Origin of the sequence: Rothia sp. 27098_8_161, assembly GCF_041432905.1 — a bacterium.
Lineage (GTDB): Bacteria > Actinomycetota > Actinomycetes > Actinomycetales > Micrococcaceae > Rothia.
In genome coordinates this window covers 1-40,605 of sequence record NZ_JAPWAL010000020.1, presented here as the reverse complement: position 1 = coordinate 40,605, position 40,605 = coordinate 1, and the positions used below count along the sequence as shown (strand labels likewise).

General features: G+C 57.8%; 33 protein-coding genes, 3 tRNA genes, 1 pseudogene and 2 riboswitches. Of the genes and pseudogenes, 13 read left to right on the top strand and 24 right to left on the bottom strand.

The window, feature by feature from the left end:
* Positions 1-269: 269 nt before the first annotated feature.
* Positions 270-941 (bottom strand): helix-turn-helix domain containing protein, encoded by a 672-nt coding sequence (locus O3648_RS07210; protein WP_279755003.1) that lies wholly within the window; start codon positions 939-941, stop codon positions 270-272.
* A gap of 175 nt (positions 942-1,116) precedes the next feature.
* Between O3648_RS07210 and cls the strand changes: the two genes are divergently transcribed.
* The gene (cls, locus tag O3648_RS07205; RefSeq protein ID WP_279755002.1) at positions 1,117-2,595 is read left to right on the top strand and encodes a cardiolipin synthase; all 1,479 of its coding nucleotides are present in this window, start codon (positions 1,117-1,119) and stop codon (positions 2,593-2,595) included.
* A gap of 63 nt (positions 2,596-2,658) precedes the next feature.
* On the top strand, positions 2,659-3,216 hold the full coding sequence (locus O3648_RS07200; protein WP_279741453.1) for a hypothetical protein: 558 nt from the start codon (positions 2,659-2,661) through the stop codon (positions 3,214-3,216).
* 211 nt (positions 3,217-3,427) lie between these two features.
* Here the strand turns inward: O3648_RS07200 and O3648_RS07195 are convergent, their stop codons facing one another.
* The gene (locus tag O3648_RS07195; protein WP_314078823.1) at positions 3,428-4,624 is read right to left on the bottom strand and encodes an RNase H family protein; all 1,197 of its coding nucleotides are present in this window, start codon (positions 4,622-4,624) and stop codon (positions 3,428-3,430) included.
* 270 nt (positions 4,625-4,894) lie between these two features.
* Here O3648_RS07195 and O3648_RS07190 point away from each other — a divergent pair, with 270 nt between their 5' ends.
* The gene (locus tag O3648_RS07190; RefSeq protein ID WP_371569310.1) at positions 4,895-5,173 is read left to right on the top strand and encodes a putative quinol monooxygenase; all 279 of its coding nucleotides are present in this window, start codon (positions 4,895-4,897) and stop codon (positions 5,171-5,173) included.
* Between the two features lie 88 nt (positions 5,174-5,261).
* Here the strand turns inward: O3648_RS07190 and O3648_RS07185 are convergent, their stop codons facing one another.
* On the bottom strand, positions 5,262-6,296 hold the full coding sequence (locus O3648_RS07185; RefSeq protein ID WP_371569308.1) for a 2-oxoglutarate dehydrogenase: 1,035 nt from the start codon (positions 6,294-6,296) through the stop codon (positions 5,262-5,264).
* Between the two features lie 252 nt (positions 6,297-6,548).
* Positions 6,549-8,393: a dihydroxy-acid dehydratase gene (gene ilvD / locus O3648_RS07180; RefSeq protein WP_371569306.1), complete on the bottom strand. Its 1,845-nt coding sequence runs from the start codon at positions 8,391-8,393 to the stop codon at positions 6,549-6,551.
* Between the two features lie 402 nt (positions 8,394-8,795).
* On the opposite strand from ilvD, the gene O3648_RS07175 reads away from it, so the two are divergent.
* Entirely contained in the window at positions 8,796-10,622 is a 1,827-nt protein-coding gene (locus tag O3648_RS07175; protein WP_279754998.1) for an alpha,alpha-phosphotrehalase, read from the top strand.
* A gap of 145 nt (positions 10,623-10,767) precedes the next feature.
* Here O3648_RS07175 and O3648_RS07170 read toward each other — a convergent pair whose 3' ends face one another.
* The 7 genes from O3648_RS07170 to O3648_RS07140 all read right to left on the bottom strand — a co-directional run bounded on the left by O3648_RS07170 (position 10,768) and on the right by O3648_RS07140 (position 14,779).
* Positions 10,768-11,733: an ABC transporter substrate-binding protein gene (locus tag O3648_RS07170; protein WP_371569303.1), complete on the bottom strand. Its 966-nt coding sequence runs from the start codon at positions 11,731-11,733 to the stop codon at positions 10,768-10,770.
* Positions 11,734-11,738: 5 nt separating this feature from the next.
* On the bottom strand, positions 11,739-12,437 hold the full coding sequence (locus O3648_RS07165) for an ABC transporter permease (RefSeq protein WP_279741465.1): 699 nt from the start codon (positions 12,435-12,437) through the stop codon (positions 11,739-11,741).
* Positions 12,438-12,440: 3 nt separating this feature from the next.
* Entirely contained in the window at positions 12,441-13,205 is a 765-nt protein-coding gene (locus O3648_RS07160) for an ABC transporter permease (protein WP_371569301.1), read from the bottom strand.
* A complete protein-coding gene (locus O3648_RS07155; RefSeq protein WP_371569298.1) occupies positions 13,205-14,152 on the bottom strand; it encodes an ABC transporter ATP-binding protein in 948 nt (315 codons plus the stop codon). Before O3648_RS07155 ends, O3648_RS07160 begins: the two co-directional genes overlap by 1 nt.
* Before the next feature lie 265 nt (positions 14,153-14,417).
* A tRNA-Phe gene (locus O3648_RS07150) sits at positions 14,418-14,490 on the bottom strand.
* Positions 14,491-14,563: 73 nt separating this feature from the next.
* A tRNA-Asp gene (locus O3648_RS07145) sits at positions 14,564-14,637 on the bottom strand.
* 69 nt (positions 14,638-14,706) lie between these two features.
* Positions 14,707-14,779 (bottom strand) — tRNA-Glu (locus tag O3648_RS07140).
* Positions 14,780-16,218: 1,439 nt separating this feature from the next.
* Here O3648_RS07140 and O3648_RS07135 point away from each other — a divergent pair.
* A complete protein-coding gene (locus O3648_RS07135) occupies positions 16,219-16,389 on the top strand; it encodes a hypothetical protein (RefSeq protein WP_279789577.1) in 171 nt (56 codons plus the stop codon).
* Between the two features lie 371 nt (positions 16,390-16,760).
* Here O3648_RS07135 and O3648_RS07130 read toward each other — a convergent pair whose 3' ends face one another.
* The 7 genes and pseudogenes from O3648_RS07130 to O3648_RS07100 all read right to left on the bottom strand — a co-directional run.
* Positions 16,761-18,191 (bottom strand): FAD-dependent oxidoreductase, encoded by a 1,431-nt coding sequence (locus tag O3648_RS07130; protein WP_279755021.1) that lies wholly within the window; start codon positions 18,189-18,191, stop codon positions 16,761-16,763.
* Between the two features lie 134 nt (positions 18,192-18,325).
* The gene (locus O3648_RS07125; RefSeq protein WP_279789581.1) at positions 18,326-18,700 is read right to left on the bottom strand and encodes a DUF2218 domain-containing protein; all 375 of its coding nucleotides are present in this window, start codon (positions 18,698-18,700) and stop codon (positions 18,326-18,328) included.
* 161 nt (positions 18,701-18,861) lie between these two features.
* Positions 18,862-19,068, bottom strand: a complete 207-nt coding sequence (locus tag O3648_RS07120; protein ID WP_239669159.1) for a hypothetical protein — start codon at positions 19,066-19,068, stop codon at positions 18,862-18,864.
* A 239-nt stretch (positions 19,069-19,307) separates the two neighbouring features.
* On the bottom strand, positions 19,308-20,054 hold the full coding sequence (locus O3648_RS07115; protein ID WP_279791237.1) for an ABC transporter ATP-binding protein: 747 nt from the start codon (positions 20,052-20,054) through the stop codon (positions 19,308-19,310).
* 9 nt (positions 20,055-20,063) lie between these two features.
* Entirely contained in the window at positions 20,064-21,005 is a 942-nt protein-coding gene (locus tag O3648_RS07110) for a hypothetical protein (protein WP_371569293.1), read from the bottom strand.
* A 72-nt stretch (positions 21,006-21,077) separates the two neighbouring features.
* Positions 21,078-22,016, bottom strand: a complete 939-nt coding sequence (locus tag O3648_RS07105; protein WP_371569290.1) for a hypothetical protein — start codon at positions 22,014-22,016, stop codon at positions 21,078-21,080.
* 107 nt (positions 22,017-22,123) lie between these two features.
* Positions 22,124-22,327, bottom strand: a pseudogene (locus O3648_RS07100) (lactococcin 972 family bacteriocin); the annotation flags it as partial.
* A gap of 468 nt (positions 22,328-22,795) precedes the next feature.
* Here O3648_RS07100 and O3648_RS07095 point away from each other — a divergent pair.
* Positions 22,796-24,262: an NCS2 family permease gene (locus O3648_RS07095; RefSeq protein WP_279741475.1), complete on the top strand. Its 1,467-nt coding sequence runs from the start codon at positions 22,796-22,798 to the stop codon at positions 24,260-24,262.
* Positions 24,263-24,573: 311 nt separating this feature from the next.
* Positions 24,574-26,022, top strand: coding sequence for an NCS2 family permease (locus O3648_RS07090; RefSeq protein ID WP_371569288.1), 1,449 nt, complete (start codon positions 24,574-24,576; stop codon positions 26,020-26,022).
* 230 nt (positions 26,023-26,252) lie between these two features.
* On the opposite strand, the gene O3648_RS07085 is transcribed toward O3648_RS07090, so the two are convergent.
* The gene (locus O3648_RS07085) at positions 26,253-26,696 is read right to left on the bottom strand and encodes a YchJ family metal-binding protein (protein WP_314078897.1); all 444 of its coding nucleotides are present in this window, start codon (positions 26,694-26,696) and stop codon (positions 26,253-26,255) included.
* Positions 26,697-26,875: 179 nt separating this feature from the next.
* On the bottom strand, positions 26,876-28,303 hold the full coding sequence (locus O3648_RS07080) for an LLM class flavin-dependent oxidoreductase (RefSeq protein ID WP_279741478.1): 1,428 nt from the start codon (positions 28,301-28,303) through the stop codon (positions 26,876-26,878).
* Positions 28,304-28,416: 113 nt separating this feature from the next.
* Positions 28,417-28,525, bottom strand: a riboswitch (SAM riboswitch).
* Positions 28,526-28,700: 175 nt separating this feature from the next.
* Positions 28,701-28,796: riboswitch (SAM riboswitch) on the top strand.
* 4 nt (positions 28,797-28,800) lie between these two features.
* Between O3648_RS07080 and O3648_RS07075 the strand changes: the two genes are divergently transcribed.
* The 4 genes from O3648_RS07075 (at position 28,801) to O3648_RS07060 (ending at position 34,159) form a co-directional block, all read left to right on the top strand.
* Positions 28,801-29,637 (top strand): ABC transporter ATP-binding protein, encoded by an 837-nt coding sequence (locus O3648_RS07075; protein WP_371569285.1) that lies wholly within the window; start codon positions 28,801-28,803, stop codon positions 29,635-29,637.
* A gap of 65 nt (positions 29,638-29,702) precedes the next feature.
* Positions 29,703-30,767, top strand: a complete 1,065-nt coding sequence (locus O3648_RS07070; protein WP_279741480.1) for an aliphatic sulfonate ABC transporter substrate-binding protein — start codon at positions 29,703-29,705, stop codon at positions 30,765-30,767.
* Positions 30,767-31,609 (top strand): ABC transporter permease, encoded by an 843-nt coding sequence (locus O3648_RS07065; RefSeq protein WP_371569281.1) that lies wholly within the window; start codon positions 30,767-30,769, stop codon positions 31,607-31,609. The genes O3648_RS07070 and O3648_RS07065 overlap by 1 nt, the downstream gene beginning before the upstream one ends.
* A gap of 426 nt (positions 31,610-32,035) precedes the next feature.
* Positions 32,036-34,159 (top strand): AMP-binding protein, encoded by a 2,124-nt coding sequence (locus O3648_RS07060; RefSeq protein ID WP_279754984.1) that lies wholly within the window; start codon positions 32,036-32,038, stop codon positions 34,157-34,159.
* 143 nt (positions 34,160-34,302) lie between these two features.
* Here the strand turns inward: O3648_RS07060 and O3648_RS07055 are convergent, their stop codons facing one another.
* Positions 34,303-35,391: a C4-dicarboxylate ABC transporter substrate-binding protein gene (locus O3648_RS07055; RefSeq protein WP_371569279.1), complete on the bottom strand. Its 1,089-nt coding sequence runs from the start codon at positions 35,389-35,391 to the stop codon at positions 34,303-34,305.
* A 236-nt stretch (positions 35,392-35,627) separates the two neighbouring features.
* Here O3648_RS07055 and O3648_RS07050 point away from each other — a divergent pair, with 236 nt between their 5' ends.
* Positions 35,628-36,479, top strand: coding sequence for a transcriptional initiation protein Tat (locus O3648_RS07050; RefSeq protein WP_279754982.1), 852 nt, complete (start codon positions 35,628-35,630; stop codon positions 36,477-36,479).
* Between the two features lie 116 nt (positions 36,480-36,595).
* On the opposite strand, the gene O3648_RS07045 is transcribed toward O3648_RS07050, so the two are convergent.
* Positions 36,596-37,720, bottom strand: coding sequence for a zinc-dependent metalloprotease family protein (locus O3648_RS07045; RefSeq protein ID WP_371569276.1), 1,125 nt, complete (start codon positions 37,718-37,720; stop codon positions 36,596-36,598).
* 340 nt (positions 37,721-38,060) lie between these two features.
* On the bottom strand, positions 38,061-39,644 hold the full coding sequence (locus O3648_RS07040; RefSeq protein WP_371569273.1) for a DHA2 family efflux MFS transporter permease subunit: 1,584 nt from the start codon (positions 39,642-39,644) through the stop codon (positions 38,061-38,063).
* A 262-nt stretch (positions 39,645-39,906) separates the two neighbouring features.
* Between O3648_RS07040 and O3648_RS07035 the strand changes: the two genes are divergently transcribed.
* Positions 39,907-40,224 carry an acylphosphatase gene (locus O3648_RS07035; protein WP_279754979.1) on the top strand — a complete coding sequence of 106 codons (318 nt, stop codon included), beginning with the start codon at positions 39,907-39,909 and terminating at the stop codon, positions 40,222-40,224.
* Positions 40,225-40,274: 50 nt separating this feature from the next.
* Here O3648_RS07035 and O3648_RS07030 read toward each other — a convergent pair.
* Positions 40,275-40,605 (bottom strand): GNAT family N-acetyltransferase (locus tag O3648_RS07030; RefSeq protein WP_371569270.1); only part of this gene is annotated, 331 nt, incomplete at its 5' end.

Genomic DNA, 40,605 nt, shown 5'->3' with positions numbered 1-40,605 from the left:
TGTGGGCAGCGACGGCGCCAGAATCGTCTGGTTCAGCGAGGACATGAGCATCACAATGACCAGGCCCAGGAACATAGCGCGAATGCGGTTTTTACTTTCCTGCTTAGCCTCACCGGCTGACGGTTGGGGTAGTTTCTTTTCCTCTGCATTCATCGTTTAATCCTTAGTTACGTTCTATATGTGTTTGTTGTCAGCACCCGCCGGGTTCTTGATTCGGTTCCCCGATCCGGTTCTAGCAGGCTTTTGTCGTTCGCAGTAGTGAACCGCCGTTAGATTGCGGGTCGGTTCTGCTCAAAAAGCAGGAACTGGAAGGTCTTCACCGTCTGGCGGATATGGCGGGCGATATCCTCTTTATCCTCCAGGTCACGGGCGAACTCCAGCTGGCGAAGCACCGCGGAGGCAAGCTGGACCTTTGCGCGCGATCGCTCCCGGAAGTGATCGGTCAGCGGGTCAGCGGGGGTTCGGCGCGGGAAGGGGCCGCGGCGGCCAGCAGCATCAAAAGCCACCCAATCAATGGTGTTGAGGTACTCGGTGAGCACTTGTTCGCACTTCATATAGTGCATTTTCAATCGTTTCGCGGACTCGGGGAACTCCTGATAGGGAGCTCGAGGATCCTTGCCCTTGGCGTAGTGGAAGCTCTGGAAAATGACCTCCCAGAGAAGGTGGGTTACACGAATAATCGTGTTGTCATCCTCGTGGGCGCGGTCTATTTCGAGGATTTCCTCGCTGACCACCGGCTCACGCAGACCCAGAACGGCGTCCTCTTTGGAGGGGAAGTAGTTGAAGAAGGTGCGCGGGGAGACGCCCGCCTCCTGGGCGATTTCTTCAACGGTGGTTCCGCGCATCCCGTGTTTGCGGACGCGTTTGAGGGCTGCTTCATGGATTGCCGTCCAGGTTTGTTCGCGGCGGCGTTCGCGAAGACTCTGTTCTTTTTTCTGCATGACTGCAATTATTTCATCACTGCATACAATGCTCAAGTGCATTTTTGGCGTTAAAGCTCACAGCAAAGCCAGCTGAGCTCCAACCCCACCACCGGAACACAATACCGACACATCGCGCTACAAAGCGGCAAACCCGCTCCCCCAAGCCCCACACGAAACATCGCATAATAGAGAGGTGAACTTATTTGCCCCCACCTACCTCGACTTCCTGCCCTACTGGCTGCGCCTCGCACTCGGCATCGCCGATATCCTCATCCGACTCGCGGCCCTCTGCTGGCTCCCCTACAACCGCAAACCCGTGGTTGCACTGGGCTGGCTCATGGCAATCTTCTTCATCCCCTTCGTAGGGTTCATCGCATTCCTCTTCTTCGGCTCCTCACGCCTGCCCGCCTACCGCCGCGCACGCCAACACGCCATGAACGATATGATTCGCGAAGCCAGCGACAACAAGCCCTTCATCGCCCGCACCGACGACCTCTCCGACCCCGCCAAGGTAGCCAGTCAGCTCAACTACACCCTCGGCTCGCTCCCCCTGGTCGGCGGCAACCAGTTCACCCTCCACACCGACAACCACGACGCGATGGTCGCCATGGCAGAAGAAGTAGACCGCGCCACCAAATACGTGCACTTCGAGTTCTACATCACCGCCTACGACGAGGCGAGCGCAGTCCTCTGGGACGCCCTCTTCGCCGCCCACAAACGCGGTGTACAGGTACGCGTACTCATCGACCACATCGGCTCCCGCAAATACCCGTCCTATAAGAAGCTTGTGAAAATGCTCAACGACTCGGGTATGCAGTGGCGCCTCATGCTGCCCCTCAAACCGTGGAAGCTCAAGTGGCAACGCCCCGACCTGCGTAACCACCGCAAGGTCCTCGTCGTGGACGGCCTCGTCGCGTTCTCCGGTTCGCAGAACGCTATTCACCGCTCCTACGATCTACCTGAAAACATCAAAAAGGGTCTGGAGTGGAAGGATCTGACCTTCTCCTGCACCGGCCCCATCGTTGAAGAGCTCAACGCCGTTTTCGTCTCCGACTGGTACTCCGAAACGAACCAGCTGATCCTGGCAGAAATTAACACCACTATCCCCTACTACGAGGATGGAATGCGCGCCCAGGTTGTTCCCTCCGGTCCCGGTTTTGAAACTGACAACAACCTGCGCCTCATCAACTACTTGATCTACAATGCTGAGCGGCGTATCACCATCTGTTCGCCCTACTTCGTGCCCGAAGAGACCCTACTGCAGGCGCTCACGAACGCCGCATACTCCGGTATTGAAACCACCGTGATTGTGTGCGAGAAGGGTGACCAGTTCCTGCCAAACATGGCGCAGCGTTCCTACTACGAGCAGCTGCTGCAGGCGGGCGTGCGTATTCTGCAATACCCCAGCCCGACCGTGTTGCACTCCAAGTTCATGATGGTCGACGACGAAATCGCGTTCATTGGCTCGTCCAATATGGACCCGCGTTCCTTCTCGCTGAACATGGAAGTGTCAACGTTCATCATTGACCGCGGCATGGTCGCGATGCTGGATGAAGTATGCGCCGAATACGAACAGGTCTGCACCGCGCTGCTGTACACCCAGTGGGCGGAGCGCCCGCGCCGTATCAAGATGACGGAGAACCTCTGCCGACTGTGGTCATCGCTCCTCTAAACTATTTTTTACCCATTCGCAGGGTCTGAGTTTTCATCTCCGCACTCGCCAAAGGACTATCAGTTGCCCCTTCTATTTCGTAAAGCACGGCGCAAATTCGCGGAACTCGATGCACACGATGTAGCCCAGCACATCTCCGCGTACACCTACGGTAATTTCTTGGTGCTGGCGGCTCTGCTGAGCATCTACGACGCGAACGCTATCTTTGACGGCACCGCGATCCTTTACATTACGGGTACCGGTCTAACCACTTACATTGCCCACGTCATCTCAGAAATGCAGGAGTACCGGGTACTGCACGGCGGCACCCCGCCGCGAGAATTCGTCAAGCGCGCGCTGGGCAACGCAAGCCCCATTCTGGGTACGACCGTGTACCCCGTGCTGTTGCTGATTCTGGCGGCAATCCTACCACCCGGCGCCACCTACGACATCATTTTTGACTGCACTATTCTCCTCTGTCTTGCGACCGTGGTGTGGCGTATTTTTAGCCTCAACTTCACGATTGCTCGCTACCGCGGTGAGCCACTCTGCTGGCGTACCTTCCGAAGCGCTGTGTGGCTCACCCTCGCGGTTATTGTTCTCGCGATTGTGAAGATTATGTTCACTCACGCTGGTAAATAACCCTGACACTCAGATTAACCGAGATCAGGGGAGCTTTTGTATGCACCATCGCAGGATGCGCCGGGCCACAAGCCAGAGCAGTGCTACACGCCAGCCGCGCACAAGCGCATGCAGAAAAGGCAAAGGGCAAAAAGAAACACGCGACACCTCCGACATCGCACACCTTCGTATGCGGCGAATGCATCGCGCGTTCATTTCTACCCTGAGTAGTTTAGCGCCATAAGCGGTTTCCCGTGTGGATTGAAGAAGGTTTAATCTGCAACCACTCCGGCGCATGCAGGCGAACAGCTTTCGCACAACCTGACAAAGCAGTAATAATCGACTCGCAACGCTGATTAAACTCGCTCTGGTGACGCTTATCCACAATCTGCCCCGGAAAATGGCGGTGCATCTTCGACACAGAGTCGCTACTCTCCTGCAAACCGTGGCCCGTATGGCCCGGAACATGCTTCACCAACACACGCTTCTCGCGGATAGCTTCCGTTAAAGCACACATCTGAGCTACAACACGCTCATCCTGAATACCCTCAGAAACCCAGGCTTTAAAAGCCCAACGGCTATGCGCCAAACGCAACACAAACGTCAACGCACCCAAAGAATCCGTGTGAATAATCAGGCGGCGCGACCCACTATGGAACACCGTATACGCCGCTAACATAGCCGACAGCTCACCGGTCATAATATTCACGCCATCATAGTGGGTATGAAAATAGAAGCCGTCCTCACTCACGCCAGCGATACCCATACGGCCGCCACGCTGATACTTCTTATTGTGAGTCGAACGGAACGAACAATCCGTGAAAACGCTATAGTCCTGCAGCTGATCCAGCGGTCGAGGGGTCAGGGCTTCCTCCACCATTTCATCCACAGCGGTACGTGCCGCACACACCTCAGCATGCATCCGCTCATAGGCGGACGTGCCAGCAAGCTTCACATGCACTTCACCCAAAGAATGGTTATCGTACGGGTCCAGCACCTTCTCAAAGGCGCGGTACTCCATAATCGCCTTCAGCTGATCGCAATCACGGAAAAGCTGCTTCAAATTCTTACGATCAGCAGCAATCGTGACCAGGTTCTGACGGTACTGCTCCGGAACCACATCCCACGCTATCAGTACCGCACGGCCCAGCAGACAGGGATGCACCTCATCACACGGCTCCATGAGGGAATGAACATGCGTGAAAAGCATCGGCTCCTCATGCACCACGGTACGGGTGCCGTCCTGTTTAGAAATAAAAACCACCGTCGACAAGGCTGAATAGCAGAAGCCCTGCGCCGTACGATGCTCTTGAGCTACCGCAATCACAGCAACACCATGATCCGTGTACCCGGCAGGGTACGAAGCGCTATAGTCGGGCGCCTCCCAAGTCAGGGTGCATCGTTTGATATGCGCCGGTGAAAATCCCATGAGTGTCACCCCCCATGCGTGCCATACCGCGTCTCCTTCCATTCATGCGGTGTATCATCCTCATTCTTTTATAGGTCGAAAAGAAAGGGGCACGCAAATATAAAATACCTTTTTTACGGTGAGCGAATGGGCCAGCCGAAAATCCTCTCAGACACCGCCACAGCACGTGAAAACCACGACCATTGCCTCCCCGAACCGGGGTTGAAGGTGTACGGTAAAAGAGTCATATACGACGCGGCCTCACGCCGCCCACCCCATAAGGAGAGCCCAATGATTGGTGTTTACGCCGGAGTATCCGTCAAGCCCAAGCACATCGAAGAATTCCTCAAGACCATCGAACCGCTCGTGACCGCAAGCCGCCAGGACGAAGGCAACGTCAGCTACGACTTCGGTGCCATCTCCAACACCAACTTCGCATTCATCGAGCGTTGGGAATCCCAAGAACTGCTCGAAAAGCACATGGGCACCAAACACTTCCAGAAGGCTGTCGCCGCATGGGAGCCGCTGCTCTCCTCCGAGCTGGACGTTCGCATCGTCAACTTCCGCTAAACAACGTTAAATACCGAAGCTGCCCGGTACCCCCTATGTGAGGGGGACCCGGCAGCTTCATATATCAGCCTTCGAGCGAGCACGGCCACTAGCGGCGTTCTACGCCAACCTCCACCGAATCAAGAGTGAAACCATTCGTCGCGCTCACGCAATGCACCTTACCGGTATTCACCGACTTGCAGGTGTAACCGTACGCAGTCACCACCTGACCGGCAGGTAGCGCAGTAATACCCTCGGTATTCACCGGCTCCGGGGTGGCGGTCTGACCGACCAGGCTCACCGCAGGAGCCTGGCCCTGCACCATATGCACGCGCTGCTGCGCGGCACCGGAGGCGGCATCCCAGCCATCCAGGGGTACACCCACCAGCGCCTGGCAATCCACACCCGACGGGGTCAGAGAGCACGCGACCCTAGAGTCCGGACTGGTGAAACGCAGCGCCTCAACAGTCTTCGCCGAATCGCCCTGACCGAAAGTGCCGCCGCCGTACGCCTTAGCGAAAGTCAACGTACCCGAGAGCATGCGGGTCTGCGCCGGAATCAACGCCAGGCTAGGCTTCTCAACGCTACCACCCTGCATGAAGCAGGCACCCGTAATGTAGTCGCGACCCTGCACCTTCGTAGCGCACTGGTACCACTCCACACTTGCCGAACCGTCCTGGTTCTTGCGGCTGTTGAAGAGACGCACCGCCTCCTGAGCCTTCGCACAATCCGAACCGTCATACACGTAAATACCGGCAGAACCACCCAGCAGGCTCGTCACACCGCAGCGGGTGCCCGCATCAATAGTGTTCGCGGAGCCGCTCGCCTTAGCGTATGCCGCCTCGTACTCAGCCTCCGTGCTCGGCTCATCGGTCAGGGTTGCTACAGCATCAAAAGTCGCCGGCGCATCCAGGCCGGCAGAAATCTGCACAGTATTCGGCTTCCAGGAGCCGTCCGCCGCTTTAAAAAGGGTCTTCGCATCAACGGATGCCGAGGAAGTCGCGATCTTCATCGGGGTGGTTTCAGACTCATCAGCCTGCGGCTGAGCGGAGCAAGAACTCAAAGCGAGCGCACCGATGCAGGCAAGAGCCGTCAGCGCGCGACGAGTAAAAACACGCTGTGCGCGTGCGGGAAGTGTAACCATGGATACGTCCTTGTGAGGGTTGCGAATTGCGTTGTATTTGAGTGGTTGTACTGAGTCGGTAAAGCGGGTACCTAAATACCTCCTTACACCCTACTGCACCGCAACTGACAAGGCAATACCCCGCACCGGGTATCCCACGATAGCAGACAAAGACGCGGATAAAGAACAGCGCCCCGCCCGCAGAAAAACCGCGGAACGGGGCGCTAGCCTATCAGGGCAATATATTAAATTCTCACACGATACGTGAGGGGCTTATGCGTCCTCGGGCAGGATGCGCACACCGCCCTTATCAGCCGAAGCAGCCAGCATGCCATACACCTTCAGGGCGTCCGAAACCTGACGCTCACGCGGCTTCGACGGACGCCACGGTGCAGTGCCCTTCGCCTCGCGGCGAGCAGCAAGCTCCTCATCCGAAACGTTCACACGCAGGATGCGGTTGTTCACGTCAATCTCAATCTCGTCGCCGGTCTGCACCAGGCCGATTGCGCCGCCAGCAGCAGCCTCCGGGGAGACGTGACCGATTGAAATACCGGAAGTACCACCGGAGAAACGACCGTCAGTGATCAGAGCACACTTCTTGCCCAAACCCAAACCCTTCAGGTAGGAGGTCGGGTACAGCATCTCCTGCATACCCGGGCCGCCCTTCGGACCCTCGTACTGGATGACGACAACGTCGCCTTCCTTCACGTTTTTCGACAGGATCTCGTACACAGCCTCATCCTGAGACTCGACCACGAAGGCGCGACCCTTGAAGTGGAACAGTTCCTCATCAATACCAGCGGACTTAATGATCGCACCGTTCTGGGCGATGTTGCCGTACAGGACCGCCAGACCGCCATCCTTGGTGTACGCGTGCTCCACAGCGCGGATGCAACCATTCTCGGAGTCAGTCTCGTGGGACTCGTACTTGTTCGCGGTAGAGAACGCCTGAGTGGTGCGCACGCCACCGGGAGCCGCGAGGAACAGTTCCTTCGCCTTCTCACTCGCCTTGCCACCGCGGATATCCCACTCATCCAGCCACTCGTCCAGCGAGTCAGCATGAACAGAATGAACGTTCTTATGCAGCAGGCCGGCACGGTTCAGCTCACCCAGCAGGGCGGGGATACCGCCGGCACGGTGCACATGCTCAATGTGGTACTTAGTGGAGTTCGGGGCAACCTTCGCCAGGCAGGGAACCTGACGCGAAATACGGTCAATGTCATCCAGAGTGAAGTCAGCGCCCGCCTCGTGAGCAATCGCCAGGGTGTGCAGCACAGTGTTGGTTGAACCGCCCATCGCCACATCCAGCGCCATAGCGTTCTCGAACGCCTCCTTGGTCGCGATAGAGCGGGGCAGAACCGACTCGTCATCCTGCTCGTAGTAGCGCTTAGCCAACTCAACGATAAGGCGGCCAGCATCCAGGAACAGCTCCTTACGAGCAATCTGAGTAGCCAGAGTGGTACCGTTACCGGGCAGCGCCAGACCAATCGCCTCATTTAGGCAGTTCATGGAGTTCGCGGTGAACATACCCGCGCACGAACCACAGGTCGGGCAAGCGTTCTTCTCAACCTGAGCAAGAGTCTCATCGCTGACGCTGTCGTTAACAGCCATCACCATGGCATCAATCAGGTCGAGGCGGTGCTCAACAACACCCTCAATGCCCTCGCCGGACTCCATCGGGCCGCCAGAGACAAAGATAGTGGGGATGTTCAGGCGCATAGCCGCTAGAAGCATACCGGGGGTGATCTTGTCACAGTTAGAGATGCACACCAGCGCGTCAGCACGGTGGGCGTTAACCATGTACTCGACCGAGTCAGCAATCAGATCGCGGGAAGGCAACGAGTAGAGCATACCGTCGTGGCCCATCGCGATGCCGTCATCAACGGCGATGGTATTAAATTCCTTGGCGACACCGCCAGCCTCACGAATCGCGCCGGCAACCAGCTCACCCATATTCTTCAGGTGCACGTGGCCAGGCACGAACTGAGTGAAGGAGTTCGCGATAGCAATAATGGGCTTGCCGAAGTCGTCATCGCCCATACCGGTGGCACGCCACAGGGCGCGGGCACCAGCCATGTTACGGCCGTGAGTTGAAGTACGTGAACGCAGTTCTGGCATTGTTTTACCTTCCGTAGTGATGCAAGTACTGATTTTACGCGCGGCGTCCAACGCTCTTCAGCTCAGGGTCACTTTGGTTTCATACATCGAAACGCGCACGAGCCCGCAACCGCCTATCAGTGGGAGGGTTGAGGCCACGGGGGTTGTGCCGGATCTGCGGCAGAATTGCCCCCTTTGGGATAAATGGGGACATCACCCCATTATGCCCCCTAATCTGGAATGAGCCCAGGGTGCGGGCGGCGATATTCAATCGGCGAACGCACCGGGAGGCGGCGGGGCACTATGCCTGCCGCGTACGGGCCTCACTGAGCATACGTAGCAGCGTACGTAGCACCGGGGCGGTTCGTTTCCAACACACTGGTTTATACATGCTGAACCCTGCATACGTTTCAGAAGGTTTCCATGACACAGGCACCCACCGCATCGCCCACCCTCACCCCGGCAACCACCCCGGCAGGTGGCAAAGACTTCGCGTCCTCCGTCATCTACCAGGTGTACCCCAAGTCCTTCTACTCCTCAGCGGGTGGCGCCTACGGCGATTTGCGCGGCATCATCGAGAAGGTGCCCTACATTGCCTCCCTGGGCGTAGACATGGTGTGGTTCAACCCATTCTTCGCCTCCCCGCAGAACGACAACGGCTACGACATCTCCGACTACTACGCCATCAATCCCGACCTGGGCACCATGGAGGACGTCGAAGAGATGATTGCCGCCCTCGCCGAGCACGGTGTGGGCGTCATGTTCGACATGGTCCTCAACCATATTTCGACCGAGCACGAGTGGTTCCAGCGTGCGCTCGCCGGTGAGCGCGAGTACTGGGATTACTTCTACATTCGCCCCGGCAAGTACACCGAGGACAGTCAGCTGCGCGAACCGACCAACTGGGAGTCGAAATTCAGCGGCTCCTGCTGGTCCCGCTTTGGCGAGTACACGGATGAGCACGGCACTCCCCTGTTCTATATGCACTTATACGACCGCACCCAGGCAGACTTGAACTGGTACAACCCGACTGTGCGCGACGAACTGTTTAAGGTCGTGAATTTCTGGTACGAGAAGGGCGTGCGCGGTTTCCGTTTTGACGTTATTAACGTCATCGGTAAGGGTGAAGAGCTGCTCGACGCCCCCGAAGGCACCGTGGACAAGGCACAATACACCGACACCCCGATTGTGCACACCCGCATTCAGCAGCTGAACCGTGCCTCGTTCGGTCAGTATGATGACACCGTGACCGTGGGCGAAATGTCTTCGACCAGCATCGAAAACTGCGTGGACTACTCCAACCCAGCAAACCACGAGCTGGATATGGTGTTCAGCTTCCATCACCTGAAGGTAGATTACGAGAACGGCGAGAAGTGGTCAAAGGTACCGTTCTGTTTTGCCGAGTTGAAGCAGATTCTGAACGATTGGGCGCTGGGTATACAGGCCGGCGGCGGCTGGAATGCGCTGTTCTGGAATAACCACGATCAGCCGCGTGTGCTGAACCGTTTTGGTGACGTTGAGCGTTACCGTGTTGAGTCGGCAACCATGCTGGCGACCGTAATTCACCTGCTGCGCGGTACCCCGTACGTGTACCAGGGCGAGGAAATCGGCATGATTGACCCGGTCTATTCCTCGATCGAGCAGTACGTGGATGTGGAGGCACGCAACGCCTACGTGATGCTGCGTGAACGCGGTCTGAGCGAGCACCAGGCTCTGGAGATTGTGGTGTCGAAGGCTCGGGATAATTCGCGTGTGCCGATGCAGTGGACCGCGGACCCGGCGACTGCGGGGTTTGGTTCCGCGTCGCCGTGGCTGGCTCCCGCCCCGGTGCGTGATGCGGCAACCGGTGCCGGTATTTCGGTGGAGGATGAGGAACGTAACGGCGTGATTCTGCCCTACTACCGCACCCTGATTGCCCTCCGTAAGCAGTACCCGGTCATCTCTGTGGGTTCGTACGCACCCTACGCGCTAGATCACGAGCGGGTGTTTGCATACCTGCGTGAGCTGCCCGCTGGTGCTGCGAACGGTAGCCTGGCGCAACGCCTGCTGGTGCTGACAAACTTCTACGGTGAACCGACCGAGGTTGAGGTTCCGGCTGAGTTCATTCGTTCCGGTCACGTACTGTTGTGTAATTACAAGAATTCTGCGGTCGATTCCACCGCGGCGGACTCCGCCGTATCTGATTCAGCTGAGACAGTGACGCTGAGCCTGCGCGCCTACGAGGCTCTGACGCTACTGATTGAGGACTAAAAGCTAGTGTATGCCTCTCCCCAGATGTGTGGGAAGAGGGCGATATAATCCGACCTGGCAATATTCTATTTCTAGAATATTGCCAGGTCGGATTTGTTTACGCCTATTTCTGCAGAGGAATTTATGAGTAATGTCAGGCGGAGTCTTAGAAACCGTGCTCACTCAGCCAGGTAGCCGCTGCCTGCGCGGGCTCTTGCTTAGAAGTACCCGAAACACGGTCATTGAGGGTGCGCAAATCGGCGGTAGTCAGCTTCGCCGAGACACGATTCAGAACCTCCGCCGCGGAGTCGGGAACTCGCGACGTATTGATAATGGGCAGCACCTGTTGAGCCAAAATCATGTTCTTCGGGTCCTCCAGCACCACCAGCTGATTCTGCTCAATCGCGGGCGTGGTCGAGTAGAGGTCAACCACCTGCACTGTGTCATCCAGCAGGGCCTTGACGGTCAGCGCACCACCGCCGTCCGAGAGGGGTACAAACTCGGCGGGGACGCATCCGTACTTCTCTTTCAGACCCGGGATACCGTAGGCGCGCTCAGCAAACTCCGGGGCGGCGCCGAGCTTCAGATTCGTACAGTGGGGAGCGAGGTCTTCAAGGCTTCGCAGACCATACTTTTGGGCAGTCTGCGCGGTAACAACCAGGGAATCCTTATCCTCCGCCTCGGAGGCGTTCAGGGCGCGAATTTCAGCCCCGGAGTCACCCGTGGTGAGGGTGCCGAGAGCGGCGGGTAGCGCCTGCAGAATCTCCTGCGCAGTACTAGCTGTAGCCTTCGGGTTCAGGTAAAGTAGCAGGTTGCCGGAGTAGTCCGGGATAATGTCCACCGCGCCGGAGGCCAGTGCCCCCAGGTACGCTTCGCGGGCGCCGATACTCAGCTGGGTGCGGGCGTTGAAGCCCGCCCAGACGAGGGCTCCGGCGTAGATTTCAGCGAGGATTTGGGATTCGGCGAAGGCTGCTGAGCCGACGATTATTCCTTCGTGTTCGCCCCTGAAGACTTTGTCACCGCTGAGCCCACAGGCGCTGAGAATACCCGCCATGCCGAGCGTTCCAGCGGCGGTTAGGGCAGTGCGACGAGATACAGCGCGGCACGTGAAGGTTTGAGGTGTCTGATTCATCGGGTTCATGCCTTCTTCCAGTTGGTGGTGAGCCCCGCGGGAGTGAGCGCACGTTGCACAAGACCCATGAGTGCATCCACGGCGAAGGCGAGAAGCGCTACGAGCAAGGTTGCGACGAGCATACGCGGGTAGTCGCGCACAGCGAGCCCGTCGAAGAGGTACCTGCCAAGGGTTCCGCCACTCAGGTAGGCGACAATGGTCGCGGTCGCGATGACCTGCACGAGTGCGGAGCGGAGCCCGCCGAGCATCATGTTGGCGGCGAGCGGAATCTCGAGGCGGGTCAGAATCTGCCATTCAGTCAGGCCTTGGGCGCGGGCTGCGTCCACGAGGTCTTCCGGCACGGCGGCGAGTCCTTCAAGAACTCCGGCGAGCAGGGGTGCCGCCGCAATAATAATGAGCACGATGAGAGCGGGCAGGGTTGAGACGCCCAGCCAAAGCGCCAGGATCGTCAGCAGACCGAGCGCGGGCAGCGCGCGGGTGGCAGCAACAGCGCTCATGAGCAGGTTGCTGCGGGGGCGGTTAGTGCCGTCAGAGGGTCGGTGGTGTCCAGCCCAGAGGCCAAGGGGTACGATGATGAGCGCCGCGCAGGCAGTGGCGAGGGCGGTGACGCTCAGGTGTTCAAGCAGGCGCACGAGAATTCCGCCGCTTCCCTGCCAGTTGGTACCGTCCATGAGGTAGGCGAAGGTTCGTTCTATGACGTTCACGGGTTATGCCCTCCTTTCGGGGCTGCGGCGGTTCGCAGCCGTACCCGCCTGCCAGGGCGTAAGTGCCTTCGTCAGAAGGATAAGGAGCAGGTCGAGGACCAGCGCCAGCAGCAGGCTAAGAATCACGCCAGCCAGGATTTCCGAGGGGATATTGCGCGCGAGTCCGTCGGTGAAGAGCGTGCCGAGCGAAGGCACACCGATGAGGGCACCCACGGACACCATCGCAATATTTGCCACGGTTGCCACGCGGATTCCCGCCATAATAACGGGCACGGCGAGGGGCAGGTAGAGCTCCATCAGTGCTTGTTGGGGCGTGTATCCGAGGGCGCGGGCAGATTCGTGCACGCTATCGGGTACGGAGTCGAAAGCGTCCACACCGGAGCGCACCATGAGCGAGAAGGAGTAGATACTCAAGGCGACAAGCACGTTCAGCGGGGAAATAATGGAGGTTCCCAGAATAAGCGGCATCAGCACGAATAGTGCGATCGAGGGGATGGTATACAGCAGCGAGGAGAGGTGCATGAGGGTTCGTGCACCAATGCGGCGTTCGGAACCACGGTCGCGGCGACGGCTCGCGTAGTAGGCGACCGGCAGCGCGAGGAGAGTGCCAATTACGACGGGCACAATACCCTGGTAGAGGTGGCTGAGGGTCAATTCGAGGACGTGCTGGCTATTGTTGACGACCCATTCCCAGTGCATATCGCCTGCGGCGAGGGGTTGCGCGGCGAAAGGTGATGCCGCGAACACAATATTTTCTGGAAGGCTCATTAGCTTTTCTCGCCTTCTACCGCACCGTTCTGTGTTTCTCGGGAGGCAGTAAGTCGGCGCGCGCGCGCCTGGCGCATCGTCTGTTCATCCAGCAGACCGGCAACGGAGCGGCTCACAAAGGAGCGCACAAAATCATCGGCGGGACTGTAGAGAATCTCTTCGGGAGTACCGAACTGTGCGAGGCGACCACCCTCCGCGAAGACAGCGATTGTATCGCCGAGCAGGAGCGCCTCATCAATGTCGTGGGTAACGAACACGATCGTCTTGGCGAGTCGATTCTGCAGGCGCAATAGCTCTTTCTGCAGATCGGTACGCACCACCGGATCCACCGCGGAGAACGGCTCGTCCATCAGCAGGATGGGCGCATCAGCTGCGAGAGCACGCGCCACACCAACACGTTGCACCTGACCGCCCGAAAGCTGGGAGGGGTAGCGCTTCGCATACGAAGAATCCAGACCGACCACATCGAGCAGTTCGAGGGCACGTACCTGCGCCTCCTTACGGGAGGCACCGAGCAGACGCGGTACGGTGGCAATATTCTGCGCGACGGTGCGGTGCGGCATGAGTCCACCCTGCTGCATCACGTAGCCTATGCCGCGGCGTAGCTCGTAGGGGTTCTTCTCGTGCACGTTCACACCGTCAATGGTGATGGTTCCGTTATTGGGCTCCACCATGCGGTTAATCATGCGTAGACTAGTGGTTTTACCGCATCCGGAGGGTCCGACGAATACGGTAATCTGACCGGCGGGAATGTGCAGGTTCAGGTTCTGCAGCACCGTGGTGGGTTCACCGGTTCGGCTCAGGTAGCTCTTGGTGATGTTGTCGAAGTGGATTCCACCCGCCTGAGCGGTGGCGGCAGCAGCATTTTTTACCCAGGGAATTTGGGGCGAGCTTGGAATCTGAGGTGAGCTCTCCGGAGGCTGAGCGCTGGGATTCTGAGCGGTCATGGGTGTGGCAATCCTTTCTGCAGCCTGGTGTTACAGCCCAATTTTACAACCCGGTGCCTGCACCGTTCCCGCAGAAATATTTGAATCAGTTTTCTGCAGAAATCTATCTAGAATGAGCATGACATTGTTTCCGCATACACAAAGGCGGCACCTCAGGGTTTTATTCCCAAGATACCGCCTTTTTGACAGGTTTGCAGTATTTGCAACCGCAAAGTTTTTTAAAAACAAAACCCGCCCCACTGTAGAAGCCTGGAGGCGGATTTCGTGGCTCCGACCGGCGTCGATCCGGTGACCTTACGATTTTCAGTCGTACGCTCTACCAACTGAGCTACAGAGCCTTGCGTATTTACTTTTAGATACGCAATGACCGCGTCTTCGGATGATGAATCATCTGAACTTACGCGGCCAGAGCGACCCCGACGGGACTTGAACCCGCGACCTCCGCCGTGACAGGGCGGCGCGCTAACCAACTGCGCTACGGGGCCTTGTTGGAATCAACAGAAGTAAATTCTATATCATCAAACTTGGCTTTGCAAAATCGTGAGATTTGCAAGTACCCCCAACGGGATTTGAACCCGTGCTACCGCCGTGAAAGGGCGGCGTCCTAGGCCGCTAGACGATGGGGGCCTAGTCGATCGAACAGGTTCAGTTTTCTTCATCCCGTCGTTCGAACCTCCACTAGTTTATGACAGGTTCGCGGAGGCATGCAAACCGTTTTTTCAATTTTGCCCGATTTTGACCCTTATTTTTAATCGTTTATAGCCTGGCACATATGCGTTTAAGCTTATCAATGAGGATTCAGAAAAACTTCAAAAAATTTTAAAATTTCTTCACAACACCCCATATCAGGGACTTTTGGAGAGGTTTTAGCGGCTTTTGGGTGCCCATAGAGGCTCTGAGAAAGCCTTATTATTTACCCTGATCCACACTAATTTCTACGGATCTTCTTCAGACTCTTCCAAAATTTTGTTTCCCAGAGAGCCCGAAGGGAATCCAAAGATGCTTTAGATACCCCCTCACATGAGCTCCGGGAGTTAGTTTTCCACCCCGCACTCACCTCACGGCAGCCTAAAACAGCAGAAAATATCTCCATAAAAAAATTCAGTTGTTTCTGGGGTGCCTGCATAAGGTGCACGAGCAAGCACTGCCCAGCCAGTACTACCCGGAGTGCGAAAACTGCAGAAGAGTGCACAGCAGATTCCACGATACATCTCCAGTAGATCCTGCGACACATCTTTCAGCTGCATCTTTCAGCGAGACTCACCCCAGCTTCATCCAATCCCCCCGAGCCCATAAAAATGTGCCTCGTAAAGCAATCACCCCGCAGAGTGCACCTATATGAAAATGTTAACTCCAGGGAATACAATAAACCGGCTTGTCAGATACATATTTTTCTCTCTGTGCAGATATTTGCACAATAATGACGACATAGAAATATAAAGATTTGATAAACCTCTGGCGATTGACAAGGAGAGATGAAATCCAGCTGAAAATACCCCTGAATTGGCTTGAAGCCCCATCTTTGAGCACCGTAGTATAGAGGGCGTGAGGTCACTTCCGGACCTTGCACGGGGCCGCTTCCGGGCCCCAGACGTAGAGTTACCGCACATTACAGTACCGATAAACCGGATAGAGATCCAAAGGGGGATCCAGTATCCGCAACGATGAACCACGCACGGCACTCCATGCACTTGGCATAGGTACCACAACCGTCGCTCTCGTCTGTGCGGTTGCACCCGCAGCACAGGCACAGCAGATGGCACACCTGCAGAAGGCAATGACTGCTGACCAGCAGCTCAAACTAATTCTGTGCCGCCTAGAGCATGTTCCTGCCTGTTTGAAGTATGCGAAGCCTGGATCCTCCAACCGCGGTAATAGCGGCATCGAGAGCGCACTGGGCAACCTGGCCACCGTCCAGGGCGCTGACGCAGGCCGTCAGATTGCAAGCGCCAAGGCCACTGTCCGCAAGTCTGATGGACGTGCCCACGCAGCCCTCTCCCCTCCCCCTTTGTGTTATTGCCTGCGTTATCAGCATTGCAAAGTTTGTCATTCAGCTGGGTATCGCCATGTACAAGCTTATTAGGGCACTCGTTAACGCCTTCAAGCAGTGGAAGACCTTCAAGAACATCGTGAAAGCTTTCATTTCTGGTGAGGCTCGCAAGAAGCTGGGTACCGAAACTGAAACCATACTCAAGGTCATTTTGGGCATTGAAGACGTCCTCAAAAAGTGTGTATAGTCTACACACCGTACGGCCATGCACTTGTTGAGAGAGCTAATCTGGTGTTTCTTTAGCTTTCGAGACCCCGTGAAAGGGATACGCTGCACGTGGATTCTGCGTGGGCTCGCTGCGCGTCCGGGGTAGCCGGAGAGTATGTCCTCGAGTGTCTTCGGCACCTACCCAACCCACCCACATGACCTCATGATACGGGGTGGGTTCCTTTAACCGCTCTTTCAGGCGAACGCTTCTCAATCTTTCCCCCTGACGTCCCCCCATCTCCTTGTATATAGAGTGTATATAGAGTCTCCTTATATATAGACAAAAATCGACCCCGCACCGACTAACGGTACGGGGTCGATTTCTATGCTCTAACGTACTACACGTATGGATTACTCACCGCGGGAGATGTTGATCATCTCGTCACGGTCCACGACCTTCACACGGGCGCGAGGCTCACCGGCTGCATCCTTAGATGCTGCGCCCAGTGCCTTCTCGTGATCATCCAGGCGGTGCCAGCCTTCCCAAGTGGTGTACTTGATGCCCTTAGAATCCAGGTATGCGCTGAATGCCTCTGCCTCCGGCTCGGGTGCGGTGTAGAGGTTCTCGCGATCCTCGAGCAGGTGGGTGATGGTCTCGAGTGCGTCAGACTTGGTGGAGCCAATTAGGCCGACGGGGCCGCGCTTAATCCAACCGGATGCGTACAGGCCGGGAACGACCTCGCCGTTCTCGTCCACGACGCGACCCTCAACGTTAGTGGTGACACCGCGCTTGTCGTCGTAACCGATTTCGGGCAGTTCGGAACCGAAGTAACCGATTGCACGGTAGACAGCCTGTACGGGGTAGTCCACGTACTCGCCGGTGCCGACAATGCCGCCGTTGCCGTCGAGCTTGTTGCGCTCCATGCGCAGGCCCACGACCTTGCCGTCTTCGCCGAGGATCTCGTGCGGGGACTGCAGGAAGTGCAGGTGCAGGCGGCGGGATGCGGTCTGCTCGTTGGTCTTCTGGTCTTCCAGCCAGCCACGCAGGGTCTTCATCATAACCTTGGTCTGTGCGTTCTTCTCCATGGCCTCCTCGGAAGCCTCGTCAAACTGGAAGTCCTCCTCGTACAGGACGATGTCCACGTCGCGGGAGTGTGCGAGTTCGCGCAGCTCAAGCGGGGTGAACTTCATCTGTGCGGGGCCGCGGCGACCGAAGACGTGCACGTCAGTTACGGGGGAAGCCTTCAGGCCCTCGTAGACGTTGTCGGGGATTTCGGTGACGAGCAGGTCGTCAGCGTGCTTGGAGAGGATGCGGGAGACGTCCAGGGCGACGTTACCGTTACCGAGCACTGCAACCTGCTCAGCTTCGAGCGGCCAGGTGCGGGGGTAGTCGGGGTGGCCGTCGTACCAGGAGACAAAGTCTGCTGCGCCGTAGGAGCCGTCCAGGTCGATGCCTTTAATATTCAGGGGTGCATCGAAAATCGCGCCGGTTGCGAAAATGATGGCGTCGTAGTGTTCACGCAGGTCGGCGAGGGTCAGGTCCTTGCCGTATTCGACATTGCCGAAGAAACGGATGTCGCCGCGGTCCAGGACCTTATGCAGCGCGGTAATGATCCCCTTGATGCGGGGGTGATCCGGTGCCACACCGTAACGAATCAGGCCGAAGGGGGCGGGGTAGCGGTCGAAGATGTCGATGGCGACCTCGACGGCGCCGGTGCGGACCTCTTCAGACTTGGTGAGGATGTCGGCGGTGTAAATACCGGCAGGACCTGCACCAATAACGGCGACGCGCAGGGGGCGTGCTGCTTCAGACACGAAAATCTTCCTTTCGAAGTTCACCATCCGACGCCCGGTGCGGCGCAAACAGACGGTGAGCTTAGTGTTCACTTCTTGCCTATTTTACCGGGGATTGACCGGTGTTCGGGGGCTTATAATGCTTTCGCATGCGACCCGAGACAAAGACTAAGGTTCGACCACTAGGAGGCGGGCACCGCCTCAAAGGCCACAACCAGTTCGTCGCGCTCACCGAAGCGGACCAGGTGGCGGTCCAGCACATCCGCCAGGCCAGTGGCCAACTCGTCGCTTTCGGCGCGTACCTCCATGATGAGGGCGCCTTCGGTTTCACGCAGATCGCCGTAGCCACGGAAAATGCCATCGCGGTTGAAAGTGAGGCGCAGACCGTCGGGCAGTTCTGCGGTGCCGAGCTTGCGGCCCATGTGAGAGCCGAGCTGCTTGATGTATCGGGCGGGGCGGTCGGTTGCTACGATGGCGCGCTGGCGTACCGGCAGGGATTCTGCTGCGGGGTAGCTTTCGGCGGGAATGGCGGTGTTTTCCTGCGGGGTTTCAGTCACGGCGGACTCCTTCTTATAGGTGCCGAAAAAGGCTCACCACACGGAACCCTGCATCCGGCGACGCATTGTGTCACCTTGAATATAGCAGGAACTTAGGGTCCGCTAACCTAATATGTCATCGCTGTTCGCGCAGGGGCGATAAACAACCGTTCTTTACGCACCTATCTCTTGAGCTTAATCTCAGCAGCAGCACCCAGGTGAGCCGAAGTCACAGCATCGTTCAGACGCTTAAAATCCGACCGGTCAGTATACGTAATCGTCAAAACAGCCTTCTGCCCATCGCACAGAAGAGTCTGGGAGAACTCAACATTCTTCGCAACCGAACGAATAGCATTAAGCTCTTCAGTCCGCGCGAGAGCTTGCTGCACATCTTCCGGTGAAGAAGCTGTTGCACAGGCTGGTGTAGTGGTCGAATACTCATTCAGCCATGGTTCAAAAGCTCCGCCCCAGTACAAGCCCAGCAGAGCACCAACAAACACCACGCAAGCCGCTAGGACGCCCACCACTTTTCGCGGCAGATGCCGCAATCCATTCTTTTGAGGGGCATCGCTTCCTGAATTTTCCGGCACACGATCATACTCATCACGAGCTAGGGGGCTCCTGGTCGTCATGATTCCTTCTCCTTCTGATGAGAATTTACGCTTACATCCGCCAATCCCGAATCGGGAATTCGGGTAGAGGCTTCAAGACGGCATAGCCTATCGCAGGCGGTCATCATATCTGCGTCGTGAGTCGCCACGATAACTGTGGCTCCACGCCGAGCAGCAGAGCTCAAAAGCTCAACAACCAATGCCCGGTTCTCAGCATCGAGACTTGCCGTCGGCTCATCCGCAAAAATGTAGCGCACACCCTTATGGATTGCCCGAGCAATGCCCACTCTCTGCTTCTCACCACCACTCAGCAGGGCAGCCGAAGTACGCTCCTTCTCTTCAAGACCAATGACGCTCAGAAGCTCGCGGCTCTCATCCGTAATACGAGCACGGCCAAAGGTCTTACGGTCAAGCAGAATATTCTCGATAACGCTCCATTCCTCAATAATTCCGTAATCCTGAAATACGAAGGAAGCTTCATCAGCCCAGAATGCAAGACGTTCCTTCTCACGAGCACGTTCCATATGGCGGCCCCCGATAACCACCTCGCCCTCGTGAGGTGGCATCAGCAGACCCAGAACATTCAAAAGCGTCGTCTTACCGCATCCGCTCGGACCCACGATTCCGGTTACTTCCCCCGCATATGCCTCAAAGTGGGGACTCTGGAGAATGGGCTGCCCCTGCGCATACACCACAATATTGCGGGAGGCGATAGTTACCTCAGGATGTTCCGCATTGTTAGAAGGATAAACAGTCTTTGTCATCGTTCACTCCTATACGTGACGACGGTGAACCGTCGCGGTGAAGATACGGTTAAAACTCAGTCTCAGCACCAACGCCAGAATAGTGCCGTACAACAGCGGCGCCGCCAACGCTGAAAAGGCGTACTCTGCTCCCTGCACCAGAAGAAGTACCAACGCCACAGCAGAGCAAAGGCCCACAATGCAGGCTTCCTTCAGAAGGTACCCACTAAAAATTGTTCTGAGAGGCAGACCAGCAGTACGTAAAACAAAATCATTACGAGCACGAGCCGCAAGAGTAATGTACGTATTAATTGCTGTTCCGATAATGGGCGCCGCACAGAGAATTGCTAGGCCCACAAGATGCGCAACATACCGGTTACGTTCCAGCTGCGCGATGTAAAGGTGTTCCTCTCCCGCGCGGTCCACAGAAAGTAGGGTCTGCCCAATTTCCTCAGCGTTGTAGGCAGCCCGTACAGACGCAGGCTGAGAGACCATGATATTACCGGTAGTCAAGGCCGCAGAAATAAAGGAAGGTTGTAGATTCTGCGTCGTCAATTCGGTTACCACAAGAACAGGCTTTTTATAGTTCAGAAGCCGTGAATCCTGAGAGCTCAAAGCAGGCACCTTTACCCCCGACGAGTTGGTTTTATCCTCCACAGTGAGCAGAGTAAATCCGCGATCCTCCCGGTCTTTCTGGTGGAAAGAATACTCTGCACGCAAAGACTGAGATCCAGGGAAATTGCTATCCTCAACGTTCTTGAACGACAAGCCAAGACGTTGCTGCAGAAGGTCCACATACGCGCGGTTCACCATAAGAGCGCCGTCGTATCCACTGCCTTCCAAACCCTTAACGTTTTCCAACGCATAGGACAGAAGAACACCGTTCCGTGATTCAAGAGAACCTAAAGCACGCACTGTGGCCTGGTCGTAGGAGGCGAGCGCCTGTTCATCCCGTATCGTCGCTTCGGGCACGTTCACTCGTAAGGTGTACTGGTCAGACAGGAGAGACCAGCCAGCCGCCGCGTCGCTCCTACCCAAACTCATTTAGGCGCTTGAGACCAGACCCGGAATAGTGCATGCCACTAAAACCACCACGGCATACTTAGCGATTGCACTCGGAACTGTAAAACGTCGATACGCCGGCTCCCTACGTCCCACAGCATTAATGCTCGGCCAAGTCATGAGGTTGATAAGTAGCAGAGCAACCAACATGAAGACGGTAAACACGGCAAAAATCAGCGCTGTAACCCCCAGCAGTTGAGGAAGATGCGCCACGCCATACACGAACCCCTCTACACATCCCATACACAATGCTGTTACCGCTGCAGGAGGTAGCGACAGGAGCAGGAGGTCTTGCGCATCCCTTAGCTGCAGGCGCCGCGGGGAGTATCCGTTCAGAAGCAGAATATTCTGAGTTCGCGAACGGACCGACAGCCACCCCATGATTGCGGTACAGAAGAGCACAGCCAGGCAAATAAGGCTCATCAGAGAGCCCGAAGAAGTAACTGCCCCGTACACAACACGCATCGGGTTAACGGAGGTAACTTTAACATCCATACCTTGTTCACGGGCAAGGTTTTCAAAAGCTCGCACAAATTCTTGACTACCCGCCAGAGCGTATTGGCCGTCAAGTGAGGAATCCCCCAGTGCTCGTGCCGGATACTTCTTTCCGTGCTTATCCGGGTCAAACCAATCGATAGTTTCACCGTCAGAGCTCAGTGAATTCGCCCCAAATACGTAGATGGATTTTCCGTGCCAGAAATCTTCGGGGTCGGCGACCACCTTGAGTAGCTGGGCACCATCGGCAGCGTAACGGTCCACCAGAGCGTCAAAGTTCTGAATCAGCTCAGACTTAGACTGTTGCGAAGCACGAAGAGAAAGCTGTGCTTGCGTATTGGTACCCAGAGGAGTCTGCGTCTCCAGGACGGAGATGAGGGCGCTACCCAGCAGAAAGGTCAGAACCGTGCACAGTACTGCGCACACTCTCAGAGCATTTTTCATCGTTGAACTCCGGTAACTGACGTAATTTTGTACAGTGGGCGGACGCTTTCACAGCGCCCGCCCACGTATCCGTTCAAATATCTACAGGTTTAGCAGACACGGTAGTAATAGGAAGGGTGGTAGTGCCAGAACAAGTTTCCCCAGACCCATTTCGATGCCCGAGCAGTTTCGCCAGCACGAGTATCTACGGAACGGACAGTCCCGAACGCAGTAGAAACAGTAGAACCATGACAACGATCATTATGGTGATAATCAGAGAAGGCGCGGTTACCGCCCCATTCAACCCCATAATTCCAATCGCCACCCTCATGCGGCTTCTAAGTACCGGCCAGGGCTGCTGTCCTGACACCAGTTGCAAGTGCTCCCGACATGGCGAGCACAGCGAGTGATTTCATGACTTTCATAGTCTTACCTTTCGGTAGAACTTTCCCCTTTGCAGGAGATATATTTTGCTCTTCCACCCTGTGTGTGGTAACGATATTAGCACTATAGTGAAGAAAATAATATAGTTTTTCAGAATATTTAGATTTAAAACATATATTTTTTTACTAGTCAGCGGATTTTAGAATTTTTACCTGCCTTATCAGGCTTCCTGAACGAAAGCTGGGAATTTCCTGGATTAACGCTTAGAGAAACTTTAACCGTAGAATATTCCGGTAACAACAGTGTCACCTCCCCAACACACCGGGAAGTGGCACTTTTTTATGCGGGATCGGAACCCCGAACCCCGCCCCTACGAGAGTATCTACGGATTTTCACGAATGTCCTCTGAGAACACCGCGGCTCCCCAGAACCCCAAGGCAGATGCCAAGGGCGCACTGGACCGTTACTTCAAAATCAGCGAACGTGGCTCCACCATCGCAGCGGAATTCCGAGGCGGCCTCGCCACCTTCTTCGCGATGAGCTACATTGTCGTGCTGAACCCCCTCATCATCGGCCTGGGTAAGGACGCATCCGGCAACGCCCTCGGCGTACCGCAGGTCGCAGCAATGACCGCACTGGTCGCAGGCGTCATGACCATCCTCATGGGCGTCATCGCCAAGCAGCCCTTCGCCATGGCGGCAGGTCTCGGCGTGAACGCGCTGCTGGCAACCACCATCGCCTCCACCCCGAACCTGACCTGGCCCGCAATCATGGGCCTGGTCGTATGGGCTGGTGTGCTGATGACCATCCTCGTGCTGACCGGCTTCCGCACCGCAGTGTTCAACGCGGTCCCCGAATCGCTCAAGGTCGCAATCGTCGTTGGTATCGGCTTCTTCATTGCCTTCATCGGCCTCGTCAACGCAGGTATCATCCGCCGCATGCCCGACGCAGCCGGCACCACCGTGCCCGTCTCCTTCGGCGTAAGCGGCCACCTGCTCGGTTGGCCCACCCTCGTCTTCCTCTTCGGCCTGTTCCTCACCATTGCGCTGTTCATCCGCAACGTGAAGGGTGCAATCCTCTACGGCGTGCTCGCCTCCACCGCCCTCTCCATCATCCTGGAGAAGGTCGTGCCCTCCGGCAGCTCGCTTCAGTCCCCCACCGGCTGGTCCCTGAACGTCCCCGTCTGGGACTCCAACACCAGCAAGCTGCCCGACTTCTCCCTGTTCGGCTCCGCTGACCTGTTTGGCGCCTTCGGCACCCTCGGCGGCATGGCTGCAGTTCTGCTGATTTTCACCATCCTCATCTCCGCATTCTTCGATGCAATGGGCACCTCCGTCGGTCTGGCAACCGAAGCAGGCACCATCAAGGATGGCCAGATTGAGAACGTTGACAAAGTCCTGCTCGTGGACGCCCTCGGCTCCGTAGTCGGCGGTGGCACTTCCTCCTCCTCCAGCCAGATTTTCGTGGAATCTGCAACCGGTATCGGCGCGGGCGCACGCACCGGCTTCGCAAACGTCGTCACCGGCGCACTCTTCCTCGTCGCAATCTTCCTGTCCCCGCTGGTCACCATCGTCCCCTTCGAGGCGGTTGCACCCGCAATGGTGTTCGTTGGCTTCCTGATGATCCGCCAGGCAGTGAACATTGACTGGAACGACTGGGGGCTGGGTATCCCCGCATTCATGACCATCATCTTCATGCCCCTCTCCTACTCCATCGCGGACGGTATCGGCGCAGGATTCATCTCCTACGTCTTCATCCGCCTGGTGCAGGGTCGCGGCAAGGACGTGCACTGGCTCATGTACGTGGTTTCTGCAGTGTTCCTCATCTTCTTCGCTAACGGCCTGATTACCGGCTGGATGCACTAAATACATCGGGTGCCTTACTCTCCACGCATGGAGGCGCAGGCACCATCGGGGCGGGGTATCAGCACCTTTGAGGTGCCGATACCCCGCCCTGCGCTATTCTTCCCCCGCTGCCGACCTAACTACAGGAGCGGGGAAACACCACATCACCGACTGAGCTGCCGCACACAACGCGTTTCAACGGCACAAGCTAGGAGGCGGCGCCTACAATGGTTGAACCATTGTGACGCCCAACCCCAGGATTTACCCGTGAGCTTTACCCGCGAAACTGGCGGCGCAACAGTACACACCGAACAACATCAACGGATCCTTATATGTCTGAACCTCAGAAGACGGCAGCGCCCACCAGCGCACTCGACCGCTACTTCAAGATTTCTGAACGCGGCTCCTCCATCGCCGCAGAATTCCGCGGTGGCCTCGCCGCATTCTTCGCCATGAGCTACATCGTGGTGCTGAACCCCCTCATCATCGGTACCGGCGCTGACGCATCCGAACGCATCCTCGGTATCGCACCCGTCGCAGCTGTGACCGCACTGGTTGCCGGTGTGATGACCATCCTCATGGGTGTTATCGCCAAGCAGCCCTTCGCGATGGCGGCTGGCCTGGGCGTGAACGCGCTGCTCGCCTCCACCATTGCCACCACCCCGAACCTGACCTGGGCAGACATCATGGGCCTGGTCGTTCTTGCCGGTCTAATCATGACCGTTCTGGTGCTCACCGGCTTCCGTACCGCGGTGTTTGAGGCGGTCCCCGAGTCACTCAAGACCGCGATTGTGGTCGGTATCGGCTTCTTCATTTCCTTTATCGGCCTGGTCGACTCCGGCATTATCCGCCGCATGCCCGACGCTGCAGGCTCCACCGTTCCGGTGACCCTCGGCGCGGGCGGTCACCTGCTCGGCTGGCCCACCCTCGTCTTCCTCTTCGGCCTGTTCCTCACCATCGCCCTGTTTATCCGCAACGTGAAGGGTGCAATCCTCTACGGCGTGCTCGCCTCCACCGCCCTCTCCATCATCCTGGAGAAGGTCGTGCCCTCCGGTTCCGTGACGAAGGCGGCAACCGGCTGGTCCCTAAACGTGCCTTCCCTGGAGGATCTGAAGTTCACCACGCCGGACTTCTCCCTCATCGGTTCCGCTGACCTGTTCGGTGCGTTCACCCATATTGGCCCGCTGGCTGCTTCCCTGCTGGTGTTCACCATTCTGCTGTCGGTGTTCTTCGACGCGATGGGCGTTTCGGTCGGTCTTGCCGCCGAGGCTGGCACCATGAAGGACGGCAAGGTTGAGGACATCGACAAGGTCCTGCTTGTGGACGCTTTCGGCTCCGTTGTTGGTGGTGGCGCATCCGGTTCAGCGAACCAGATTTTCGTAGAGTCCGCTACCGGTATTGGTGCGGGTGCACGCACCGGTTTTGCGAATATTGTGACCGGTGTGCTGTTCCTACTGGCGATTTTTATCTCGCCGCTGGTCACCATCGTCCCCTTCGAGGCCGTTGCTCCAGCGCTGGTCGTGGTCGGCTTCCTGATGATCCGCCAGGCCGTGAACATTGACTGGACCGACTGGGGTCTGGGTATTCCGGCGTTCTTGACCATTATTTTCATGCCGCTGTCGTACTCGATTGCGAACGGTATTGGTGCCGGCTTCGTGGCGTACACCTTCATTCGTCTGGTGCAGGGCCGCGGCAAGGATGTGCACTGGCTGATGTACCTGGTCTCCGCGGTGTTCGTGATTTACTTCGGTATGGGCATCATTAACGGCTGGACTAGCTAAGTCCGACAGTCTACATATTTGCTGAGGGCAGGTTCCTGAGGCGGCTGAGAATGTAAGTTTTCAGGCTGCCGAAGGGCCTGCCTTTGGCGTATCTGATTCACTCTTACATGTTCCTTATCGCTCCTGGGCGCGAGAAAATCATGGCAGAATCATTCCGTTTTCGGTATGATTCTGCCATTTCTTCTACGCCCGCCTTCTACACGTACAAGAGGCAGGGAAAGCTACGAGACCTAGCGGACGTCACCATCCACATAGAACCAGGCGCCGCCCACCTTCTCAAAACGCGACAGCTCATGCATGCTGCCCTTCACCCGCTCCTCCGCAGGTGTGCCCGGCCCCGAACGGTAATACGCAACGAACTCCACCGTACCTGATGCATCAAACGGGCCACCCGAAGCACCCAGAATATCCAGGCGATACCAGCGGATATCATCCTCCAACTCCAAGGTGGCCGGGCGAGTACTCGGATGCCAGCTCGCTAGCAGATACGCCGCATTCCCGGTCGCAAACGCGGTAAAACGCGAGCGCATCAGCTGCTCCGGCGTGGGAGCAGTCAACGTGCCGGAGGCGACAAACTCGCCCAGGAACCTGCCGCAGCAGGCGCCGTACACCTCGCCGCTCGAACAGGGGCAGCGGTCATCATGGTTAAGTTCAACCTGGTTCAGTTCAATCATGCCAATCAGTATAAAGAAATCACCGCGTCAAGAAGGTGCCCTGTATCAAGAAAACGGCGGCGGCACAGCACGAAGAAACGCCCGCTCCGCCTGGGATACACATCCCCAGCAGAACGGGCATTCTTGTTTTCAATCGTTAAGTTTGAGCGAACCTACACGGTGCGCATCAGCGACAACGCTTATTCAGCGATTGCGCGAGCCGGGGTGTCAGCCGCCGAAGGCTTACCCACATATGCGCCGCGGTACTTAGCAGCCGGGTGGCTGTCAGCAACCTTGGTGTGGCCCTTACCGAAGATGTTCTCACGCAGGGTGTTGCCCTCGTACTCGGTGCGGTAGCGGCCGCGCTTCTGCAGCTCGGGAACGACGTACTCGATGAAGTCCTCGAAGGAGCCCGGGGAGACGTGGTATGCCAGGTTGATGCCGTCCAGTCCACCCTCGTCGATCCAGCGCTCCAGCTCGTCAGCAACCTGAACCGGGTCACCAACAATGACCTCGCCCATGCCACCGATGGTGGTGTGCTCAGCGATGTCCTTACGGGTCCACTTCTTATCCTTCGCCTGCAGGGTGAAGGGGGTCAGGAAGGACTGAATCGACTCGGTCTGCACGTAGTTCAGGATCTCGTCCTCGTCGAACTGGGACAGGTCAACACCGGACCAGCCGCCGATAATGGCCTGTGCAGATTCGAGGTTCACGTACTTCTTGTACTCCTCGTACTTTGCCTTTGCCTTCTCCTCGGTCTCATCCACGATGACCGAGAGCATTGCGAGAATCTTCACGTCGTCGCGGCTACGGCCCTGCTCCTCGGCAGCGGCACGAATACGGTCGGTCACAACGCGGGTCAGGTCCGGGCGCAGGGCGCTAATGAACACAGCCTCAGCGTGCTTACCGGAGAACTTCTGGCCGCGGCTGGATGCGCCAGCCTGGAAGATCACGGGGGTGCGCTGCGGGCTCGGCTCGGTCAGGGAGATGCCGGGCACGGAGAAGTACTTGCCCTTGTGGCCAATCGGGTGGACCTTGGAGGGGTCAGCGTAGATGCCGCGCTCGCGGTCCTTGACGACTGCGCCGTCTTCCCAGGAGCCTTCCCACAGCTTGTAGCAGACGTCCAGGAACTCGTCAGCAATTTCGTAGCGCTCGTCGTGCGGGATCTGGGTGGGCAGACCCTGGTTCTCAGCAGCCGAAGGCAGGTAAGAAGTCACCACGTTGAAGCCGACGCGACCCTCAGTGAGGTGGTCGAGGGAGGCGTAGCGGCGAGCCAGGGTGTAGGGCTGCTCGAAAGTAGCGGCAGCAGTCACGCCGAAGCCGAGGTGCTCGGTCACTGCAGCCATTGCAGAAATCTGGGTTGCGGGGTCATTCACGGGAACCTGAGCGGCACCCTCAATGGCGGGAGCGGCAGAGTTCTTGTACACGTCGTAGATGCCGACAACGTCAGCGATGAACACGGCGTCAAACAGGCCGCGCTCAAGGGTCTTAGCCAGGTCAGTCCAGTACTTGATGGTGTTGTACTCGGTTGCGCGGGAGCGCGGGTGACGCCAGAGGTCGAAGCTCTGGTGACCAATGCAGGTCATCTCGAATGCGTTAACTACGATGCGCTTCTTCTGCTCAGCCATCGATTTTCCTTTCGCGAATGATCGGGGACGATCGGGTTTGTACCCTGCACCCCGCGCGCCGCCTCCTGATGCCTTCTGCGTTCGGTGGTGGCCTTCGTGCAGGTGGCGCGTTCGCGCCGTACTTGCCTCTTTTCGTTGAGGCCAGATCATCATCTGGGGCACCCCGCTACGGGAGAGGGTTGCCGCCCGGCTAGCCAGAGCTTAGCGCCGGGACTCATAATCTCGTGGTTTGAGTGTACGGGGCGCACAGGAGGGAGAGCACGTTTGTGACGAAAAAATATTTTTGTGACGCGCAACCGAAATATTTCGCGACAAATGCGAAATATACAGTCATAGAAATTCATACGCGCCCACTGGATTGATTGAGGCACGCCATAGCCCATAGGGTTGGAGGAGCAAACCATCCAGAGCGACTGAGAGACCTGGCTCCACGACGTCGCAGCAACCGGCACAGATTTTTTCGCCCCGGTGCTAACGCCAGGACCGATGGAAGTGACATGACACTCAACAGTGCAGTACTTGACGTACCCACCAGTGAAAACACCGGCCACCACGCCGTATCCACCGCCGCCGTCCCCCTGAGCTTTGAAAACGTCGGACAATCTTTCCCCGTGCCCGGCGGAACCCACGAAGTTCTTCGCGGAGTCTCCTTCACGGTAGCCCCCGGCGAGATTATCTCCGTCATCGGCTCCTCCGGATGCGGCAAATCCACCCTCTTGCGTGCAGCAGCAGGCCTGAACCGCATCACCGCAGGTACCGTGCGTATCGGCGAGAAGGCAGTGACCGGCCTCGACCCCCGCGTCGCTATCGGCTTTCAGGAACCGCGCCTGCTCCCCTGGCGCACCGTCGTCGACAACGTGGCTCTCGGACTGCCGCAGGGCACCAGAAAATCTGAAGGCACAGCATCCGTAGCGCGCCTGCTCGACCTGGTCGGCCTGGGCGAGTACGCAACCCACCGTCCCAAGGAAATTTCAGGCGGTATGGCTCAGCGCGTGTCCCTGGCGCGAGCGCTCGCACGCAACCCCGGCGTGCTGCTGCTCGACGAGCCCTTCGGTGCTCTGGACGCGCTGACCCGCATCAACATGCAGGATTTGCTGTTGGACGTGCACCGTCAAGACCCGACCACGATTCTGCTGGTCACCCACGATGTGGAAGAGGCGCTGTACCTCTCTGACCGGGTGATCGTCCTCGGTAAGGACACCCCGGAGGCGCCCGCCACCATCCAGCGCATTGTGACCGTTGAACGCTCTCACCCGCGTGACCGCGCCGATGCAGAGATCACAGCACTGCGTAGCGAACTGCTGGCTGAGCTCGGCGTGGAAGATAACGCCTAAAAGCCGCCACGAAATACATTTCCCGCACATCACATCATCATCTTCAGAAGCGAAAAGATTTCATCATGACTTACTCCCCGTCTCGCCGTACCGCCCTCAAGTCCCTTGCCGCAGCCACCGCTTTTGCTACTCTGCTTAGCGCCTGCGCCGGTGAAGGTTCCGGTTCCGCTAACGCCTCCGGTGTTGCCGGTGGTGGCAGCCAGAACACCGTGACCATTGACTACGCCACCTACAACCCGCTGTCCCTGATTATCCGCAAGAAGGGTTGGCTTGAGACCGCCCTCGCTGCCGAGGGTAAGAAGGTTGAGTGGGTCAAGTCGGCTGGTTCGAACAAGGCGAATGAGGCTCTGCGTAGCGGCAATATTGATGTCGGCTCGACCGCTGGTTCGGCGGCGCTGCTGGCACGCGCTAATGGCTCCCCCATTAAGGTCATTAGCCTCTACTCGCAGCCGGAGTGGTCGGCACTGGTAACCCGCAAGGATTCGGGCATCACCAAGGTTGCGGATCTGAAGGGTAAGACCGTTGCTGTGACCAAGGGTACCGACCCGTACTTCCTACTGCTGCAGGCGCTCAAGCAGGAGGGTATTTCTGCTTCAGATTTGACCATTCAGAACCTGCAGCACGCCGACGGCCGTACCGCCCTGGATAACGGTCAGGTCAACGCGTGGAGCGGCCTGGACCCGATCATGGCTGCCGCCGAGGTGGAAAGCGGCGACGTGCTCTTCTACCGCAACCTAAACTTCAACACCTACGGCTTCCTGAACGCGGCCGAGAAGTTCATTCAGTCCAACCCGACCGCCGCACAGACTATCGTGGACGTGTACGAGTACGCTCGCGCCTGGGCTAAGAAGAACCCCGAAGAGGCAGTGAAGATTGTCGAGGAGGAGTCCGGCATTAAGCACGAGACCGCCCAGGTCGTCATGGAGCGTACCCACCTGGATATTGACCCGGTTCCGGGCGCTAAGCAGGTTGAGGTTCTGAAGGGTGTCGGCCCGATTTTGGTCGAGTCCGGCGACGTTCCTTCCCAATCCGACGTGGACAAGGCGCTGAACAGCATTGTGGACGACCAGTTCGCAAAGAAGGCTGACAACGCAGCCGTCGAGAAGATCGCGAAGGTGGTTGAGAAGTAATGACCGCCGCAACGATTACCGCCGCCTCCAGCGCTCGCGCTGAGCGTGCCGAGAAGCGCGTCTCATCCGTGAAGCTACCGTCGAACCCGTTCGCCGGTAAGCAGTACCTGGGTCTGATTCTTCCCCTGGCACTGATTGCCCTCTGGTACATCCTGAGCACGAACGGCGTGTTCACCCAGGTCCAATTGCCGTCCCCCGACCGTGTGGTCAGCGCCGGTATTGAGCTAGCGCAGCGCGGCGAGTTGGGTCGCCACGTGGCGATTTCTACTCAGCGTGTACTGATTGGTTTCGGTATTGGTGCCATGCTTGGCCTGGTGCTGGGTGCGCTGATTGGCTTGTCCGCGCCGGTGCGTCTGATTGCCGCGCCGACTATCGGTGCGTTGCGTGCCGTGCCGTCCCTGGCGTGGGTTCCATTGCTTCTGCTGTGGATCGGTATCGGCGAGAATTCCAAGGTGACCCTGGTTGCTATTGGTGCGTTCTTCCCGGTGTACACCACAGTTTCTGCGGCCCTGGCGCACGTTGACCCGAAGCTTGTGGAGGCGGCACGCGCCTTCGGACTGAAGGGTCTGCGCCTGTTCACCACGGTTCAGCTTCCCGCGGTTCTGCCGTCGGTGGTTTCGGGTCTGCGTCTGGCGCTAGCTCAGGCGTGGCTGTTCCTAGTCGCCGCTGAGCTGCAGGGTGCATCTATGGGTCTGGGTTATCTGCTGACCGACTCGCAGAACAATGGCCGTACCGACCGCCTGCTGCTGTCTATTGTGGCGCTGGCGGTGCTCGGTAAGATTACCGACGCGCTGGTGGGCGTATTCGAGCGCTGGGTGAAGGCGAAGTACCCCAGCAACTAGAACCACAGCTAGACACAATACTCAGCACGCTCTGAGTTTTAGGAGAGATGTCCGCTGCGTGGTTGCTCCCCCGAAGATGAGCTAATCATCGCTACGTGCCGGAGAAAGAAGTCGGCGGGGAAACCTGTCGTCTACTGAATGATGATGAATCCCGCACCGCGCCCCACAGCAGTGAGCGCGGTGCGGGGTCTTTAAATATGTCGTTATATTACGAACTGGTGCTCACCATACCGAATATGACGGTCCCCTTTGCGTCCGCCCCCTCGGGCGCGCTTTACTAAGAAGGCAAACCATCCAGAGCGACCGAGAGACCTGGCTCAACGACGTCGCAGCAACCCCCTCGTCAACGCACACACAGACCCCACGGTCGCACAGACAACGGCACGGCGAGCAAGGGTGCTAATGCCAGCAACCGATGGGAGAATAATGGGACTGCCCACCCCCTACTCGTTCACCGACCCGCTGAACCCCACCCCGAATCCCGCCCTCGAATCTGACGAGGCACGCGTCGCGTTCTGGGAGAAGCAGGCACAGCGCCTCACCTGGGCTGAGCCCTGGCACACCGCGCACCGCTTCGAGAAGCCGAAGTCCCTCGGCTTCGATAAGGACGGCATCGAACAGTTCAGCATCCCCGAAATTAAGTGGTTCGAGGGCGGTAAGCTCAACGTCGCCTACAACTGCGTAGACCGCCACGTGGAGGCGGGCCGCGGCGACAAGGTAGCCCTCTACTTTGAAGGTGAACCCGGCGACCGTGAGGCCATCACCTACGCCGAGCTACAGCGTCGTATTGCGAAGGCAGCGAATGGTCTGCTGTCTTTGGGCGTGCGTAAGGGTGACCGCGTGGTCATCTACCTGCCCGTCATTCCCGAAACCATTATTTTCACGCTCGCCTGCGCACGTATTGGCGCGATTCACTCCCTCGTTTTTGGTGGTTTTTCCGCCGAGGCGCTGAAGTTCCGTGTGGAAGACACCGGCGCGAAGGTTCTCATCACCACCGACGGCCAGAACCGTCGCGGCAAGGTCGTTCCCGTGAAGGTGAACGCTGATGAGGCATGCTCGGGTGAGAACAACATTGAGCACGTTATCGTGGTGGACCGCACCAGCGCCTCCGACCCGGTTGCACACGCGGCTGTGCCGTGGACTGAGGGCCGCGACGTCTGGTACCACGACCTGGTGGACGATCAGCCAGACACTCACGCCTACGAACTGCATGATGCTGAGGATCCGCTGTTCATTATTTACACCTCCGGCACAACCGGTAAGCCCAAGGGCCTGGTGCACACGATGGGCGGCTATCTGGTGCAGACCGCATACACTCACGCGCTGCTGTACGATTTGCTGCCGGATTACGTGGAAGAGAACGGCGTATTGCGCCCCGACGAGCTGTCCGCGGTCAATGACGCACAGAAGGTTGAGTCCACCGTTCACTGGTGCACCGCCGACCTCGCATGGGTGACCGCCCACACCTACGAAATTTACGGTCCGCTGGTGAACGGTGTCTCCGAGGTAATTTACGAGGGTACCCCGAACACCCCGCACTTCGGCCGCCACTTTGAGGTCATTGAACGCTACGGCGTGACCAACTACTACACCGCCCCGACCCTGATTCGTTCGCTCATGGGCGCGTTCCCGAATGGCCCGGAGCCCGGCAAGTACGACTTCTCGACCGTGCGTCTGCTCGGTTCGGTGGGCGAATCCATCAACCCGGAGGCGTGGCGTTGGTTGCGTCAGCACGTGGGCGGCGGCACCGCGGCGTTCATTGACACCTGGTGGCAGTCAGAGACCGGTTCGACCGTGTGCTCACCGCGTCCGCACGACCCGGCATTCGCGCCCGAGGGCACCTACCCGGAGGGCACCCCGCACTGCACTCCCCTGCCCGGTTGCGCTACCCGCGCTGTTCCCGGCGTATCCACCCGCTTGGTGGATGAGCACGGCGACCCGGTCGAACCGGGCAAGCAGGGCTTTATTGTGGTCGATAAGATTGGCCCGTCCATGGCTCGTACCGTGTGGCAAAACCCGCAGCGTTACCTGGAATCCTACTGGCGTCACTACGGCGAGCGCGGCTGGTTCCTAGCTGGCGACGGCGCGAAGGAAGACGAAGAGGGTAACGTGTACATCCTCGGCCGTATTGATGACGTGATCAACATTTCAGGTCACCGTCTGTCCACGATTGAGATTGAGTCGGCTCTGGTGACTCACCCGGCTGTGGTTGAGGCTGGTGTCTGCCCCGTGGAAGATGAACTGACCGGTCACCAGGCGGTCGCCTACGTAACGCTCACCGATGAGGGTAAGGCCCTGACTGAGGATGAGCTGAAGGGTGCGCTGACTGATCATGTGCGTGAGCACATTGGCCCGATTGCTAAGCCGAAGGATGTTGTGGCGGTTGCTGATATCCCGAAGACTCGTTCGGGTAAGATTACTCGCCGTCTACTCGGTGAGCTATACCAGGGTCGTTCTTTGGGCGATGTTTCTTCGCTGCAGAATGAGGAGGCGCTGGGCCACATTGCGCAGGTTTTGGTGGATACTGGCCGCGTAAGCGAGGCTGTCTAAGCTCCCCTGCTGAGCTGAAAAGTTGCATAGAGTAAAGGCGCGGATACCGAATAATGATTCGGTATCCGCGCCTTGCTATTTTACTGAGCTGACGAGGCTCTTTATCAGCAGTGTGTAGAACGGTTAGATTCCGATCAGTCAGCCTACTTAATCAGGCCCAGCGAACGAGCGTGTTCAGCGGTAATGCCGCTCGGTTCAATGTGCTCGGTGCCCTTGCCCTTCTCCGGGTTTTCGGTCGCCTGGAAGCGGAGCACCTTCATATCGTTTGCCGCGCCCAGGTTGGTAATCATGCCGTCACCGTTGAGGTCCACGGACACCGGCTCGGTGTCTATCTTACCGTTGCCGTTAAAGTCAATCGGCTGGTTGGCGGGCTTACCCTTGTACAGGAATCCAGCCGCGCGGGGACCAAAGCCGCGTGCCTCGTACAGCTTCGCCTCGTTGAGCATGCGATACTCTGCGGTGGAGTAGCCGAAGTAGCGGCTACCGTCAGCCATGGGCACGCCGGTGAGGGTGTACTGGTAGTTCATGACGCTATAGTAGTTGGGCTTGTAGTTGATTTCGTCCCAGCCGCCGTGGCTCAGGGCGAGGTTGTGGCCGAGCTCGTGCACAAACACTGCCACGCGGATGTCGCTGCTTGCCTTGCCCCAGAAGTGCGGGCCGACGGTGACCATGAGGTTGCGACCACCGAAGTTAGCGATCCCGGAGGAGGTGCCGTTATCGTAGTAGTCACCCCAGATGACGTAGTGGAAGGTGCCTTCGCGGGCGGGGTTGAACTTACCTTCGGTTGCCTTGATGCGGTGGAGAGCCTTGAACTCGCTGTCGAGTTCCTGGTAGCTGATTTCGTTGCCGCCGCCGAGGTTGTATTTGGCGCTGCGGGCACTACCGGCGTCCAGGTGAATGTTCACGCCGGTGGTGCCATTGGGGTTGCGCACGGGCAGGTCGGCATAAATCTTGGTGATGCGGTCCAGTTCGTCTTCGCTGGGTAGCAGGCCAGCCATGTAGTCCATCTCAACGAAGATGTCCTTGTGGTTGGGGTCTGCGCCCATTGCGGGGAAGTCGACGTCGATTTTGCCGTCTCCGTCGGCGTCGTAGCCCTTCATTTCCCAGGTGTTGGGGATGCCGTCGCCGTCAATATCGGGGCTGTAGGCGTTTGCTGCGGGGGCTGCAATAGTACCCAAGCAAAGCACTGAGAGGGAGGCGAGCGTGATGCGTGCGCTCTTCATAAATGCCATATTGTGTTCCTTAAGTGTGTGTGTGGTGACCGGTGGTGTTTCTATGGAGTTTTCCGGGAGGACGTCCTCCACAGTTTCCATAATGCTCCCGTTTCACTCGCTATGTGAGCTGGGTGCCACAATGTTCATACATTGAGGTAAAAGTTGAGATAATTTTGAAGATGAGCTGGATTACATTAGAGTATCAGTAATTCAAATCACATGCATCACCACATTCTTCATAACAAGAGAGATCCATGACTTCTTCGCCGAACATCACTAATGGCCTGAACCGCCGCGCCCTCATCAAGGGTGCCGTGTGGGGCACCCCCGTCATCGCAACCGCAGCGGCGGTACCCGCCTACGCGGCGTCCACCGATGCGCAGGAAACCCCGACTCTAAAGTTCGGTGTCTTCACCCAGGCGTTCAACTCGAACCCCACCAACGACTTTGACACCCGCTACGGTCTGGACTCCTACACCGTGCAGGTACCCAACATCACCGCAACCTCCACCACCCCGCAGAGTGCCGGCGGCGGCGCCTTTACCCCCGGCGGTAGCGTCGGCGCAGGCCTGTACGGTGGTGCGGGCCTATGGATTTCCGCACCCATCAACTCCAAGGGCGAGTTCCAGGGTAGCACCTGGCTGTACGGCTCCGCGCACCTGCAGGTGACCTTCGAGTTCACTTTCCCCACCGCCGAGGATGTCACCGACCCGCTGCTGTGGGACATCGATAACGACGTTGAGATCCCGGCACTCGCCAAGAGCGAGGGCGGCGCGAAGACCAACAACCCCGCCGTGGCGGCGTTCAACGGCGTCGCATACACGGCAAAGTTCTACGAGCCGATCATCGAGAACAACGTCTGGACCGGTGTACTAGACATCCGCACCTCCGACTTCTTGGAAGCCACCGCGAAGGACGGCGTGAGCTACGCACAGGTGCTGGCTTCGCTGGTTCCGGTGTACTTCACCGAGGTAACCTCCAGCTACACCCTGACCACCACCGCTCAGATTACCAGCGGTAGTGTCGCAATGCAGCTGACCGAGGGTGGCGAGTACACCTTCAAGAACCTGGCTGGTTTGAGAGCTTCGGCAACCATCACCCGCTAAAGGGACAAACATAAACGAGGGGCCCGGCATCCATAACGGATGCCGGGCCCCTGTGCTATTGACCTGCGCTATTGAGGAAGCTTGGCCTATCGGTTACCGCTGGTAGCCGCTAGAGGCTAGTCCTTCGCGGGAACCAGACCCTCAGCACGAGCGTACTCAGCGGTCATTTCGTTGTCTTCAATCTCGCCAGAGAGCTCTGCCTCGGGAGAGTACGCACCCCGCTGAACTTCCTTGCCCTGAGCCTGCAGCTTGAAGGTCTTCATATCGTTCGGCGCAGTCAGCACGGTCTTCTTACCGTCACCGTTAATGTCCGCCTCAACCGGCTCGTCGTCAATCTTACCGTTACCGTTGAAGTCTATAGCTTCCCACGCGGGCTTGCCGTTGTAGTAGAAACCATAGGCGTTACGACCGAAGCCGGTCTTCTCGTCTAGCTTAGTTTCGTCCAGATCCTTGTAGGCGCGGGTCGAGTAGCCGAAGTACTTCGTGCCGTCTGCACGCTCCAGACCACGCAGCTGGTAGCGGTAGTTCATAATGCTCATATAATTCGGCTTGTAGTTCACGTCATCGGTGCCACCGTGGCCCAGACCGAGGTTGTGGCCGAGCTCATGCACGAAGGTTGCCACGCGAACATCGGAGATTGCGGACTTACCCCAGAATCGCGGGCCAACGGTCACGATGAAGCCGCGACCGCCCATATAACCCTGACCGGAGGAGCCCTTATCGCCGTAGGAGTCGCCCCAAATCATGTAGTGGAAGACGCTGCGACGGTTCGGATCCATATTTTCGATGTAGAGATCACCCCAGCGCTGCATCTTATCGTCCAGCTGCTCGTGCGCCACTTCATTGCCGCCACCTAGGTTGTACTTGGCGCTACGGGCACTACCGGCGTCCAGGTGAATGTTAATGCCGGTGGTGCCATTGGGGTTGCGGATCGGTAGCTTCGCGTAGATTTCGGTAATGCGGTCGAGCTCATCCTCGCTGGCGAGCAGGTCGGGCATGTAGTCCATCTCCACGAAGAGGTCCTTCTTCAGCGGGCTAGCGCCCATACCGGGGTAGTCCACGTCTACCTTACCGTCGCCATCGGCGTCATAGCCCTTCATCTCCCAGGTGTTGGGGATGCCGTCGCCGTCAATATCAGGGTTGTATGCATTAGCGGCAGGTGCGGTTACAGTACCGAGCACCAGCAGAGCCGCCGAGGCAAGCGCGGTACGTGCCGCTCGAGTAGAAAAGGAGAAAGGCATCTGTATCTCTTCTTGTGTTTGTTCGCATGGATGTGCGCGAAGACCCTCGTGATGATGCGAGTAGCCGTGGGTGGCGTTGAGTGAACCGTTGGATCATCAGGCGCAGCCGATGCGTGAGAGTGAATTATGTATGCACTGTAGTACGGCACCCCAAACAAGTATGGTGGCGCGGGATGCCGCTTAAAAGAACAGCGGGTCACTGTTTTTCGTGAGGTTTTGACACCTCAGAGCAACAATGACCTCGCTTCATCATACACAGCGTTTATATGCCTTGTCCCGGTGTACGCACCGTATTTGCGTTGACATGGCGAACATTACGTAAAAGCGCTCTGATAAGCCTCTATTTAGTGTTTTCTACCTCAGACTCTGCCTCAGCGTTCTGTACGGCAGCCTTCGCCCCGGAGGTCTTTGCGGAGGCGTAGAACAGGCACACAACCGCACCCACAACCGAAGCGGCCAGGGGCAACATCATGGAATCCGCCATTGCCGCCGCGTAGGGTTCACGCAGGATCTGCGGAAGCACGCCGCCTCCAGCACCGCCGTGAGAGCTACCGCCCGCTGCGACAGCCGGACCCAACGCGGAAAGATGCGAGGTAATTGCAGAAGCCATAATCGTAGTGATTGCAGCCGAACCGAGTACCGACGCCATCTGGCGGGTCTCGTTGTACACACCCGAACCGGCACCGGCACGCTCAGGCGGCAGGTTACGAGTCGCAGACACCGACAACGGACCCCAGATGCAGGCGTTTGCCGCACCCAGAATAATCATCGGGCCAACCATCAGCCACAGGTTGCCGTCAGCAACCATCGTCGGGCGTAGCAAAGCAAAACCGATAACCAACAGCGTAAAGCCAATCACCGCAATCCACTTCGGGTCATAGCGGTTCAGGCGCGCACCCACCGCCGGTGCCAACGCACCCGAGGACAGAGCTAGCGGTGCAGTCATCAGTGCCGCCTCAGTCGGGTTCAGGCCCTCTACCTGCTGCAGGTACAGGGTCAGCGGGAACGCCATGCTGATAGCAACCACGCCCATCGCAGCGATACCCACGTTCGACACGGAGAAGTTACGGTCACTGAACAGGCTCAGCGGAACCAGCGGCTCACGCGAGTTAATAGCCTGCCAACCAATGAACAGCGCCAGCACCATAATGCCGGCAATAATCAGGCCCCACACGCTCACCGCAATGCCGGTGCCCATGAACGAATCAGTGATGATACCCCAATCGTAGGTGGTGCCTTCCTGAATACCGAAAACCAGCAGGAACAGACCAATCGCCGAAAGCACCACACCTAACCAGTCGAAGCTGTGCTTCTTCTGCTCGAACACCGGCACATTACGCCACGCCAGGAACATACCCAGAATGCCGACCGGAATATTGATGAAGAAGATCCAGCCCCAGCTGAGGGTATCCACCAGCACTCCGCCCAGAATTGGGCCGACCAGCGCGGCAATACCCGCGGTCGCACCCCAAATACTCATGGCAACACCACGCGCATTCGGCGGGAACATCAGCGTAATCAGAGACATGGTCTGCGGGGTCATCAACGATGCGCCCAGGCCCTGCACCACGCGGGCAGCGATGAGCGATTCAACATCCGCCGCCAGACCACACCACAGGGAAGCGAGCGTAAAAATACCCATACCGATCATGTACAGGTTCTTCTGACCGAAGCGGTCACCCATACGGCCGGTGATGAGCAACGGCACAGCATACGCCAGCAGGTAGGCGCTCGTCACCCACATGCCCTCCGACAGGGACGCCTCCAAATCCTGCAGCATATGCGGCAGGGCGATGGTGACAATATTGCCATCCACAAGAATCATAAAGAAGCCAACGACGAGGGACCAGAGAGCAGGCCAGGGCTTGTAGGGTGTCTTTGCCGGGTTACCGACAAGAGGCGCTTTTTTAGGGCGTGAACTCAATGATCCTCCAGGGATGGGTTGTATACGGGTAGGTATCTGTGTGGTCAGGGTTGCCGCTTAGTGAATGTCCCTAATGTTACTCCTTTTCAGAGCGCGGCTTCGGTTGCTCTACCCTTATTCAACTCTTCACGGCGCATATGCAGGGCAACCAGGCAACAGGCACCCCGCACCCTCTAAACTAAAGCTATAGAAACTGTTAGAGCGCCATCATCGGCACTCACTCCATCAGACCACCCTCAATGAGATGTCCCCGGGAGGGCCCATGGGTTTCTTTGATTTCTTCACCGACCGCACCCCGGCAGAACCCGCCGAAATCCGCCTCGTCGCTTTCGTGAGCGGCAAGGTGCAGGGTGTGGGTTTCCGTTGGTGGTGCGCCGGAACCGCAAAGCCTATGGGCCTAACCGGCTACGCCGAAAACCTGGACGACGGGCGCGTGAAAGTTGTTGCGGAAGGTACCGCCGCCTCCTGCACTCGCCTGGTGGATGTGCTGCACGGTGACGACACCGCCGGACGCGTGGATGAGGTACTTGTCGAGTGGGAGGAGCCGAGCGGCTCATTCCGCGGCTTCGGCATCAGGTAGCTTTTGCGGGTTCCCACTCAACCTCGTGCACGTTACATCCAGAGCGCAGTTTAGTTAGCCCAGAGCGCCACAAATTGTGCGCGGTTCATATCAGCTCGGCGTACCCGATGCTGCACCGGGTGACCGTTCTCGTCGGGGCGACCGGAGTTCGGGTCAATATCGTCATAGATGCCGGTGAAACCCACCTTAACCGCCACTCGTTCAGAGGCCTCGTTACCCGCCAGGGCGGTCCAGCGGACGGTATCAAGACCCAACCCGAGCGGGTCGAAAGCGTAGCCGAGGACGGCTCGCAGAGCCTCGGTCATATAACCCTTTCCGCGCGCCTTCGGGGCGGCGTAATAACCCAGTTCGGCGCGAGTTCCGGGGCCTTCGGGGGTTCCG

What these genes read in the sequence shown, in the direction of transcription:
- O3648_RS07090 (WP_371569288.1), top strand. Translation starts at nt 24,574, where the DNA reads ATGTCTGAACCTCAGAAGACGGCAGCGCCCACCAGCGCACTCGACCGC.
- O3648_RS07095 (WP_279741475.1), top strand. Translation starts at nt 22,796, where the DNA reads ATGTCCTCTGAGAACACCGCGGCTCCCCAGAACCCCAAGGCAGATGCC.
- O3648_RS07210 (WP_279755003.1), bottom strand. Translation starts at nt 941, where the DNA reads ATGCAGAAAAAAGAACAGAGTCTTCGCGAACGCCGCCGCGAACAAACC.
- O3648_RS07160 (WP_371569301.1), bottom strand. Translation starts at nt 13,205, where the DNA reads ATGAGCCTTCCAGAAAATATTGTGTTCGCGGCATCACCTTTCGCCGCG.
- O3648_RS07080 (WP_279741478.1), bottom strand. Translation starts at nt 28,303, where the DNA reads ATGGCTGAGCAGAAGAAGCGCATCGTAGTTAACGCATTCGAGATGACC.
- O3648_RS07055 (WP_371569279.1), bottom strand. Translation starts at nt 35,391, where the DNA reads ATGGCATTTATGAAGAGCGCACGCATCACGCTCGCCTCCCTCTCAGTG.
- O3648_RS07045 (WP_371569276.1), bottom strand. Translation starts at nt 37,720, where the DNA reads ATGCCTTTCTCCTTTTCTACTCGAGCGGCACGTACCGCGCTTGCCTCG.
- O3648_RS07170 (WP_371569303.1), bottom strand. Translation starts at nt 11,733, where the DNA reads ATGAATCAGACACCTCAAACCTTCACGTGCCGCGCTGTATCTCGTCGC.
- O3648_RS07065 (WP_371569281.1), top strand. Translation starts at nt 30,767, where the DNA reads ATGACCGCCGCAACGATTACCGCCGCCTCCAGCGCTCGCGCTGAGCGT.
- O3648_RS07155 (WP_371569298.1), bottom strand. Translation starts at nt 14,152, where the DNA reads ATGACCGCTCAGAATCCCAGCGCTCAGCCTCCGGAGAGCTCACCTCAG.
- O3648_RS07185 (WP_371569308.1), bottom strand. Translation starts at nt 6,296, where the DNA reads ATGGTTACACTTCCCGCACGCGCACAGCGTGTTTTTACTCGTCGCGCG.
- O3648_RS07070 (WP_279741480.1), top strand. Translation starts at nt 29,703, where the DNA reads ATGACTTACTCCCCGTCTCGCCGTACCGCCCTCAAGTCCCTTGCCGCA.
- O3648_RS07035 (WP_279754979.1), top strand. Translation starts at nt 39,907, where the DNA reads ATGGGTTTCTTTGATTTCTTCACCGACCGCACCCCGGCAGAACCCGCC.
- O3648_RS07085 (WP_314078897.1), bottom strand. Translation starts at nt 26,696, where the DNA reads ATGATTGAACTGAACCAGGTTGAACTTAACCATGATGACCGCTGCCCC.
- O3648_RS07195 (WP_314078823.1), bottom strand. Translation starts at nt 4,624, where the DNA reads ATGGGATTTTCACCGGCGCATATCAAACGATGCACCCTGACTTGGGAG.
- O3648_RS07190 (WP_371569310.1), top strand. Translation starts at nt 4,895, where the DNA reads ATGATTGGTGTTTACGCCGGAGTATCCGTCAAGCCCAAGCACATCGAA.
- O3648_RS07075 (WP_371569285.1), top strand. Translation starts at nt 28,801, where the DNA reads ATGACACTCAACAGTGCAGTACTTGACGTACCCACCAGTGAAAACACC.
- ilvD (WP_371569306.1), bottom strand. Translation starts at nt 8,393, where the DNA reads ATGCCAGAACTGCGTTCACGTACTTCAACTCACGGCCGTAACATGGCT.
- O3648_RS07175 (WP_279754998.1), top strand. Translation starts at nt 8,796, where the DNA reads ATGACACAGGCACCCACCGCATCGCCCACCCTCACCCCGGCAACCACC.
- O3648_RS07050 (WP_279754982.1), top strand. Translation starts at nt 35,628, where the DNA reads ATGACTTCTTCGCCGAACATCACTAATGGCCTGAACCGCCGCGCCCTC.
- O3648_RS07130 (WP_279755021.1), bottom strand. Translation starts at nt 18,191, where the DNA reads ATGGTGAACTTCGAAAGGAAGATTTTCGTGTCTGAAGCAGCACGCCCC.
- O3648_RS07060 (WP_279754984.1), top strand. Translation starts at nt 32,036, where the DNA reads ATGGGACTGCCCACCCCCTACTCGTTCACCGACCCGCTGAACCCCACC.
- O3648_RS07135 (WP_279789577.1), top strand. Translation starts at nt 16,219, where the DNA reads ATGTACAAGCTTATTAGGGCACTCGTTAACGCCTTCAAGCAGTGGAAG.
- O3648_RS07115 (WP_279791237.1), bottom strand. Translation starts at nt 20,054, where the DNA reads ATGACAAAGACTGTTTATCCTTCTAACAATGCGGAACATCCTGAGGTA.